Annotated in this window: 55 protein-coding genes, 2 tRNA genes and 1 pseudogene (1 of these 58 running past the window's edge); 39 read left to right on the top strand and 19 right to left on the bottom strand. The window is 33.0% G+C overall.

Features of this window, described 5'->3' with window-relative positions:
• A protein-coding gene (locus tag AC2D8I_RS12130; protein ID WP_484706312.1) for a di-heme oxidoreductase family protein crosses the window boundary here: on the top strand, positions 1–247 show its 3' portion. The gene continues 1,136 nt to the left of window position 1, outside the view; the window shows 247 of its 1,383 coding nt (coding positions 1,137–1,383); its start codon lies beyond the left edge, outside the window; it ends in the stop codon at positions 245–247.
• 186 nt (positions 248–433) lie between these two features.
• On the opposite strand, the gene AC2D8I_RS12125 is transcribed toward AC2D8I_RS12130, so the two are convergent.
• The 4 genes from AC2D8I_RS12125 to AC2D8I_RS12110 all read right to left on the bottom strand — a co-directional run bounded on the left by AC2D8I_RS12125 (position 434) and on the right by AC2D8I_RS12110 (position 3,631).
• A complete protein-coding gene (locus tag AC2D8I_RS12125) occupies positions 434–1,612 on the bottom strand; it encodes an acyl-CoA dehydrogenase family protein (protein ID WP_484706280.1) in 1,179 nt (392 codons plus the stop codon).
• A gap of 121 nt (positions 1,613–1,733) precedes the next feature.
• Positions 1,734–2,447: a tRNA1(Val) (adenine(37)-N6)-methyltransferase gene (locus AC2D8I_RS12120; protein ID WP_484706279.1), complete on the bottom strand. Its 714-nt coding sequence runs from the start codon at positions 2,445–2,447 to the stop codon at positions 1,734–1,736.
• A gap of 6 nt (positions 2,448–2,453) precedes the next feature.
• Positions 2,454–2,984 (bottom strand): ribosome maturation factor RimM, encoded by a 531-nt coding sequence (gene rimM, locus AC2D8I_RS12115; RefSeq protein ID WP_484706278.1) that lies wholly within the window; start codon positions 2,982–2,984, stop codon positions 2,454–2,456.
• 137 nt (positions 2,985–3,121) lie between these two features.
• Positions 3,122–3,631, bottom strand: a complete 510-nt coding sequence (locus AC2D8I_RS12110) for a 30S ribosomal protein S16 (protein ID WP_484706277.1) — start codon at positions 3,629–3,631, stop codon at positions 3,122–3,124.
• 150 nt (positions 3,632–3,781) lie between these two features.
• Between AC2D8I_RS12110 and AC2D8I_RS12105 the strand changes: the two genes are divergently transcribed.
• From AC2D8I_RS12105 to AC2D8I_RS12085, 5 genes are all read left to right on the top strand, one after another.
• Positions 3,782–4,489 (top strand): DUF6252 domain-containing protein, encoded by a 708-nt coding sequence (locus tag AC2D8I_RS12105; RefSeq protein WP_484706276.1) that lies wholly within the window; start codon positions 3,782–3,784, stop codon positions 4,487–4,489.
• A 150-nt stretch (positions 4,490–4,639) separates the two neighbouring features.
• Positions 4,640–9,028, top strand: a complete 4,389-nt coding sequence (gene dnaE, locus AC2D8I_RS12100; protein ID WP_484706275.1) for a DNA polymerase III subunit alpha — start codon at positions 4,640–4,642, stop codon at positions 9,026–9,028.
• A 273-nt stretch (positions 9,029–9,301) separates the two neighbouring features.
• Positions 9,302–9,619 (top strand): thioredoxin, encoded by a 318-nt coding sequence (trxA, locus tag AC2D8I_RS12095; protein ID WP_484706274.1) that lies wholly within the window; start codon positions 9,302–9,304, stop codon positions 9,617–9,619.
• 117 nt (positions 9,620–9,736) lie between these two features.
• The gene (locus AC2D8I_RS12090) at positions 9,737–10,666 is read left to right on the top strand and encodes a DUF58 domain-containing protein (RefSeq protein ID WP_484706273.1); all 930 of its coding nucleotides are present in this window, start codon (positions 9,737–9,739) and stop codon (positions 10,664–10,666) included.
• Positions 10,667–10,745: 79 nt separating this feature from the next.
• A tRNA-Asp gene (locus tag AC2D8I_RS12085) sits at positions 10,746–10,819 on the top strand.
• 251 nt (positions 10,820–11,070) lie between these two features.
• On the opposite strand, the gene dmpI is transcribed toward AC2D8I_RS12085, so the two are convergent.
• Complete coding sequence (gene dmpI / locus AC2D8I_RS12080; protein ID WP_484706272.1) at positions 11,071–11,271, bottom strand: 4-oxalocrotonate tautomerase DmpI; 201 nt, start codon at positions 11,269–11,271, stop codon at positions 11,071–11,073.
• A 212-nt stretch (positions 11,272–11,483) separates the two neighbouring features.
• Here dmpI and AC2D8I_RS12075 point away from each other — a divergent pair, with 212 nt between their 5' ends.
• Entirely contained in the window at positions 11,484–12,260 is a 777-nt protein-coding gene (locus tag AC2D8I_RS12075) for a nuclear transport factor 2 family protein (protein WP_484706271.1), read from the top strand.
• Here the strand turns inward: AC2D8I_RS12075 and AC2D8I_RS12070 are convergent.
• Genes AC2D8I_RS12070 through AC2D8I_RS12060 form a run of 3 tightly spaced genes read right to left on the bottom strand, consistent with a single transcriptional unit; the run spans position 12,250 to position 15,559 of the window.
• Positions 12,250–13,707 (bottom strand): FAD-binding protein, encoded by a 1,458-nt coding sequence (locus tag AC2D8I_RS12070; protein WP_484706270.1) that lies wholly within the window; start codon positions 13,705–13,707, stop codon positions 12,250–12,252. The genes AC2D8I_RS12075 and AC2D8I_RS12070 overlap by 11 nt on opposite strands.
• Positions 13,704–14,540 (bottom strand): TauD/TfdA dioxygenase family protein, encoded by an 837-nt coding sequence (locus AC2D8I_RS12065; protein WP_484706269.1) that lies wholly within the window; start codon positions 14,538–14,540, stop codon positions 13,704–13,706. The genes AC2D8I_RS12070 and AC2D8I_RS12065 overlap by 4 nt, the downstream gene beginning before the upstream one ends.
• Before the next feature lie 11 nt (positions 14,541–14,551).
• Entirely contained in the window at positions 14,552–15,559 is a 1,008-nt protein-coding gene (locus AC2D8I_RS12060; RefSeq protein ID WP_484706268.1) for an L-tyrosine/L-tryptophan isonitrile synthase family protein, read from the bottom strand.
• A 1,552-nt stretch (positions 15,560–17,111) separates the two neighbouring features.
• Between AC2D8I_RS12060 and AC2D8I_RS12055 the strand changes: the two genes are divergently transcribed.
• The 5 genes from AC2D8I_RS12055 to AC2D8I_RS12035 all read left to right on the top strand — a co-directional run bounded on the left by AC2D8I_RS12055 (position 17,112) and on the right by AC2D8I_RS12035 (position 20,555).
• A complete protein-coding gene (locus AC2D8I_RS12055) occupies positions 17,112–17,291 on the top strand; it encodes a hypothetical protein (RefSeq protein ID WP_484706266.1) in 180 nt (59 codons plus the stop codon).
• 54 nt (positions 17,292–17,345) lie between these two features.
• The gene (locus tag AC2D8I_RS12050; protein ID WP_484706267.1) at positions 17,346–17,525 is read left to right on the top strand and encodes a hypothetical protein; all 180 of its coding nucleotides are present in this window, start codon (positions 17,346–17,348) and stop codon (positions 17,523–17,525) included.
• A gap of 54 nt (positions 17,526–17,579) precedes the next feature.
• Positions 17,580–17,759 carry a hypothetical protein gene (locus AC2D8I_RS12045; protein ID WP_484706266.1) on the top strand — a complete coding sequence of 60 codons (180 nt, stop codon included), beginning with the start codon at positions 17,580–17,582 and terminating at the stop codon, positions 17,757–17,759.
• A 71-nt stretch (positions 17,760–17,830) separates the two neighbouring features.
• Complete coding sequence (locus AC2D8I_RS12040; RefSeq protein ID WP_484706265.1) at positions 17,831–19,858, top strand: tetratricopeptide repeat-containing sensor histidine kinase; 2,028 nt, start codon at positions 17,831–17,833, stop codon at positions 19,856–19,858.
• 16 nt (positions 19,859–19,874) lie between these two features.
• Positions 19,875–20,555: a response regulator gene (locus AC2D8I_RS12035; RefSeq protein ID WP_484706264.1), complete on the top strand. Its 681-nt coding sequence runs from the start codon at positions 19,875–19,877 to the stop codon at positions 20,553–20,555.
• Between the two features lie 269 nt (positions 20,556–20,824).
• On the opposite strand, the gene AC2D8I_RS12030 is transcribed toward AC2D8I_RS12035, so the two are convergent.
• Positions 20,825–21,331 carry a DUF456 domain-containing protein gene (locus AC2D8I_RS12030; RefSeq protein ID WP_484706263.1) on the bottom strand — a complete coding sequence of 169 codons (507 nt, stop codon included), beginning with the start codon at positions 21,329–21,331 and terminating at the stop codon, positions 20,825–20,827.
• Positions 21,332–21,395: 64 nt separating this feature from the next.
• Here AC2D8I_RS12030 and AC2D8I_RS12025 point away from each other — a divergent pair.
• From AC2D8I_RS12025 to AC2D8I_RS12015, 3 genes and pseudogenes are all read left to right on the top strand, one after another.
• Positions 21,396–21,756 (top strand): annotated as a pseudogene (locus AC2D8I_RS12025) (BlaI/MecI/CopY family transcriptional regulator).
• 233 nt (positions 21,757–21,989) lie between these two features.
• A complete protein-coding gene (locus tag AC2D8I_RS12020) occupies positions 21,990–22,463 on the top strand; it encodes a hypothetical protein (RefSeq protein WP_484706262.1) in 474 nt (157 codons plus the stop codon).
• Positions 22,464–22,649: 186 nt separating this feature from the next.
• A complete protein-coding gene (locus AC2D8I_RS12015) occupies positions 22,650–26,192 on the top strand; it encodes a M4 family metallopeptidase (RefSeq protein WP_484706261.1) in 3,543 nt (1,180 codons plus the stop codon).
• A gap of 102 nt (positions 26,193–26,294) precedes the next feature.
• Here the strand turns inward: AC2D8I_RS12015 and AC2D8I_RS12010 are convergent, their stop codons facing one another.
• The 3 genes from AC2D8I_RS12010 to AC2D8I_RS12000 form a co-directional block, all read right to left on the bottom strand.
• Complete coding sequence (locus AC2D8I_RS12010; protein WP_484706260.1) at positions 26,295–27,167, bottom strand: hypothetical protein; 873 nt, start codon at positions 27,165–27,167, stop codon at positions 26,295–26,297.
• A gap of 129 nt (positions 27,168–27,296) precedes the next feature.
• Positions 27,297–28,424, bottom strand: coding sequence for a glycosyltransferase family 2 protein (locus AC2D8I_RS12005; protein WP_484706259.1), 1,128 nt, complete (start codon positions 28,422–28,424; stop codon positions 27,297–27,299).
• Positions 28,421–29,395, bottom strand: coding sequence for a hypothetical protein (locus AC2D8I_RS12000; protein WP_484706258.1), 975 nt, complete (start codon positions 29,393–29,395; stop codon positions 28,421–28,423). Before AC2D8I_RS12000 ends, AC2D8I_RS12005 begins: the two co-directional genes overlap by 4 nt.
• A 75-nt stretch (positions 29,396–29,470) precedes the next feature.
• Here AC2D8I_RS12000 and AC2D8I_RS11995 point away from each other — a divergent pair, with 75 nt between their 5' ends.
• From AC2D8I_RS11995 to AC2D8I_RS11965, 7 genes are all read left to right on the top strand, one after another.
• Positions 29,471–30,100, top strand: coding sequence for a cell envelope biogenesis protein OmpA (locus AC2D8I_RS11995; protein ID WP_484706257.1), 630 nt, complete (start codon positions 29,471–29,473; stop codon positions 30,098–30,100).
• A 4-nt stretch (positions 30,101–30,104) separates the two neighbouring features.
• Positions 30,105–30,659, top strand: coding sequence for a crossover junction endodeoxyribonuclease RuvC (gene ruvC / locus AC2D8I_RS11990; protein WP_484706256.1), 555 nt, complete (start codon positions 30,105–30,107; stop codon positions 30,657–30,659).
• 75 nt (positions 30,660–30,734) lie between these two features.
• On the top strand, positions 30,735–31,895 hold the full coding sequence (gene hemW, locus AC2D8I_RS11985; protein WP_484706311.1) for a radical SAM family heme chaperone HemW: 1,161 nt from the start codon (positions 30,735–30,737) through the stop codon (positions 31,893–31,895).
• Positions 31,892–32,638, top strand: coding sequence for a cyclase family protein (locus AC2D8I_RS11980; RefSeq protein ID WP_484706255.1), 747 nt, complete (start codon positions 31,892–31,894; stop codon positions 32,636–32,638). Before hemW ends, AC2D8I_RS11980 begins: the two co-directional genes overlap by 4 nt.
• 217 nt (positions 32,639–32,855) lie before the next feature.
• Entirely contained in the window at positions 32,856–32,993 is a 138-nt protein-coding gene (locus tag AC2D8I_RS11975) for a hypothetical protein (protein WP_484706254.1), read from the top strand.
• A 19-nt stretch (positions 32,994–33,012) separates the two neighbouring features.
• A complete protein-coding gene (locus AC2D8I_RS11970; protein WP_484706253.1) occupies positions 33,013–33,372 on the top strand; it encodes an MmcQ/YjbR family DNA-binding protein in 360 nt (119 codons plus the stop codon).
• 77 nt (positions 33,373–33,449) lie between these two features.
• Positions 33,450–34,028: a PhnA domain-containing protein gene (locus tag AC2D8I_RS11965; protein ID WP_484706252.1), complete on the top strand. Its 579-nt coding sequence runs from the start codon at positions 33,450–33,452 to the stop codon at positions 34,026–34,028.
• 53 nt (positions 34,029–34,081) lie between these two features.
• Here the strand turns inward: AC2D8I_RS11965 and AC2D8I_RS11960 are convergent, their stop codons facing one another.
• Positions 34,082–34,936 carry an AraC family transcriptional regulator gene (locus tag AC2D8I_RS11960; RefSeq protein ID WP_484706251.1) on the bottom strand — a complete coding sequence of 285 codons (855 nt, stop codon included), beginning with the start codon at positions 34,934–34,936 and terminating at the stop codon, positions 34,082–34,084.
• 139 nt (positions 34,937–35,075) lie between these two features.
• Between AC2D8I_RS11960 and AC2D8I_RS11955 the strand changes: the two genes are divergently transcribed.
• From AC2D8I_RS11955 to AC2D8I_RS11940, 4 genes are all read left to right on the top strand, one after another.
• Positions 35,076–35,990 carry a dihydrodipicolinate synthase family protein gene (locus AC2D8I_RS11955; protein WP_484706250.1) on the top strand — a complete coding sequence of 305 codons (915 nt, stop codon included), beginning with the start codon at positions 35,076–35,078 and terminating at the stop codon, positions 35,988–35,990.
• A 150-nt stretch (positions 35,991–36,140) separates the two neighbouring features.
• Entirely contained in the window at positions 36,141–37,724 is a 1,584-nt protein-coding gene (locus AC2D8I_RS11950; RefSeq protein WP_484706249.1) for an aldehyde dehydrogenase (NADP(+)), read from the top strand.
• A 2-nt stretch (positions 37,725–37,726) separates the two neighbouring features.
• Positions 37,727–38,737 carry a 4-hydroxyproline epimerase gene (locus AC2D8I_RS11945; protein ID WP_484706248.1) on the top strand — a complete coding sequence of 337 codons (1,011 nt, stop codon included), beginning with the start codon at positions 37,727–37,729 and terminating at the stop codon, positions 38,735–38,737.
• Positions 38,738–38,786: 49 nt separating this feature from the next.
• Positions 38,787–40,034 (top strand): NAD(P)/FAD-dependent oxidoreductase, encoded by a 1,248-nt coding sequence (locus AC2D8I_RS11940; protein WP_484706247.1) that lies wholly within the window; start codon positions 38,787–38,789, stop codon positions 40,032–40,034.
• A gap of 32 nt (positions 40,035–40,066) precedes the next feature.
• Here AC2D8I_RS11940 and AC2D8I_RS11935 read toward each other — a convergent pair whose 3' ends face one another.
• The 5 genes from AC2D8I_RS11935 to AC2D8I_RS11915 form a co-directional block, all read right to left on the bottom strand.
• Positions 40,067–42,100 (bottom strand): MGH1-like glycoside hydrolase domain-containing protein, encoded by a 2,034-nt coding sequence (locus AC2D8I_RS11935; RefSeq protein WP_484706246.1) that lies wholly within the window; start codon positions 42,098–42,100, stop codon positions 40,067–40,069.
• A 101-nt stretch (positions 42,101–42,201) separates the two neighbouring features.
• Positions 42,202–42,798 (bottom strand): hypothetical protein, encoded by a 597-nt coding sequence (locus tag AC2D8I_RS11930; RefSeq protein ID WP_484706245.1) that lies wholly within the window; start codon positions 42,796–42,798, stop codon positions 42,202–42,204.
• A 200-nt stretch (positions 42,799–42,998) separates the two neighbouring features.
• Complete coding sequence (locus AC2D8I_RS11925) at positions 42,999–44,099, bottom strand: DUF4407 domain-containing protein (protein WP_484706244.1); 1,101 nt, start codon at positions 44,097–44,099, stop codon at positions 42,999–43,001.
• A gap of 121 nt (positions 44,100–44,220) precedes the next feature.
• A complete protein-coding gene (locus tag AC2D8I_RS11920) occupies positions 44,221–45,681 on the bottom strand; it encodes a M56 family metallopeptidase (protein ID WP_484706243.1) in 1,461 nt (486 codons plus the stop codon).
• A 65-nt stretch (positions 45,682–45,746) separates the two neighbouring features.
• Complete coding sequence (locus AC2D8I_RS11915) at positions 45,747–46,112, bottom strand: BlaI/MecI/CopY family transcriptional regulator (RefSeq protein ID WP_484706242.1); 366 nt, start codon at positions 46,110–46,112, stop codon at positions 45,747–45,749.
• A 242-nt stretch (positions 46,113–46,354) separates the two neighbouring features.
• Between AC2D8I_RS11915 and AC2D8I_RS11910 the strand changes: the two genes are divergently transcribed.
• On the top strand, positions 46,355–47,722 hold the full coding sequence (locus AC2D8I_RS11910) for a M28 family peptidase (protein WP_484706241.1): 1,368 nt from the start codon (positions 46,355–46,357) through the stop codon (positions 47,720–47,722).
• 75 nt (positions 47,723–47,797) lie between these two features.
• On the opposite strand, the gene AC2D8I_RS11905 is transcribed toward AC2D8I_RS11910, so the two are convergent.
• Positions 47,798–49,186, bottom strand: coding sequence for a dipeptidase (locus AC2D8I_RS11905; RefSeq protein WP_484706240.1), 1,389 nt, complete (start codon positions 49,184–49,186; stop codon positions 47,798–47,800).
• Between the two features lie 125 nt (positions 49,187–49,311).
• On the opposite strand from AC2D8I_RS11905, the gene AC2D8I_RS11900 reads away from it, so the two are divergent.
• From AC2D8I_RS11900 to AC2D8I_RS11845, 12 genes are all read left to right on the top strand, one after another.
• Positions 49,312–49,393 (top strand) — tRNA-Leu (locus AC2D8I_RS11900).
• Positions 49,394–49,771: 378 nt separating this feature from the next.
• Positions 49,772–50,005: a thioredoxin family protein gene (locus AC2D8I_RS11895; protein WP_484706239.1), complete on the top strand. Its 234-nt coding sequence runs from the start codon at positions 49,772–49,774 to the stop codon at positions 50,003–50,005.
• A 61-nt stretch (positions 50,006–50,066) separates the two neighbouring features.
• Positions 50,067–50,813, top strand: a complete 747-nt coding sequence (locus AC2D8I_RS11890) for a hypothetical protein (RefSeq protein WP_484706238.1) — start codon at positions 50,067–50,069, stop codon at positions 50,811–50,813.
• A 56-nt stretch (positions 50,814–50,869) separates the two neighbouring features.
• Positions 50,870–51,643, top strand: coding sequence for a hypothetical protein (locus AC2D8I_RS11885; RefSeq protein WP_484706237.1), 774 nt, complete (start codon positions 50,870–50,872; stop codon positions 51,641–51,643).
• Between the two features lie 159 nt (positions 51,644–51,802).
• The gene (locus AC2D8I_RS11880) at positions 51,803–52,060 is read left to right on the top strand and encodes a DUF2024 family protein (protein ID WP_484706236.1); all 258 of its coding nucleotides are present in this window, start codon (positions 51,803–51,805) and stop codon (positions 52,058–52,060) included.
• Positions 52,061–52,167: 107 nt separating this feature from the next.
• The gene (locus AC2D8I_RS11875; RefSeq protein WP_484706235.1) at positions 52,168–53,643 is read left to right on the top strand and encodes a catalase; all 1,476 of its coding nucleotides are present in this window, start codon (positions 52,168–52,170) and stop codon (positions 53,641–53,643) included.
• A 7-nt stretch (positions 53,644–53,650) separates the two neighbouring features.
• A complete protein-coding gene (locus AC2D8I_RS11870; RefSeq protein WP_484706234.1) occupies positions 53,651–54,265 on the top strand; it encodes a hypothetical protein in 615 nt (204 codons plus the stop codon).
• Between the two features lie 29 nt (positions 54,266–54,294).
• Complete coding sequence (locus AC2D8I_RS11865; protein ID WP_484706233.1) at positions 54,295–54,528, top strand: hexameric tyrosine-coordinated heme protein; 234 nt, start codon at positions 54,295–54,297, stop codon at positions 54,526–54,528.
• A 74-nt stretch (positions 54,529–54,602) separates the two neighbouring features.
• Complete coding sequence (locus tag AC2D8I_RS11860) at positions 54,603–55,331, top strand: AAA family ATPase (RefSeq protein WP_484706232.1); 729 nt, start codon at positions 54,603–54,605, stop codon at positions 55,329–55,331.
• Positions 55,332–55,336: 5 nt separating this feature from the next.
• The gene (locus AC2D8I_RS11855; RefSeq protein ID WP_484706231.1) at positions 55,337–55,909 is read left to right on the top strand and encodes a MarR family winged helix-turn-helix transcriptional regulator; all 573 of its coding nucleotides are present in this window, start codon (positions 55,337–55,339) and stop codon (positions 55,907–55,909) included.
• 9 nt (positions 55,910–55,918) lie between these two features.
• Positions 55,919–56,644, top strand: a complete 726-nt coding sequence (locus AC2D8I_RS11850) for a YggS family pyridoxal phosphate-dependent enzyme (RefSeq protein WP_484706230.1) — start codon at positions 55,919–55,921, stop codon at positions 56,642–56,644.
• Positions 56,631–57,347: a type 1 glutamine amidotransferase gene (locus AC2D8I_RS11845; protein WP_484706229.1), complete on the top strand. Its 717-nt coding sequence runs from the start codon at positions 56,631–56,633 to the stop codon at positions 57,345–57,347. Before AC2D8I_RS11850 ends, AC2D8I_RS11845 begins: the two co-directional genes overlap by 14 nt.
• Positions 57,348–57,671 lie beyond the last annotated feature (324 nt).

Here is a 57,671-nt window from a genome sequence, read left to right as displayed (position 1 = left end):
GGATTTGGCAGATAATAGATCCGATTTCTTAGCTAATGGAAACGAATGGAAAACACGTCCGTTGTGGGGAATAGGATTAACAGAAGTAGTTAATGGGCATACCGATTTTTTACATGATGGTAGAGCAAAAAATATTACCGAAGCTATATTATGGCATGGAGGAGAAGCGTTAAACTCTAAAATTCTGTTCAAAGCACTATCTGCAGAAGATAGAGCAGATTTACTGAGTTTTGTAAATTCACTATAATTATAAAAATTACGCTGCTGTAAGTAAGCAAAGCTTAAATAGTGTAACGCTATTGTAAATCTATTTGAATAAGTCTACAATTCTATTTAAAGTAAATAGATTATATGAACCCCTTTTTATGGCAAGTAATAACAAAAAAAGCTTCATATTGAAGCTTTTTTGTTATTTTTAATTAGGGTCTGTTATTTATTTAAAAGCATTTAAACCTGTAACATCTAGGCCTGTAATTAGCAAGTGGATGTCATGCGTGCCTTCATAGGTAATTACACTCTCTAAATTCATAGAGTGACGCATAATACTATATTCTCCTGTAATTCCCATTCCTCCTAACATTTGTCTGGCTTCACGTGCTATATTAATAGCCATATCTACATTGTTACGTTTTGCCATAGATATTTGTGCAGAAGTCGCAGTACCATTTTCACGCATTACACCTAAACGCCAAGCTAATAATTGAGCTTTGGTGATTTCTGTAATCATTTCAGCTAGTTTTTTTTGTTGCAATTGAAATTGTCCAATAGGTTTTCCAAATTGAAGGCGCTCTTTACAATATCTTAAAGCAGTGTCGTAGCAATCCATAGCTGCTCCTATAGCGCCCCAAGCAATACCAAAACGAGCAGAATCTAAACAGCCTAATGGTGCGCCTAATCCGGATTTATTCGGGAGTAAGTTTTCTTTAGGGATTTTTACATTATCAAAAATAAGTTCTCCTGTTGCACTAGCTCGTAGTGACCATTTGTTATGAGTTTCTGGTGTAGAGAATCCTTCCATGCCTCGCTCTACTATTAAACCATGGATACGACCTTCTTCATTTTTAGCCCATACCACAGCGATCTGACAAAAGGGAGCATTAGAAATCCACATTTTTGCACCATTTAAAAGATAATGATCTCCCATATCTTTAAAATTAGTAGTCATGCCTCCTGGATTACTACCATGATCAGGTTCTGTAAGACCAAAACTTCCTATCCATTCTCCACTAGCTAATTTGGGAAGGTATTTTTGTTTTTGCTCTTCGTTTCCATACTTCCAAATAGGGTACATCACTAAAGAGGATTGTACAGATGCTGTACTACGTACTCCAGAATCTCCACGTTCAATCTCTTGCATTATCAATCCATAGGAAATTTGATCTAATCCAGCACCACCATACTCTTCTGGAATGTATGGGCCGAAAGCACCAATTTCTGCTAGTCCGCTAACTATTTGTGTTGGGAATTCTGCTTTTTGTGCATATTCTTCTATTATAGGAGAAACGTCTCGCTTAACCCATTCACGGGCAGCATCACGTACTAATTTGTGTTCTTCAGTTAATAACTCGTCCAAGTTGTAATAATCTGGAGCTTCAAATAAATCAGGTTTCATCTAGTTTTATTTTAATATTTAGAGGGCAAATGCATTTTTTGCAAATGGACTCGAATCATAATAGTGTATCTATATGGGGTAGCAAAAATAATGAAAACGATTACATTGCCCAATTTAAAAATTACATTTTAAGGTAAAAATCTTTCGTCAGATTTATATAATCATCGGTGTATTCGTGTCTAGAGGTTTCTATAATGAGTGCCTTTTTTTCTACCGTTTTATTTTGAAATGAAAAAGCAATAAGACTTCGTTTTATTGCAGATGTAGGTTGCCCTTTTACATGAAGTATTTTATAAGGAAACAGGTTTACTGTTTTAGCTAAAGCAATGAATCTAGCCTCTTCTTTATGTGGAATAATAACCGAGAACACCCCATCTTTAGCTAATAAAAGGGAAACGCTTTCAATTAAATGATCAAAAGGTAGCGCATCATTAAAACGCGCTAAATCACGCTGGAGATCGGCTGTTTTAAAATCTTCAGAATAGAATGGAGGATTGGAGACAATTAAGTCGTAGCGCTCTTCAATTTCTTCAGTGAATTCAGCAAGATCTGCATGATAACAAAATAAACGATCTCCCCAAGAAGATGCTTCAAAATTATCGACACATTGTTCGTATGCCATAGAATCAATTTCAATACCGTCAATGAGCTCTGCTTGACTACGTTGTGCCATCATTAAAGATAAAACGCCTGTGCCGGCTCCAATATCTAAAATTGAAAACGGCTGAGTTTTAATAGGGGTCCATGCGCCTAATAAAACACTATCAGTGCCAATTTTCATTGCGCATTGATCTTGATAAACTTCGAAGTGTTTAAATTTAAACGGTTTATTCATTGTTTTTTATTGATCTAAATATAAATCTATAAGTCCTTCGGGGGTTTCAACAAAAATAATCTTGTTGGGTTTGTCTAATTTAGAAATAAATTCATCATTCATTGGGATTAAGATTTCTATTCCATCACGATCTATTTCAAATAAAGATTGAGCTGTAGTATCATTGATCGCTTTAATAGTACCTACAGTTCCAAAATTTTTATCTTTTACAGTAAAGCCTATTATCTCATGGAAGTAGAATTTATCTCCTTCTAATTCAGGAAGAAAACTAAGAGGTAAATACAGTTCGTTTTTTAAAAGTGAATCAGCGTCTTCTTCAGTATCAATATCTTCAAATTTAATACGAAGGAGCTCGGATTTATGTAATTTAGAGCTTTCAATAAAAAAAGGAATTAAGGTTCCCTTTAGATCTATAAAAACGGATTCTAAATGTTCATAAAGCTTAGGTTCATCAGTGTCAAGTTTAGCGAGTAATTCTCCTTTAAAACTGTATTTTTTTACAATCTTACCTAAGAAAAAACAATCTTTTTTATTCATTGAATGCTATATTTTTGTTCACAGAAAACATTAAATTATCATATTTCAGAGCGTGTGTTAGAAATATAGATAAAAGTATTTTGCATAAAAAACTCCGATAGTTTATATCGGAGTTTAAAAGTATAAAAAATAAATTTCTATTCTTCTTCATTAGAAGCTTCAGTTGTTTCAGCAACTTCTTCTTCTTTTTCTTCTACAACAGGAGCGGCAGCTGCAACTCTTGCTTCATTTACAGCTTTTTCAGCTTCTAAAGCTTTTGTTTTAGCATCAGCATCAGCTTTTGCTAAACCTTCTTTTTTAGAATCGACTTTACCTGTTTTCTCTTCTAACCAAGCAGTGAATTTTGCTTCAGCTTGCTCTTCAGTTAAAGCGCCTTTTCTAACACCACCTGCAAGGTGATTTTTTAATAAGGCTCCTTTGTAAGATAATAAGGCTTTGGCTGTATCAGTTGGTTGTGCACCATTCTGTAACCATTTTACAGCGCCATCAACATCTAAATCAATTGTTGCTGGGTTTGTGTTTGGATTGTAAATACCAATTTTTTCTAAGTATTTACCATCTCTTTTTGCTCTTGAATCTGCTGCTACAATCCAGTAGAAAGGTTTTCCTTTTTTACCGTGTCTTTGTAATCTAATCTTTACTGGCATAATAAATTAATTTGCGAGGTTCTCGACCTCAATTATTAATAATAAAGGGGCAAAGATAGGTACATTTATTTAAATTTCAAGTTTTTAATGTTATTATATGGAATTTATAATTTTTATTATATTTTTGAAACCTTATTAAAACAAAATGTTATGAAAAAGTTAATTGTTTTGGTCCTCGTCGCTTTTACTTTTTTAAGCTGTGGTGAAGAATTGGAATTTAATACCCCTTCTTTTCAAGCTAAAAAGGATGGTAACTTGTGGGAGGCTTTAACCTACAGAGCAAGTATTGATGATTCAGGTATTTTGACCATTATTGGTTCTGATAATTTCGAGACCGTTACTTTGGTTGTTAATTCTACTACAATAGGTTCGCATGACGTTGTTGTTACTCAATCTTCAGCTTCACTTTTAGATGTTAATGAGGTGCCTTGGTCTACCGATAATACCCCAGATCCAAGTGTTCAAATTTATCCAGCCGATGGGGTGATAAACTTAAAGGATGTTGATTTAGAAGCAGGCACAGTTTCGGGAGAGTTTTATTTCAATGCATTTAATGCTTCAGGCCTGTCATCTATAAATTTTAATCAAGGGGTCTTTTATAACGTTGCATTAGGCGGAGTAGTGGTTCCTGATCCAGATACTAATTCTGGAGGTGGAAGTGGTACCGGTGCAGAATGTGCTGATGCTACAGCAATAGTTAGTGCCGCATTGATCCTTTTTAATACAACCGCGATTACAGATCCTAATTATGTAGCTGTATGTACTGCATATGAGACTGCATTAATTAGTCAGAAAGATTTATGTGGTGATCCAAGTGGAGGAATACAGGCCATAATTGATAGCTTGAGTTGTATGTAACAGCGCTTAAAAATATATGCTTAAAACGCAGCCAAATTTGGGCTGCGTTTTTTTGTTTAAAAGGGTTTGTTGCTTTTGTATTTTATGTATTTTTACAAATAAAGCTTGAGGTTGATAAGGGCTTGATAAACAAACGTATAAACACGAATAATGTACTTAATTTTTGATACTGAAACAACAGGTTTACCGAAACGTTGGGATGCGCCAATTACAGATTTAGAGAACTGGCCTCGCTGTATTCAAATAGCATGGCAATTACATGATGAGCTGGGGAACTGTATTGAGAGCCAAGATTACTTAGTAAAACCAGAGGGCTTTAATATTCCCTATGACGCCGAGAAAATTCATGGGATATCTACCGAGTTGGCAGAAGAACAAGGTGTTGCATTGGCTGTGGTTTTAGAGCAGTTTAATTTAGCTTTGAGTAAAACTAAGTTTGTTGTAGGTCAAAACGTAAAGTTTGACTTAAATATTATGGGGGCCGAGTTTTGTCGAGAAAATGTTGTTAACCCGTTGCAAGAACTTCCTGTTTTAGATACTTGTACAGAACATACAGCAAGTTTATGTGAGATTCCAGGAGGACGTTATGGGAAGTTTAAATTACCAACACTTTCAGAACTGCATAAATTCTTATTTGGAGATGGCTTTGCTGAAGCTCACAATGCTACTGCCGATGTAGAAGCGACCACACGTTGTTTTTTCGAGTTAATTAGAAGACGACAGTATACCGAAGAACAGTTAGATGTTGCTCCCGATTATTTTGAACGTTTTTCTGAGGCGAATCCGCAAACAATTCAGCTTATAGGGTTAAAGCATATTAATTTAAAACGCGAAAGCGCGAAAATTAATGAACGTTTACAGAAAGCACAAACGGGTGGGATTTCTGAGGAGGAAATAAAAGGGAATATAAAAGAGCTGCAAGATGTAGATTTTGTACATCTACATAACCATTCTCAATTTTCAGTTCTGCAATCAACGATGAGTGTTGTAGATTTAATTGCTGTGGCTGCAAAACAAAATATGCCTGCGGTTGCTTTGACAGATCATGCGAATATGATGGGGGCGTTTCATTTTGTAAATGCCGCTAATAAGCATAATAAAGCAGCAAAAGCAAAAAATGAAGAGGCTGAAGCTAGAGGAGAGCGTCCTAAAGTTAAGGAAATAAAACCAATTATAGGTTGCGAATTTTTTGTTTGTGAAAACCATTTAGATAAATCTAGAAAGGATAATGGGTATCAAATCGTTTTATTAGCTAAAAATAAAAATGGATATCATAATCTTGCTAAGTTGTCCTCCCACGCCTTTGTTAATGGGTTTTATTATGTTCCTAGAATTGATAAGAAATTAATTCAAGAATATAAAGAGGACCTTATTGTATTAACAGGTAATTTATATGGCGAAGTTCCAAGTAAGGTTTTAAATATTGGAGAAAAACAAGCAGAAGAGGCTTTGCTTTGGTGGAAAGAGGAGTTTAAGGATGACTTGTATGTCGAGATTATGCGTCATAATCAAGAGGATGAAAATAGAGTAAATCCGTCATTGATAACATTAGCGAAAAAACACGAAATAAAATTAGTCGCTTCAAATAATACATATTATGCAAGTCAAAATGATGCTAATGCGCATGATATTTTGCTTTGTGTAAAAGAAGGGGAAAAACAAGCGACACCAATTGGTAGAGGACGAGGCTATCGTTATGGATTACCAAATAAAGATTATTATTTCAAGTCTGCAGCGGAAATGAAGAATGCTTTTAAGGATGTTCCTGAAGCAATTCTAAATATTCAAGAAGTTGTAGATAAAGTAGAGGCTTATCAATTAGCCAGAGACGTTCTTTTACCTGCCTTTAATATTCCTGAAAAGTTTAGATATGAGGAAGATAATGTAGATGGTGGAAAAAGAGGGGAAAATGCTTTTTTACGCCACATAACCTATGAAGGCGCAAAAAAACGCTATGGAGAACCTTTAACCGAAGAAGCTGTAGAACGTTTGGATTTTGAGTTGGAGGTTATCGAGAAAACAGGTTATCCAGGATATTTCTTAATTGTTGAGGATTTTATTAGAGAAGCTAGGAATATGGACGTTTCGGTGGGGCCAGGTCGTGGCTCTGCAGCAGGTTCTGTAGTTGCTTATTGCCTTTGGATTACGAATATCGATCCAATGAAGTATAATCTTCTTTTTGAGCGTTTCTTGAATCCTGATCGTGTGAGTATGCCCGATATTGATATCGATTTTGATGACGAAGGTCGCAGTCGTGTTATGGATTATGTAATTGAAAAATATGGGAGTAATCAGGTTGCTCAAATTATTACTTATGGAACAATGGCGGCTAAGTCATCTATTAGAGACACCGCAAGAGTTCTTGATTTACCGTTGTTTGATGCAGATCGTATTGCTAAGTTAATTCCTAATATGTCAAAGTTACGCAAGATCTTTGGCGCAGATGAAAAGGGATTAAAAAATATGTTTAGGGCTGAAGAGCTAGAAAAAGTCAATGAATTATTAAATATTTCTGAAGGTTCCGATTTGCAGGCAGAAACACTTAATCTTGCTAGATCATTAGAAGGTTCTGTTAGGAATACAGGGATTCATGCTTGTGGTGTAATTATTACACCAGACGATATTACAAAGTTTGTACCAGTATCTACAGCTAAAGATTCGGACTTGTACGTTACACAGTTTGATAACTCTGTAGTAGAAGATGCAGGCCTTTTAAAGATGGATTTCTTGGGGCTTAAAACGTTAACCCTAATTAAAGACACGGTAAAGATTGTTAAAGCAAAGCATGATGTTTTACTAGATCCTGAAAATTTTCCGTTAGATGATGTGAAAACATACGAATTGTTCCAACGTGGTGAAACGGTTGGTGTGTTTCAATATGAATCTCCAGGGATGCAAAAGCACCTTAAGGATTTAAAGCCAACAGTGTTTGATGATTTAATTGCAATGAATGCTCTATATCGTCCAGGACCTATGGAATATATTCCGAGCTTTGTTCGTAGAAAACATGGCGATGAAGATATAGAATATGATCTTCCAGCAATGGAAGAGTACCTTAAGGAGACCTATGGAATAACCGTTTACCAAGAGCAGGTAATGTTGCTATCTCAAAAATTAGCAGACTTTACTAAAGGTGAAGCCGATGTATTACGTAAGGCAATGGGTAAAAAGCAAATTGCGGTTTTAGATAAGATGAAGCCAAAATTTATTGAGCAGGCTAGTGAAAAAGGGCATGATGCTAAAAAATTAGAAAAAATTTGGAAGGATTGGGAAGCCTTTGCAAGTTATGCCTTTAATAAATCGCATTCAACATGTTATGCGTGGATAGCATATCAGACCGCTTATTTAAAAGCACATTATCCAGCAGAGTATATGGCAGCTGTGCTTTCTAACAATATGAATGATATTAAGCAAGTAACATTCTTTATGGAAGAATGTAAACGAATGAAATTAGAAGTGTTGGGGCCAGATGTAAACGAGTCGTTTTATAAGTTTTCTGTAAATCAAAATAATGCGGTGCGTTTTGGAATGGGAGCTATAAAAGGAGTAGGACATGGTGCTGTAATGACTATTGTAGAAAATCGAGCAAAAGATGGGCCTTATAAGTCTATTTTCGATATTTCTAAACGTATTGATTTACGAGCAGCTAATAAGAAGGCGTTTGAGAATTTGGCGCTTGCAGGTGGTTTTGATTGTTTTAATGATACTCACAGAGCACAGTATTTTCATAAAGAAGGAGGCGATTTAACCTTTCTAGAAAAAGCAATTAAATATGGTGCAAAACACCAAGAGAATGAGAATTCTGCTCAGGTAAGTTTGTTTGGAGGAGGAAGTGAAGTTCAAATTGAAGAACCATTAGTGCCGCCTTGTGATACTTGGGGAACGATGGAAAAGCTAGCTCAAGAACGAGAGGTTGTTGGAATTTATATTTCTGGTCATCCTTTGGATGATTTTAGAACTGAAATGAAAACTTTTTGTACAGGTACTATTGCTTATTTTAATGATTTGACACCGCACGTAAATAAAGAAATTACTTTTGGAGGGGTTGTTACAGATGTACAACATCGTGTGAGTAAGCAAGGAAAAGGATGGGCTTTATTTACTATAGAGGATTACACCGATTCTTATGAGTTCCGCATTTTTGGTGAGGAATACCTAAAACACCGTCATTTTTTAATGAAAAATAACTTTGTACATGTTAAGTCTTTCGTTAGAGAAGGCTGGGTGAATAAAGATACGGGGAAGAAAAGTGATCCAAGATTACAATTTAATAGTTTCCAGTTGTTACATGATGTTATGGATAAGTATGTTCGGAAATTATCAATACAACTAAATGTAAAAGAATTAAAAGCAGATAAAATTAGAAAACTTAAAGATTTAATAGCAATGCACCCAGGAAGTCATTTACTTAACTTTTTGATTTATGAAAATAGAGATAAGATAAAATTAGAGATGCCTAGTCGTAAGCAAAAAGTAAAAGTGTCACAAGAGTTATTAAGTGAATTGGATGAGCAGCAAGTGCTTTATAAGTTGAATTAGAGAAAGAAGTGATTCGTGAATTGCATTTTGTTTTAATTAATGTATTTGGCTGGTATTTAGTTGTTTTTAGTATGAGGTGACCTTTTGAAATCAGGTGTTATATCTTGAAAATAAAGCCCTAAATGATTAGCGTGTGTTTCTGTAAACTGTAATAAGACAAAACAATAAGGCAATAAGTAAAACAAATTGTCAGGTTGTAAGCTTTGGCAAAATTTTTGACTAATATTGCATATTAACATAGCGTAACATAAAATACAATTAAATTATAATATTATGGCATTAGAAATCACAGATGCGAATTTTGAAGAAACAGTATTGAAAAGCGATAAGCCAGTAATGGTAGATTTTTGGGCAGCTTGGTGTGGGCCTTGTAGAATGGTTGGGCCAATTATAGACCAAATTAGCGAGGAATACAAAGATAAGGCAATCGTTGGGAAATTAGATGTAGATGCAAACCAAGAATTTGCAGCGAAGTATGGTGTAAGAAATATTCCTACAGTTTTAGTTTTCCAAAACGGAGAAGTTGTTGGACGTCAAGTTGGAGTAGCGCCAAAAAATGCTTATTCAGAAGCTATAGACGCTCTTTTATAGAATATATTCACAAAGAATTGATAAAAGGTTTGCCATTACGGCAAACCTTTTTTAGTTTAGGCTAATATATTAGTTTCGATTTTATAATATAAACGGGCTAAAGCGCTACTATAAAAAATGAATTTACAAGAAGAACTTAATAAATCGGGAGGCTTTAAAAATTTAGAACACTTGGCAAAACAAGTGGTTGAAGGGTTTATATCTGGAATGCATAAAAGTCCATTTCATGGATTTTCAGCAGAGTTTGCAGAACACAAAATATATAATCAAGGTGAGAGTACTCGTCATATAGATTGGAAGCTTTTTGCTAAAACCGATAAATTGTACACTAAGCGTTATGATGATGAAACAAATTTGAGGTGCCATATTATTATAGATAATAGTAGTTCTATGCATTATCCTGAAAGAAATACTTTAGCGATAGATCATTTAAACAAAACAGGCTTTGCAGCACTCGCAGCGGCGTCTTTAATGCACATTCTAAAAAAGCAACGGGATGCTGTGGGTTTAAGCATTTATAGTGATCGTTATGACTTTTATGCTTCAGAAAAAGGGAGTGAGCGGCATCATCAAATGTTATTGTCACAGTTGAGTAAAACAATTGTTTCTAAACCGAAGAATAAAAAAACAGAAACATATAAGTATTTGCATCAAATAGCAGAAAAAATACATAGGCGTTCTCTTATTTTTGTGTTTACGGATATGTTTCAAGCAGCATCAAATGAAGATGAGTTATTTGAGGCTTTGAGACATTTAAAATATAATAAGCATGAGGTCGTTTTGTTTCATGTGTTTGACAAGGATAAAGAGCTTTCTTTTAATTTCGATAATAAACCAAAACGATTTGTAGATATAGAAACAGGTGCTTTTATTAATCTATATTCGGATTCGGTAAAAGAAAATTATAAAAAAAGAGTAGTTGAGTATTTTGAGAACCTACGACTTAAATGTGGTCAGAATAAAATTAAATATGTTGAGGCTGACGTGAATAGAGATTTTAATGCTGTTTTAACAGCATATATGGTGGAGCGCCAAAAGTTCTTGTGATATTTATTTTTGAAAAAAAACCAAAAAAAGGTTTGTGATATTCAAATAGGAGTGTATATTTGCACTCGCAATAAGCAACGGTCTGGTAGTTCAGTTGGTTAGAATATCTGCCTGTCACGCAGGGGGTCGCGGGTTCGAGTCCCGTCCAGACCGCAAAATTGCTAAAAGCTCCAAGAGATTGGAGCTTTTTTTGGCAAATAATTTTAGTTGTGTTGTTTTGACAGATGTAGTAGTCTGTCAATGGTTTAAGTAGTTAAACCGATGGAAAGCTTTCCTTTTTTCTTTGTAAGAAAATCGGGATGCTTTTTTATTTTAAACGTACTATAAATAAGCATGTAGTATTTAAAAATAAAAACAACTCAGAATAATTGTAATCTAAGTTGTTTGAAATTTTAAAAGTGGTCTTATTTTTTAATTTTTTGCTTCATTTCTGTTACTGTCTTTCCTCCAATGGCTATGTCGTCATCTGGAAATTCTTTTATTGAAACAAAAAAGAACTCTTTTGGGACACCTGTAATGTCTGAGGATACTTTTGTTAACTGTTCAATTAGTTTTTTTTTGGTTTCTTTTTCAAGTTTACCAGACTCAAATGATATGTAAGGCATATTATTTTGTTTTTAGTTAAGGGTTTCTTTTTGTAATAATAATTACGTTTGATATTATACAAATTTAAGAATTTTTCATTTCATCAAATCAAACGTATTTTTGTTGTGTCGTGTTATGATTTTCTATAGAATAGATCCCACTTATCCTCTCAAAAGGCTAACTTAGCAAATAGATGCTAATGCTGCTTTTGAAGTATAAATAAACCCCGAAAATGAGTAATAAGATTAAAGCGAAAGCATATCATAATGCTGTGAGTGAATATGATGTGTTAACAATTGAACAAATGGTTTGCGAAAATTATATACAGCACAACCCGAATGTGCCATCTGGAAGGGCTGCGTTTGTTTCTATGATACCAAAATTAAAAAGGTATGGTAGTAAGATTGAAAATATTCGTATGCTGGAAGATGGTCCGTACATAATTATGCATCATAAGTGGGTAAATGCGGTTCCTTTTGGTTTTTCTGAAGCGGCAGCATTTCATATTATTCGCTTTGATATTAACGGGTTAATTGCTGAGCATTGGAATGTTATGGCTGGAATAGGTGAGGCTAATGAATCTGGACGGTCGTTATTGGGTGGTGATGTTGCAATAAAACATTTAGAAAAAACAGAAAGTAATAAGCGTAAGATCGCGGAATTATTTGATGTGTTGATAAATAAGCGGAAGGAAGAGGTAGTAGGAGTTATTCCTGACTTTTATAATAATACGTTTCATCAGCATAATATATTATTTGGAGACGGTGTTCAAAACCTTATCAAAACAATAAATGATGAAACTCTTTTTCCTAATTATAAGAAACAACATGTTGTTTTTGGTGAAGGTAATTTTGTGCTTTCTATTAGTGAAGGACTGCTTTCTAAAAAGAAGACTATCTTTTATGATTTATTTAAAATAGAAGAAAGCAAGATTATAACACAATGGAATATCTATCAAGAGATTCCAAGTGATAATCTTGCTAATGATAATACAATGTTTAATTTTTAGAATATTTAAAAAAGAGAGAGTTAATTAAAGTGTTTGCTTCATTTAACGTTCCTGTAGATTCAATGTAAGTGTCTGGTCTAACAATAATTATTTGTTCGGCGTATAAGGCGTTTTTTGTCCAAAAGCCATTTGGTGCTTCGTTGGGGTGGATTTGAATTAACTTTACATAACGAGGTAATTTTAAATTTAGTTGTTGAGTACTAAAACAAAGAAGTGTAAACTTTGTATAATCAAGAAGCGTGTATAGGCGTTTAGAGTCTTTTTTATGATGTATTTTCATATCATGCACTCGTGTTCCGACAATGCCGTGTTTTCCATATCGAATTCCCATTCCAGTAATATTACCTGCTCTTTTTTCTACAATTTTAACATAGTCTTTTGCATGTGTACCTGTACTTGAATATTTTGTAGAGCGCACCAGCTCTCCGGAGCTTTTGATAACGCTTAATGCTACTGCTTTTCTTTCTGTTTCATAGGACTTAAGTATACTTTTATTGGCTTCATGATTTTTTATCATGCTTATCTTCCAAATTAAGTTAAAGGCATCTGCTAAACCTGTGTTTAGACCTTGTCCACCATTTACGGAGTGAATATGAGAAGCGTCTCCAGCGAGAATTACACGGTCTTTGATGAGGTAGTTTTCTGCAACAGATTCTTTAACTGAAAAGTGTGAAAACCAGATCAGTTTTTTTATGTTAACGGTATGTGGAGTCATTGCTAAGTTGATTTTTTCAAGAGCTTCTTCTATGGTGAAATCTTTACGATCCATTCTTATGTAAAACCTATCAATACGACCTTCTCTGGGAATCCATGCTACATCTGAAGTTTCCGATTGAAAGACAATAATTTCAGGGACTTTAGGGAAGTCTGTTTCAAATTCAGCATCGATTACGGCCCATATGATTTGAGGACGGGTAACCTGAAAAGGAATGTTAAAGTGGTTTCTAATAAACGAACGTGAACCATCTGCTCCAATAAGATAATCTGATTTTATAACGTCTCCATTAGAGAGTGTGCTAATACACTCTTTGCTATTAATTTGAGCATTTTCTATAGTTGTTCGTCTTATTACAGAAGCATTAATTGCTGTGAGCTTGTTATCTAATAGTTTTTCTACGAATGATTGGCCTAGCATTAAAAAGTGTTTATGAAAACACCCTTCTATTTTATCCCACCAGGCAGATTGACGAGATACAAATTTTCCTTTTTCCCATATAGAACTTGTATTACAAGGCAGGCCTTGTGGGTAAAGCTCATTAAATAAATTAACAACTTCAAGTAGTTGTAGTGTTCTTGCGTTAAGAGCGTCTGCTCTTCCTACTTCTAGTGGGGCTTCGGATTTATCTATTATAATTGTTTTTAATCCAGAAAGCTGTGCTAAATAAGCGCATAGTAGGCCTACAGGTCCAGCTCCTACAATAAAAATATCGGTTTTTTTTGTTGTCATTTTGTGTATATCAAATGCGGGTTTTTAAGTGGTTTTTTTCCGAGTATTTGCACACGTCTAATATGTCTTGGAGCGCCTTTACTAAAAGACTCTCGACCATGTAATAGTGTGTGGTTATCGGAAAAGACAATATCGCCTGTTTCCCATTGATGCGTATAGAGGTTTTGTGGCGAATAGAGTGTTTTATTTAAGGTTTTTATAAAATCTGTTGCTTCTTGTTTTGAGAGACCTTCAATATTAAAGCCTGGATGATTAAGAAAAGATTCATCGTGATTGTTTGGGGGTTCACAAAAACGAATTACTGAGTAATCTCTTTCAGGGTGTTTAGTTAGAATTGGAGCGATGGTTTTGCTATCATAAAACTCCATTTTTCGTGAATAAACACAGTTGATTTTACTCCAATATTCTTTAGTCTCTTTTGGTGTTTTTTCTAAAACTAGTTTGGTGTTTACAAAAGTTGTGCCACCTCGGTTGGAAACTCCTGGAGCGCTTACACAATGGAATATTTGAGTTTCAGGGACTTGTTTTCTGTACATTCCATCCCAGTGTAGCGGGATGTAACTGTTGTCAAAAATGTGGTCTTTGGGGTTCTCTTGTTGAATCAGTTCTAGAACTTTTCCGAAAGGCCACAAGCTAATTTCTCCAAAAGTTTCACAATAATCTGAAAATTCATCAGCATTATTGAAGTTTTTAAACCCTCTTAGAGCAATTAGGTGTTCTTTGGATAAAAAATCTTTGAGAATGTTCGTGTTTAAATCGTGAATATTGCTTTTGCCTTGCTTGGGCTCTATTAATAGGCCAAAGGGGTGTAATTTTGTGATGTTAAAATCCATACACTCTATTTTTAATTTTGTTGAATAAGTTCATAATGACTTGGGCGTTTATTTTTGTCTTGAATTAGTTTAACACCTAGTTTTTTAGCGTCTTGATTTTTCATTAAAATATATTCATTGCCGGTGTTTACTGCTACTCCGTGCCATGGGGTCATCCATGTTTCTACACCTAAGAGTTGGATGCCTATTTTTTTAGATCCACAAACTTGTGGATGTATAGATAAGCGAATGGCTTCAGGGAATTTTTCTTTAATCAAATCGGTCCAGGCATTACTTCTTATAATGGCTTGATAGGCTTTAACTCTGCATTCTTTTTGTATGGCACTTTTTGATTTTGTTTGGCCTGAAAACATTAAATCTTCTACTAGAAACCGAGTAATACCACAGTACATACTATAAGCTTCTCTTTCGTCTGTGTTGTTAGCGTGTTTGCTGCCTTTTTTTACTTTATCTCTTAACGATTCTAGGTCTTGGCCGTGTTTTGCTAATAAGGCTATCCGTGTTTGGTTAAAATTTTTATCGCTAAAAACATCATCTAAATTAAATGTACTAAGTGTTAATAAGTCTAAATCTTTAATAATAGCATCTATTTCAGTTTGATAGGCGGTTATGTGTTTTTCTTGAATACCTACAATATCGCTAAAAACTCTACCGTCTGAACAAATTATTACTTGTGCTCCTGGTTTATAAATTTTTTGAATTTCCTTGCATAAGTTGTTTAGGAAAATGAGTGCTTGTTTTTCTGCCATATCAGGAAGAAAACCTAGTACTTTTGAAAGGTTAGGGGATTTTCCAGGGAATGCGGGTAATACAAATTTAATTTGTTTTTTTTGCGTTATTGCTGTAATGACTTTGTCTAAATGTGGTTTATGGCATTTAGGACAACTATTAGAATTACAACTGTTTTTGGATTTTGCTACTCTTCGATATTGCATTACCTTGGATAGTATAGCTTTGGCTTGAGGGGTTACTTCGTTAATAGGACTAGTAGTACAGAGTCCTTCTTTTAAATTTTTCATTAAGGGGTATTTTAGTTTGTTTTTATAAAACTTCTTGTGCTGTTAATTATTACTACTAAAAATAGGTCGCTTTAAAAAAGGTTATGGTTGTTTTTTTGGGTCTATTTCTTATTTAAAGAATTATCCTAGATAGCACAGGTGTGCTATCTAAGCGTAGTGTACAGCACTTATTATTTATAGGTGACTATAAGGTGATTTCTCAAATAAAATATAGTCTTGAAAGATTCAGTACTTTAAAAGAGGGTTTAAAAAAGTTTGTTTTCGGTTATTTGTTAGAAGAGTTAGTGTGCTTCAATTTTAGTATTGTGTTTCTTTTTTGAGGATTTTATTAAAATAATAAGCGTTTTTGTGTAAGGGGTAATTGTCATTTGTTAAAGGGGTTTTGTAGTATTATATAAGTCAAATCTAATAAAATATTATTAATACGCATAATTATTGTTAATGTTATGAGTTATTCATATCATTTTGTGTTGCGAATAATGTTCTAGGTAGGTTTAGTGTATTGTAATAAATGTAAGGGATGAAATCGGGAAATACTTCTATTATAAATGTGATCATTAGACGTTTGTAATAAGTGTTTGTTTGATTCTGTTTTGTTAAGTTAAGTTATGTTCCATGATCCATCGGTAAAATAATATTTACGCGTTTAAAAAAAGATTACACTGTGTATTGCTAGTAAAACAATTTTTATTAAGATAATACTAAGTCTATAAAGGAGATGGAATTTGGAATTCAGTGCTTTTTATTAATAAGAAATGAAGATTTAATTTCAAAAAAGAAACTAAAAGTGTTCTTTTTTTGAATATTTTTTTAATTGTCTAATGGTTAAATGTTTATAGTTTTCTTAAAAAAATATATACTATAAGTCAATTTATTTCGTTAAAATGATGGTTTTAATCGTTTAAAATGCTTTTTTATCGTTTTTTTTAAAATTATTTTTTTACAAAATAGTATATTTGCTAATCTTTTGTTAAATCCCTTATGCAATTAAATTGTATTAGCAAAAGATGAGAATCCATTGTGACTTGGTGACTGTATTATTATATAGTTGCTTTAATAATTATGTTTTTAGTACAAAGAACACTCGTAAATCCTATAATTAGCACTTGGCAAAAATGTAATTATAGATTTTAGAGTGCATTAATTTTTAATGAACTAAAAACAAGAATTATGAAAACCCTAAAAATTACATTGGTAGCACTTTTTTCACTAGGATTATTAACAGCAGTATTACCTTCTTCAACGGTAGAAACCAGTGAAACCGTTTCCAAAGAAATATTAAAAAAAGCGAATGCAGAACGTCTTGTGTTTACAAAACGTAAAGGAGTGAAACGCCCAGACCATTCNACTTTTTTCACTAGGATTATTAACAGCAGTATTACCTTCTTCAACGGTAGAAACCAGTGAAACCGTTTCCAAAGAAATATTAAAAAAAGCGAATGCAGAACGTCTTGTGTTTACAAAACGCAAAGGAGTGAAACGCCCAGACCATTCATAAAAACAGATTTCTGATCCCTAAAACAAGCCTTTAAACACTAAAAAAACAAGAATTATGAAAACCCTAAAAATTACATTGGTAGGACTTTTTTCACTAGGATTATTAACAGCAGTATTACCTTCTTCAACGGTAGAAACCAGTGAAACCGTTTCCAAAGAAATATTAAAAAAAGCGAATGCAGAACGTCTTGTGTTTACAAAACGCAAAGGAGTGAAACGCCCAGACCATTCATAAAAACAGATTTCTGATCCCTAAAACAAGCCTTTAAACACTAAAAAAACAAGAATTATGAAAACCCTAAAAATTACATTGGTAGCACTTTTTTCACTAGGATTATTAACAGCAGTATTACCTTCTTCAACGGTAGAAACCAGTGAAACCGTTTCCAAAGAAATATTAAAAAAAGCGAATGCAGAACGTCTTGTGTTTACAAAACGTAAAGGAGTGAAACGCCCAGACCATTCATAAAAACAGATTTCTGTCCCCTAAAACAAGCCTTTAAACACTAAAAAAACAAGAATTATGAAAACCCTAAAAATTACATTGGTAGGACTTTTTTCACTAGGATTATTAACAGCAGTATTACCTTCTTCAACGGTAGAAACCAGTGAAACCGTTTCCAAAGAAATATTAAAAAAAGCGAATGCAGAACGTCTTGTGTTTACAAAACGTAAAGGAGTGAAACGCCCAGACCATTCTTAAATATTATTTTTTTTAACTTATTAAAAAATAGAAACCTTAAATTTGGGTATACATTAAATAGAAGCAGTTTTTTGGCAAAACAATATTTTTTATCCCAGGTATTACTTTTTTTAAGTATAAGTCTATATGCTCAAATAGAGGATCGTTCTAGGACGTTAGATAGCATTTATGAGTTAAGAAGATTGTCTAATAATCAAAACATTGATTTTACGACTAGAGTTAAATATGGCCGAAAAGCTCTCGATTTATCTATTGATCTTAATGAAGACTCTACGTATTTAAAAAGTAATAGGAATTTATCCTCAATATACCTTAATAAGGGGATATATGATTCACTTAAACAATTTAATACTCTTAATTTAAGTTTGGCAAAAAAAATAAGGGATACCTTATCTATGGCTTTTGCTAGATATAACCTTGGCTTTTATTATAATGAAAAATTAAAGTATGACAGTGCGTACTATCAGTATAATAAAGCTATTAAACTATTTAGATACTTATCAGATAAAAAAAACGAAGGAGAATTACTATTAAATATAGCTAACATACAGGAGACGAAACGGGATTATGTTGGCAGTGAAAAAAACGCTATTAATGCCATTAAGTTAATAAAAGAATTTCCTAGTAATGATAATAATAATTATACATTATGGGCTTTGCACAATTTAATTGGTATCATTTCTAGCGAGCTTAAATTGTATGAAAAATCAATTGAATATCATAATAAAGCTTTAGGTTATGCACGAAAAATAAACGATAATTATGAAGAAAACTTATATTCAAGAATTAATATAGCGCTGGTTTATAAGTATAAAGGGGATTATAGTACAGCTATTAAAGAATTTAATAAGATACTTAAAGATAGAAGTATAGAAGAAAAAGATCCAAGTTCATACTCTTCAATTTTATCAAGTATCGCGCATTGTAAGTATTTGGATGGAGAAACAAATGATAAGGAAATTGAGTCTTTGTTTCGTAAATCGTTATCTATAAGTGAAGTCAATGAGGATTTAGAAGTTGTCTTGTCTACATGTCAATTTTTTTCTGAATATTACTATGCTAAAAATAAGATGGATTCTGCATTGTATTATGTTAATAAATCTTATACGATTAGTAAACAGTTAAATTCAAATGAGGTTCTACTTGATGCTTTATTATTAAAGTCAAAGATTGAAAAAGGCGATTCCTCAAAGCGATATCTATATGAGCATATTAAATTGAATGATAGTTTAATATTAAAAGAGAGAGCGATTCGTAATAAATTTGCTAGAATAGATTATGAAACAGATATCATTCAAAAAGAAAAAGAACAAATATCCAGACAGAATCTTTGGCTTATCATTATATCTGTTGCTTTATTAATAACATTATTTTTCTTGTATGTTTTAAAAACACAACGCGAAAAAAATAAGGAATTACAATTGGCACAAGAGCGACAACAAGCTAATGAAGAAATTTATAATTTAATGTTATCGCAACAAGATAAGATGGATGAAGCTAGGGCGCTTGAAAAAAAGCGAATATCACAAGAATTACATGATGGTATTTTAGGGCGTCTTTTTGGCGCACGATTAAGCTTAGATAGTTTGAATTTGAGTAAAACTAAGGATGCGGTAATGAATAGAAGTAATTATATTAAAGAGCTTAAGGTTATAGAGCAAGATATACGTAAGGTATCTCATGATCTTAATACCGATTTTATAGCGCACTCAGGCTTTATAGATATTATAAATGCTATGGTAGAAACGCAGGCTTTAGCATATAATTTGAAACACTCTATTACAGCAGATCAAGCTATTAATTGGGATGAGATATCCAATAAAACCAAAATACATTTTTATAGAATAGTTCAAGAATTACTCCAAAATATCTATAAACATGCTAATGCAACAAGAGTTGACATTGCATTTAAGAAAAATAATAATTTAATATCTTTATACGTTAAAGACGACGGCATTGGTTTTGACAAAAATAAGACTAAGAAAGGAATCGGTCTTAAAAATATTAAATCTCGTGTAGCAGAAATAAACGGTTTTTTAAATATAGATACCGTAGAGAATCAAGGAACAACGATAGAGATAATTAGTGCAACCCCTTAAACTAACAACCCTTAAAATGCATCAAAAAAGTATTAGAATATTAATGACGGATGATCACCCTATGATCATCGAAGGTTATCAAAATACACTTTTGGCAACAAAGAAAGAAAATGAAGAACTTATAATAGATATCGCTACTAATTGTGAAGAAGCTATAAAAGCGATAAACAAGTCTATCGCTATAGAACAACCATATGATGTTTTTTTTTTCGATATTAGTATACCGCCCTCAAGCGATAACAAATTTAAATCAGGAATAGATTTAGCAGGATATGTGAGACTTAATCTGCCGTATTCTAAAGTTGTATTACTAACTATGTTTGATGAACCTTATAGAATACATAGTGTTATAAAAAACATAAAACCAGATGGTTTATTAATTAAAAGTGATTTAACAGCAAGTGAGTTGGCAAGTGCTTTTAAAGCCGTTTTGAATAATCCTCCATTTTACAGCGGAACCGTAAATAACGTAATACGAAATATTATATCCAGCGCCATTGAAATTGATGAAGTCAATCATAAAATTTTACACTTGCTATCTAAAGGTGTTAAAACAAAAGATATACGAAACCATATCGATTTATCATTAAGTATGATTGAAAAACGAAAAAAACACTTGAAAGAGCTTTTTGAAATCGATGATGGTAGAGATGATACTTTAATAGATGAAGCAAGATCTAAAGGGTTTATCAATTAATTTTAGTTTTTTAAGCCCTTCAATATATTAAAGTTATTTTTTTGATTTTTTTTTAAGCCTTGCCAAGTAAGTTTATAATTAGAAACTACGGTTTTTACCGTAATATAGTTACGGTAAAAGCCGTAACAGAGAAGAGAAATAAATTATATATTTGAATCATCAACAATCATTAACTCAATTCAGTCCCTCGATAGAATTTAGTTGGTAATAGCACATTTACACTAACCCTATGGTAGTTCTTCCTTAATGAAAACCATAGGGTTTCTTCATTAATAAAAACTGAAGATTATACGCTTGTATTCCCAAAATATTTTAAGAAATAATCCAAAATAGACTGTAGCGATAATAAGCTTTAAAAATGTTCCTGTAATAAAACCAAGAAAGGAACCAAAAGCAGCTTTTAAAGCTTTTCTAGCAGTCGCTTTATTAATAAGCTCTCCTGTTAAGGCTCCTAAAAAGGGGCCTATAATTATACCTCCAGGTATAGGGAATAGTATGCCTATTATTAAGCCTATAGTGGTACCAATCATTCCGAACCTGCTTCCCCCAAATTTTTTCGCTCCTATGGCAGGAATCATATAATCCAGAACAAAAACAATAAGGGCTATAATTAAGGTTATAATTAAAAAGGTCCAATCATTTGGGACAGCTTTCGTGAGGTGTAATAATAAAAGACCAATCCAACTAAGTGGAGGTCCTGGTAATATTGGAAGAATACTTCCTATTAAGCCCACACATATAAAGAAGAAACCTAAAAAGGCTAAAAAAATATCCATAAAAAAGATTTATTATAGGACGAATAAAAAGACATATTGTTACAAATATAACTTTAGTTGAAAAGTGAAGCAATTAACAAAAGTAAAAGAAGACATAATGCATGTATTGTGGCGATTAGAAAAAGCCAATGTAAGGGAAATTATTGAGGAACTTCCAGAACCTAGACTAGCCTATAATACGGTATCTACAATAGTAAGAATGCTAGAAAGTAAAGGATTTGTTGATTACGATAAAAAAAAGGGAAAGGGCATATTTACTTTCCGTTATTAGAGCAACAGGATTATAGTAGCCAATCTATAAACAAGTTAGTAGATAATTATTTTTATGGGGCATTTAAAAATATGGTGTCTTTCTTTATGAAAAAAATGAGATTAATTTAACTGAATTGGAGTCTGTATTGAAGGAAATTAATAAAAAAGAATAACTGTTTTGCCTTCTGTAAAGCACATATATTATGCTTTAGAAATTTTGAATGACTATTTATTTACAATTAAAGTGAATAAGCTTAAAAAACATAACAATAAGAATGGGTAATGAGTTTAAGGTGTTGTAAGTCAGGTTCTAAATGTTGTAAAAAAGCTATTTTTGAAATGAGATGGCGATAAATAGGGGTGAAAATTGAATAAAAAATTGTACTTTTCAATTTCAGTTAGAATTATGAGAAAAGTACTTCTTTTATTTATAGGGTTACATTTATTATCATGCAACTGTTTTAATGCAAAAAAAGTTGCTTCAGAAGACATTCTTAATGAGGAACTAAAAACCTTCAATTGGAAAGAAGTAGATGCTTACCCTGTGTTTTCAACTTGTGACTCTTCTTTAACAAAATTAGGTAGAAAGCAATGTTTTGAGAACACTTTATCTGCTATTATTACAACCCATTTAGAAACTGAAACTCTAGTGGTGTCTCAAGATATCAATGATACGATTGTATTGATATTTCAAATTTCAAAAAAGGGAGAACTGTTTTTGAAAGATATGAAAATGGATTCCATTATTAAATTAGAAATCCCAGAACTAGAGCCTTTGCTAAAAAGGAGTTTAGATTCCCTGCCTCAAATATTTCCTGCATTAAAAAGAGACCAGCCTGTAAATACGGAGTTTAAGCTACCCGTTATTATAGAGAATTAATGAGGTGACAAATGCTAAAACTTAGTACGAAGGGGTGTCATATTGTTACAATTTTAGTTTAATCTTTTTTTTTTTTTTTTAAACTAAAAACGCAGTGGGACACATTCATTTTTTATTTTTTCAATAGGGTCAAGAAAGCTAAATCTTTCCGACAAATGGTTTAATAAACCCCTAATAAAAAAATAAATGATGAAAAAAAACAGACATAAAGCTTTTACCTTATCCTTACTTCTTGGATTAATTGGCATAACGGGTTATGGTCAAAATCAGAGAGGTGATTCACAGGAATCCAATAATAAAAATGGGCAACCGCACTTAATTACATTTCAAGAGGCGTCATCTTATAAGTTACAAGACGCAAATTCTATTTTAAAAAATCAGTTAAAAACAACTAAAGATGATGAGTATTTTGAGTTTAAATCTGAAAGTGATAAGCTTGGGTTTACACATAAAAAATACCAGCAACAATACAAGGGTGTTAATGTAGAGTTTGGAGTTTACACATTGCATGCCAAAAAAGGAACCGTTCAATCAATGAGTGGTGAATTTTACAAAATAAAGGGTTTAAGTACAACACCAACCATAAGTAAAGCACAGGGGTTGTCTAGAGCCATTAATTATATAGGAGCAGATACCTATTTATGGGAAAATCCAATAATGGCTGAACAGTTAGGTTACACAAAACCTGAAGGAGAATTGGTTATTTTGCCGTATTATGAAGGAGAAACAAGGGTATTTAATCTTGCTTATAAGTACGATATCTATGCTATCTCTCCAATAAGTAGAGGTGAGTTGTATATCGATGCACATACAGGCGCTTTGCTGTTTAATAATAATATAATAAAGCACCTTGGAAAACACTCAAATTCTTCAAAGAAGCTAAAAACTCTTGAAACATACTGTGATAATGGTAAGGCTTCTCCTATAGATGCTAACTTAATAGCTAATGCAGCTACGCGTTATAGTGGCAATAGAACCATTACTACAAGAATGTTGAACAGTGATTATGTTTTAAGAAATAACACTCTAGGAGGCGGTATAAATACCTATAATAGTGGAGGGCAAAATAGTTATCCGCAAACTGATTTTACAGATGCTGATAATAATTGGACTGCTGAAGAGTTTCATAATTCAAATAAGGATGATGCAGCATTGGATGCGCATTGGGGAGCAGAAAAAACATATGAATATTGGTTAAATGTTCATAGTAGAGATAGTTATGATAATTTAGGAGCTCCAATAAATAGTTATGTGCATTATGATGACGAACCTGGGGGACTAGGTTTCGATAATGCTTTTTGGAATGGTTCTGTTATGACTTATGGAGACGGTTCTTGGGTAGAAGGTCAAGAAGGCGGTCAATTTGATGCTTATACCTCTATAGATGTCGTTGGGCATGAAATTGGTCACGCAATAACACGAAGTACAGCAGATTTAGTTTATGCAAGAGAATCGGGAGCTTTAAATGAAGGGTTTTCAGATATTTGGGGCGCTTCAGTTTTACATTATGCTAAAGGAAATGGTAGCGATTTAGCACCAGATGAGAGTATATGGTTAATTGGAGGAGAGATAGAAAGAAGACCTGGTAGAGTTTCATCTCGTTCTATGAGTAATCCAAAAGAAGTAAATAACCCAGACACTTATAGAGGTGTAAATTGGACGCCAGCTACTCTAGTTGAAGGCTGTGTTTTTCCAATAGGAAGTGGGCGTCCAGGGGATAATGATCAATGTGGTGTACATAACAATTCAAGTATACTAAATCATTGGTTTTATCTTGTTACTGTTGGTAGTGCAGGGACAGATGAAATTAATGACAACGGAGACCTGTTTAATGTTTCTGGAATTGGAATGACAAAAGCAGCAGCATTAGCATACAGAACATTGAATATGTATTTAACTCCAAACTCTGGATATGCAATGGCTAGAACGGCAACGATTCAAGCAACAGCAGATCTCTTTGGAGCTGAAGGGACTGAGGTTATTGCTGTAACAAATGCTTGGTATGCAGTTGGTGTTGGAGAAGCTTATTGTGGGCTAGGTGCACCGTCTAATTTGGTTTCTTCAGAAATTCAAGATAATTCAATTACATTAGAGTGGAATGCGGTTCCAGGAGCAGCGTCATATGCTATAAAAATAGGAGATAATGATGTTATTTATACAACGGAAACAAGCTATGTTGAAGGCGGATTAGTATCAGGAACAACTTATGTTTGTAATGTAGAGGCTCGGTGTCCTAATGATGGCCTAGGGACTACTTCGACTATAGAAGTAACTACCACTGGGGAGCAACCAATGCAATATTGTAGTTCTAATGGGCTATGGAGAGATTTAATGCATATTAGTCGTGTGCAAATAAATACAATAGATAACACTTCGTTAGATGGCACTGAATTATCAGAGATACCAGGTTATTCCGATTTTACCTCCATATCTACTGACTTAGCTAGAGAAACTTATGTTACGATTGCTATAACCCCAACAATCCGATCAGGAGTTGCTATTAGCACATCATATGCTGTATGGATCGATTATAATAATGATTATGACTTTACAGATCCAGGGGAACAAGTATTAGCGCAAGAGGCTGTTGCTTTAGATGCGATTGGAGGAATCTTTATGGTTCCTACTAATGCTGTTATAGGGGAGACTAGAATGCGTGTCTCAATGAATTTAATAGGGATTCCAGAGTCTTGTGAACATTTTTTTGTGGGAGAAGTTGAAGATTATACTGTTAATATTGGCAATGTGTTACCTGCATGTGCCTTGGAAGCACCATCTAATTTTGTTTCTTCAGAAATACAAGAGAGTTCAATTGGATTAAGTTGGGACCCTGTACCAGGAGCACTATCCTATATTGTAAGAATAGGTGATAATGAGGTGATTAATACTACCGAAACAATGCATATTGCAACAGGTTTAGAATCGGAGACAACATATTTATGTACTGTAGAAGCATTATGTCCTAATTTAAGCCTAAGCTTTAATAGTTCTAATCTAAATGTAACAACCATACCTAGAACGACTTATTGTGATTCTGAACGAATTGAAACCTTTCAAGAATACATTGGTCGTGTACAATTAAATACTATAGATAACACTTCAGATACAGGGCCAGAGAATAGTCCAGGCTATTCTGATTTTACTTCTATATCTACAGATTTAAATATAGGAGATACAACTACGATTACTATAACACCAGTTTGGCCATTTGGACCACTTGAAGAAAGTTATGCGGTATGGATCGATTATAATAATGATTATGATTTTACAGACCCAGGGGAACAAGTACTCTTGGTGAGTGATTCTGATATGAGTTCTGTAAGTGGAACTTTTACAATTCCTGATAATGCTGTTATTGGGGAGACTAGGATGCGTGTAAGCTTGATTAATTTTGATGACTCTCTGCCTTGTGGAGTATATGGTTTTGGAGAAGTTGAAGATTATACTGTAAATATTTTAGAGTCTAGTTTAACAGTAGCAACACATACTCTGGAAAATGATGAATCGACAGAACTTCGTATTTATCCAAATCCAGTACAAGGGAATGTAATATATGTAAAGTCAGACAGTAATTTGGATTACACGATTCTAAACATGCTAGGGCAAGAAATAAGAAGAGGAGCATCTTCAACAAGCGAGATAGATGTTAGTAAGCTTGAATCTGGAATGTATATGATTCAATTCAAAACGAATCATAAGGATATTATAAAGAAATTTATTAAACAATAATGATTCGTTTAAATGTTGTGAAAATCCCGATATGTAGCTATCGGGATTTTTTTGTGTTAGAAGTTTTAACGGACAATTATATTTTTAAGTTTCTTCGAGAGTCTATAATATGAATTTGTATCCAAGTGCAAAATCCACAGGGAAATGGCCTTGGTTGTCTACAAAAATACCAAACAAAGAATCGTATAAAAATGTGAGGTAGCCCTTGTTACCTAGTTTAATGTCAGCCCCAATACCAAAAGCAAATGGTGCATCGAAACTTGTTCCTGTTTTAGTTTCGGTAATTGTATCTGAACTTGGAAGGCTATAAGTTATGGTTGTTTTACTAGACGTAAAAGTTACAAATTTTGTTTGTGCGTAAATGTGAAATATAGAGGTGTTTATAAATCTAAAACGATAGCCTAGGGCTAATTGTGTGGCTTCGTATTCAAAAGCATCTTTGTCTGTGGAATGTCTAATATTTAAAAAACCAGCCTGTTTAGCGTTTGCTTTATCTGAAATAACTTCTAGCTCAGCACCAAAAGAAAATGTGTTTTCATTATTAGGATTGTCTACAAAAGGACTATTGGTTAGCCCACCAAAAGCACCTAAGCGTAATTTTAATTTAGACCTGGTATCTTTATAAGTGTAGTTGGTATCTTTTGAAGCATTGTAGGCGTTAAGGAATAACTTTAAACTGTAGGTTGTTAACTTTACATTGGAAGTCTCTAGCTGTGTTAAATCCGTTAATACTTTTTTGTATTCCTCTTGGTATTTGTTATTGCTGTCTTTTGTGTTTTTTAACTCTATAATATTGCCATTAGTGTTTCTAATAAAATAACGGTATTGGTTATTAAAGGTGTTCCATAATAAATCTAGAGAGCCATCGACTTCTGTTTTTAATTCTAATGTTTCTTGGTTAACAGTGTAGGTTTCTTGTGAGAAGGAAATATTACTAAAAGCGATAAGACTTAGTAAAGCGATTATTTGTTTCATTGGGATTTGGGATTTACTGTAAAAGTAGATATTTTAAGTGAATTAATGTATTTTGGTAAAAAAGGATGTTTTAATAAATAAAGCGATGCTTAAATGTTTGTTATCGTAGTTTTAGGAGTGTAATATGTTTTATTTTTTAAAGCGTCTTCCTTTCCATGTATAAGTGGAAAATAGTGAAATAAAGGCAATGTAAACACTAAAAAAAGGATAAGCCAAACTAGAGAATAAAAAAGAGGACAAGTATTTTTCTTGTTCTAAAAAACGACTCGTTTTAAAGAGTAGTAAAAAATCAATACCGGACTTAATAAAAAAAATGTAAAGTAATTGGTTGAGCTTAAAGCCTCCTATTATAGTGTAAATTAAAGCGAAAATTAATACAATATTCATTAACAAAACGATTAAACCGGTTAGTTTTCCAAAGGTAGAATTATAACGGGAGGTTTTTGCTGCCCAGCGTTTGCGTTGTGATACCAACCCTTTCCAATCTGCTTGAGGTTTCGTTTTTACTAAGGCGTGTTTAGATTTTAGGTACCCAATAGCACCTTCGTTTAATTTAAGTGCTTTTTCTAATAAAAAAATATCATCGCCACTTGCAATATCTGTATTGCCTTCAAAACCGTTTACAGAATTGAAGAAGGCTTTTTCGTAAGCTAAATTAGCACCATTACATAGAAAAGGGCTCTTAATGCCTACGGCTCCTATAGTCGCTCCTATTAGGCTTTGAAAGTCGAGTAGTTGAAAACGCTTAAAAAAAGAATTTATCTTATGGTAAGTTACTGGTGCAATAATAAATTTTGATTTTTTGTTTTGTATAAAGGCATCAAAAGCATCGAGCCAATATTTAGGAACAGTACAATCGGCATCTGTAGTTACAATCCAAGCGTGTTTGGCACTATGTATAGCAGAGGTAATGGCGTCTTTTTTTGGAGCGTTAGTTGTTCTTTGATTTTTTATAATAGTGATTTGAAAATCAGGATGATATTTAGAGAAACTAGCGATGAGCTTAGAAGAATTATCGCTAGAATTATCATCAACACATAGCACTTCAAACAAGTGCTTAGGATAGTTCAACTGTTTCAGAGAATCTAATAATTCTGGTAAGTTGTTAATTTCATCTCTAAAGGGAATAATAACAGAGAATGTTGTTTGAGGTTTTAAATCTTCAAAAATAAAGCCTTTTACTTTGTCAAAACCATAGGTAAACCCAGCTATTAAAAGGAGGTAAATTATAGTCGTAATTATAAAAAATAAGCTCATAAAGCAGTTTGATTTTGAGGGAGGTTAAAATTAAGCACATAAAAGCTACCCAAAAGACTAGGCAAAACAAAATTAAGTACCCACATTAACGTAACAGTACATAGAACCGTAAATTCATTAATACCAACTATAGAAAATAAATAAACAGCAATGCTACCTTTAATAATAATATCTAAAAAGGTTACAGACGGAATTATGGATGCTAATAAATACATAGAAGTTATAACAGTCATCGTCTCTAAATACGACAGTTTAACGCCAAAGAGATGTAAAATAAAATAAAATTGAAATGAGAAAATACCATACCTAATAAAAGAGAATAGGGTGCCTAATATTTTGATATGTAAAGGGAGTTTAAAAATAAAGTTTTTAATTTTCCATATGAAGTTTCCTTTTGTTTTGTGTCTGTTATACCAAAACGCAAAACATATAAAACAAACTATAAAAACAAATACAATTATGGTTTTTATTAATTCACTATAATTAATGGCAATACTGTAGTGGCTAATAAAAAAAACAAAACCGAGAATGCCTAAAATAATTGTGATACTCATTTGCATTATATTGCCAATTAAGTTTAATAATAAAACGCGCTTCCTATAGCTTTTTGAAAAATAAATACTCTTTGCGCCGTACTCTCCAATTCTATTGGGCGTAAATAGTGAAGCTGTAAAAGCGCCTAAACTTTGCTCGGAAGCATCAAGAAACGTTATTTTTTTAATAGAAGAAACCAATGTCTTCCATTTTAAGATTTCGAAAAACCAATTAAGAGTCGTTAGAAAAAGGAGTGATAGAATGTTTTTTATGGAAAAAAGAGCGTTATCAATTAAAAACTGATAAAAAACATTAAAATTTAAAGTGCTATTGTTTGCAAGTTTATGGTATATAAAATAAAAAGCACTAACAACAATACTCAATTTAAGGAGTATAAAAAAGAATTGTTTAGTTTTGTACGGTAAGCTGTTATTCATAAACGATTAACTCAATTTTGCATCTATTGAGTTAGAAGTTGATTCTAATTTGCAAATTAAACGAAATATATTATAATGAAGCCCTTAAATAAATACCATTGTTTGTTTATATTACTATTAATTAGCATTACTAATGCCTTTTCTCAAGCCGAAATGGAAAAATGGAAGGCGCTTATAGCATTTGGATTGAATAGCCCTTCTCAAAATGGATTAGTAACGCCTTTTGAATCTAAAGGGGTGAATTTTCCAACAATAAATCTAGGTGTACAGCACATGTTCAAACCACAAATGGGAGCTAAATTAGATTATGGTTTTAATCGATTTTCTAATGCAAGTAATACTACAGAATTTAAAGTGAACTATACGCGTTTAAACGCGCAGTTTGTATACGATGCGACTATGGACTTTGCGGCTTTACCGATAGGAATGGGGCTTGTAGGGCATGTTGGGCCAGGGGTTTCTATAATAAAGCCTTTGGATACTTATAAGGAGAATAAAACAACGTATTTAAATGCTATGGGAGGCGTAGAATTGCATTATAGAATTGGACAAACAATTTCGGTATTTACAGATGTGTCTTATATTTATGGCTTCGCAAGTGCATTCGACCCGTTGTCTGAAGGATTTGGTTCTTTTAATGGAAATATGTTAACCGTAACCTTTGGAGTGTCATTTTCACTTAGCGGTTGTGCCTATTGTAATTAATGATATGATAGACGAAAAAATAATATTAGGGATAGATCCAGGAACAACCATTATGGGGTTCGGACTTATAAAAGTGGTTAATAAAAAAATGCAATTTCTTCAACTTAACGAGTTGGATTTAAAAAAATATGATGACCATTACCTAAAACTGAAATTAATATTTGAGCGTACTATAGAGTTGATAGACACGCACCATCCTGATGAGATCGCAATCGAGGCTCCTTTTTTTGGAAAAAATGTACAAAGTATGTTAAAACTTGGTAGGGCACAAGGTGTTGCTATGGCTGCAGGTTTGTCTCGAGAAGTTCCTATTACCGAATATGCGCCTAAAAAAATAAAGATGGCCATTACAGGGAATGGTAATGCAAGTAAAGAACAAGTCGCTAAAATGTTACAAAGTATGTTAGGTCTAAAGACTTTGCCTAAAAATTTGGATTCTATGGATGGTTTGGGAGCAGCTGTTTGTCATTTTTATAATCAAGGGCGGGTTGAGATTGGAAAGAGCTATTCTGGTTGGAGTGCCTTTGTAAAGCAAAATGAAAAAAGAATAAAAAAATAATCTTTAGATGTGACTTCCCTTTAAAGTTATAAGCCTTTTTAAGAAGTATCAAACGTTAATATAAAAATTGAAATTATCGCAGGAATATACATCCATATACCATTTTGTAAGCAAGCATGTCATTACTGTGACTTTCATTTTTCAACATCATTAAAAAAGAAAAGTGAACTTGTTAACGCTTTGGTTAGAGAGCTGGAGTTACGTAAAGAGGAGTTTAAAAATACAACAGTAGAAACTATCTACTTTGGAGGAGGCACCCCTTCTTTATTGTCTATAGATGAACTCCAGTTACTCATAAACACTGTTTATTGTAATTATAAGGTTTCAGAAAACCCAGAAATTACATTAGAAGCAAATCCAGATGACTTAATCAGTATTTCATTGGCTTCAAAAGCATTAGATCACATTTTTGAACGCTATCTATCTATCGGAATAAACCGGTTAAGTATTGGTGTGCAGTCTTTTTTTGAAGACGATTTAAAATTAATGAATCGTGCACATAATGCTTCCGAAGCAAAACAATGCTTAGAAGTTGCAAGGCGCTATTTTGATAATATATCCTTAGACCTTATTTATGGTATTCCTGGCTCTACTAATACACAGTGGAAAGAAAATATAGAAACAGCATTGTCTTTTGGTGTTAATCACATATCAAGTTACGCTTTAACTGTAGAGCCTAAAACAGCATTGGCTACATTTATTAAAAAAGGAGTCGTTAAAAATGTTGATGATGCCTTAGCAGCGCAACAGTTTCATCTTTTAATAGAGACTTTAGAAGCGTCTAATTTTATACATTATGAACTGTCGAACTTTGGTAAATTAGGTTATTTTAGCAGGAATAATTCAGCCTATTGGCAAGGTAAGGTCTATTTAGGGATTGGTCCTTCTGCACATTCTTTTAATGGGGAGCAACGCAGTTGGAATGTCCGTAATAATTCAAAGTATATTAAGGCTATAGAGAATAAAGTTCTTCCTATGGAAATCGAAACCCTAAGTCTAAACGATCGATACAATGAGTATGTAATGACTGGTTTACGAACTGTTTGGGGTGTTTCATTAAAAAAAATTAAGCATGATTTTGGAAACGAGTATGAAGCGTATCTTTTAAAGATGTCTCAAAAGCATATAACAGAAGATTTGTTGTATATTGAAGATGAAAAGCTATTAGTTACTAAAAAAGGGAAGTTTTTGAGTGATGGCATTGCATCAGATTTATTTAAAATTGAGAACCATTGAATACAGTAATAACAGTACAAGATAAAACTTATACTATAGATTTATTAAAGCCATTAGATATATCTATAACATTGAAAGCAGCTAACGATAATGCAAATGCATGGTATGTAGACGCGCCAAGTATTAGTCCTGTAATTGTTGGAGATTGGGTGGCAAGTGTAAATGAAGGAGCGTCGGTTAATTTTAACAATATAGCGTTCAATCCACACGCACACGGAACGCATACAGAATGTGTTGGACACATAACAAAGAAGTTTTATAGCGTTAATAAATGTTTAAAGCAATTTATGTTTCTTGCAGAAGTGATAACAGTTGCGCCAGAAGCAATGGATGGAGATTATGTGATTTCTAAAGAGCAACTTCAATATTTAATTAAAAATGAGAATGTAGAGGCATTGGTTATTAGGACAATGCCTAATACAAAAGAAAAGAAATCACGTCAATATTCCAATACAAATTGGCCTTATTTAACAGAAGCTGCAGCAACTTATATTAGAGAGATTGGAATTAAGCATTTACTTATAGATTTGCCAAGTGTAGATAAAGAAAAAGACGATGGTAAATTACTTGCACATAAAGCATTCTGGGATGTACAAGGAAGTATAAGAGTTAACGCCACCATCACAGAGTTTATATATGTCTCCAATAAAATTAAGGATGGACTTTATATTCTAAACCTTCAAATAGCATCTTTTGCTAATGATGCAACGCCTAGTAAACCTGTGCTGTATAAAGTTGAGTAAAAGTAGTGTGTTTAATATTCTATTTTAGCTTTTAAGCGAAGCATATCTATTATCTTAAAAATAGTTTTTTAATTGATAGTCAGTGTCTTGTGTTTTTTAATATTAGCCTTAACGCGGTTTTTTATTACTTTTTTTGTATATTAGTACTCTCTCCTAAAAAATATAAGAATTAATTAATAGTGTAGTTTTTATAAAAAATCAATAAACCTCTATTAAAATGAATAGAATAGTACTTTACATTAATGATGTTTTAGTTAGTCTTGATATTCCCCCTTTAGTAAAAGTCACAGATAAAATGTATCACCATTCTTTAAAAAGAAGACATAAAAGTTTAACAAAAGAAAATATTGAGTAAATTTTTTTAAATTTATTCAATGAATATAGAATACATTAGAGCATACTGCCTTAATAAATCACACGTTACTGAAAGTTTCCCTTTCGACAAGGATACTTTGGTGTTTAAAGTAGCAAATAAAATGTTTGCTTTAGTATCATTAAAAAAATGGGAGGAAGGTGTCGGGTTTATTAATTTAAAATGTAACCCAGACTATGCGTTAGAACTTAGAGCTGAATACGAAAGTATAACAGCTGGGTGGCATATGAATAAAAAACACTGGAATTCGGTCTACATTTATAAAAAAGAATTGCAACCACATTTTATAATTGAATTAATAAACCATTCTTACGATATGGTTGTTAGGACCTTGCCTAAAAAAGTTCGAGAAACGTTATAATGTCATTAAACAATCGTTTAAAAATCAATTTCTTTCATAATCATAATAAACATACCTTTACGTTTTAAAATTTTATTATGAGTTTAGAAAGAGAACTGAAGAAAAGAGCAAACAATATATGTGAATTGTGCGGACATAATGAACATATAGAAATATACACTTTGGCACCACATAAAGATATCAATTTAAAAAAATCAATAGTAGCCTGCAAAGTTTGTGTAGGGCAGATTGAAGACTCAGAAACTACAGACGCAAATCATTGGAGGTGTTTAAACGATAGTATGTGGAGTGAGCACGAAGCAGTTCAAGTAACTGCTTGGAGAATGCTTTCTAGACTTAGAAAAGAAGGTTGGCCACAAGATTTACTTGACATGATGTATTTAGAAGATGAGGTTTTAGAATTTGCAAAAGCGACAGGAGAAGGAGAAGCAGATCCCAATAAACTAATTCATAGAGATGTTAATGGAGTTGTTCTACAAGCAGGGGATTCTGTTGTTTTAATAAAAGATTTAAAAGTAAAAGGCTCTAGTATGGTTGCAAAACAAGGAACAGCTGTAAGGCGTATTTCTTTAGATCATGAAAATGAAAAATATATAGAAGGAAAAGTAGGGCCAACACAAATCGTAATTATTACAGATTATGTTAAGAAATTATAATCTATAAAAATAGTACCAATAAAACAGGCAATCAATACTTTTGATGGCTTGTTTTATTGGTGTCTTTTTAATGTCGCTTTGTAGGTTGAGGGATTCGTAAATTTAATGGCTTTAAACTGTCTATTAAAGTTTGAAATATTTTTAAAGCCTGTTTTATAAGCGATTTCAGAAACAGCATCAGCTTTTTGCGACTCCATTAACTTGCAGGCATATTCTATGCGGAGCTCATTTAAAAACCTGAAGTAAGTCTTGTTGGTTCGTTTCTTGAAGTATTTGCAAAAGGCATTTTTTGTCATTGCAGCAACGTTAGATATTGTTTCTAAACTAATGTCTTGATCATAATACTTCATTGTGTATTCAAAAATATCTTGCATTCGTTTTCCTTCTGTAATACTGTATTTTTTGTTATAAATAAAAGAAGATAAACTGGTGTATCGGGCTTTTGAAGCTTTTTTTAAAAGCTGTAATAATAGGATGAAACGCTCTAGTTTAGATCCTGTTTTTAAGTTTAAAAACAAATCCTTAAAATGCTCTGTTAGAGGTGATATCATAAAACCGTGAAGGGAGCGTTTAAAAAACACGCGAAGCTCCTTTAACTCTTCAAGCATAAAAAAGGAATTGCCAAAACTGTTTTCTGTAAAAAATAAACTAAGCATATGTGACTTACTAGAAGCCACACTATCGCTTTTAAAAACATGTGGCAGATTGCTGCCAATAATTAAAACATCACCTTGTTTGTAGTAGTTAATGGTATCGCCAACAATAAGTGTCCCCTCGCCCTTAAGGATAAAACTCAACTGAATCTCTTCGTGTTGATGTAATTTGTCATAAAAGAAATCATTAACATCCTCTTGAAATACAAGTGCATCATATTCTGGTTTAGGAATCTTAAAAGGCAGTATCTTCATAGTACTCGTATTAAGCAAATAATAACCAAATTTAATATAAAAAATAAGATATAGGATAATATTGTATCAATATAGGATAAAAAGTTAATAAAAAGACATTAAATTCTAAATTACTTTTGTAGTCTTAAACGATGAGATTATGAGCATAAAATGGAAAGGCGTTATGCCAGCTGTAACAACTAAGTTTACTAAAGAAGATACTTTAGATTTACCTAGTTTTGAAATTAATATTCACGCGCAATTAGAAGCAGGAGTTAGTGGAATTATTTTAGGGGGAACTTTAGGAGAAGCAAGTACACTTACCGATGAAGAAAAACGGGTTATTGTAAGAAAAGCGGTAGAGGTTGTGGCAGGTAAAGTACCTATTGTTATGAATATAGCAGAGCAAACAACAAAAGCAGCTATTGATGCAGCAAGGAAAGCAGAAGAAGACGGTGCTTCTGGCTTGATGATGTTACCACCTATGCGTTACAAGGCTGATGATAGAGAGACAATAACATATTTTAAGAAAGTAGCAAAGAGTACGCGGTTGCCAATTATGGTGTATAACAATCCTGTAGATTATGGAATTGAAGTGAGCTTAGATATGTTTGATGAATTATTGCAAGAATGTCCAAACATACAGGCTGTCAAAGAGTCTACACGTGACTTATCTAATGTGACCCGTATTAAGAATCGTTTTGGAGACCGGTTAGCCATTTTAAGCGGAGTAGATACTTTGGCTTTAGAAAGTATATTAATGGGGGCAGATGGATGGGTTGCTGGATTAGTCTGTGCTTTTCCTGCAGAAACAGTTACTATTTTTAATTTGGCTAAGGCGGGGAGAGTTGAAGACGCTTTGGGAATTTATCGTTGGTTCTTACCATTGTTAGAATTAGATATAAATAGTAAATTAGTACAAAACATTAAATTAGCAGAAGTTGCAACCGGAATAGGAACAGAAATGGTACGAGAGCCCCGTTTGCCTTTAGTAGGAGAAGAAAGAGAAAAAGTGTTGGCTATTATTGACCAAGGCATAAAAACAAGACCTAAACTTTCAGGGTACAAGGTGTAATCATAGTAAATTGAGAGCAGATCAATTAAAAGTGTTATCTAAGATTAAAAGGTTTTATTAAGAAAAGAGTGTTAAGTAGCAGAGAATATACCTAGTTATAGAGAAAGAATTATTAATTATAAAAGAATACTCAGGAAGAGAGATTGTAAAATGATTACAGGAAAAAGTTATATAGGAGATATGCTTTCGGCAGCAGGAAACAAAACATATAAAACCTTCAATCCCGAATTGAATCGTGAAAATGAATTTGTTTTTGTAGAAGCGACTTCTCAAGAAATAAACCAGGCTGCAGAATTAGCAAAAGAAGCCTTTAAAACTTATAAAAATACTTCAGGAATAGAAAAAGCGATTTTTCTAAGAGCTATAGCAGAAGAGATCGAAGCATTAGGCGATGATTTGATTGCTGTTTACACCTCGGAATCGGGCCTCTTAGAAGGGCGGGCTAAAGGTGAAAGAGGAAGAACTGTAGGGCAATTACGTGCTTTTGCAGCTCAAATCGAAGAAGGGTCATGGGTTGAGGCTAGTATCGATAGCGCTCAACCAGAACGGCAACCTATGCCAAAGGTCGACCTTCGTAAAATGATGGTGCCAATAGGTCCAGTCGTAGTCTTTGGAGCCTCTAATTTTCCTTTAGCTTTTTCTACGGCAGGTGGAGACACCGCAGCTGCATTAGCTGCAGGCTGCCCCGTAATTGTAAAATCTCACCCAATGCATTCTGGAACCGGAGAAATGGTTGCTTCAGCAGTGTTAAAAGCAGCAAAGAAAACAGGAATGCCAAATGGTGTGTTTTCAAATTTAAATAGTAGTGGAATTAAAGTCGGGCAAGAACTTGTGCAACATCCAAATGTGAAAGGAGTAGGGTTTACAGGAAGTATAAGCGGCGGACGTGCGTTATTTGACTTGGCATCTAAGCGGCCAGAACCTATTCCTGTTTTTGCTGAAATGGGGAGTGTAAATCCCGTAATATTACTCCCTAAGGCTTTAAATGAAAAGGCAGCGAATTGGGCGAGAACTTATGCTGGATCTATTACTTTAGGAGCAGGACAGTTTTGTACAAACCCAGGGTTACTAATAGGGATTAAAGGAGCAGGGCTAACTCAGTTTACAAAAGTGCTGGCAGAAGCGATTGTGAAGGCAGAACCTCTGTGTATGTTGCATCCAAATATTATTGGAGCTTATGAAAAAAATAAAGCGAAGCTATTAGACGAACCGAAGTTAAATGTACTTGCAGAATATACCGATGAGGTACAGTCTAATTATGCTAAGCAAGTAGTTTCTAGAGTTAGTGGAGCGACCTTTTTAGAGAACCCTGCATTACATAATGAAGTTTTTGGTCCGTTTTCAATAGTTGTAGAATGTGATAATGAATCGCAATTGGAAACTGTAATAGAGCACTTAGAAGGACAATTGACTGGAACTATAATTGCTAAGGACAGTGAATTAGCAAGCAATATGAATATCGTTATGGCGTTGCAAAATAGAGTCGGGCGTCTTATCTTTAATGGCGTACCCACTGGAGTTGAAGTGTGTCCGTCTATGTTGCATGGAGGGCCTTATCCTGCATCTACAGATTCTAGATTTACAGCTGTTGGAATAGATGCTATAAAACGATGGGTAAGACCATTTAGTTTTCAATCTTGGCCAAATGCATTATTACCTAGTGAATTAAAAGATGAAAACCCTCTAGGGATTTTAAGGACCGTAGATAATATTAAAACAAGAGCAGCACTTTAAGTATGGCACGAAAGACTTTTTTTTGTGTAGATGCGCATACCTGTGGTAACCCTGTTAGAGTAATAGCAGGTGGTGGACCAGATTTAAAAGGGCGTAATATGAGTGAAAAACGTCAGCATTTTCTAAGCGATTATGATTGGATTCGTAAAGGGCTTATGTTTGAGCCTAGAGGACATGATATGATGAGTGGTAGTATATTATTCCCTCCTCATGATCCAGAACATGATTTTGCTATTTTGTTTATAGAAACCTCAGGCTGTTTGCCAATGTGTGGTCATGGAACAATTGGAACAATTACAATTGCTATTGAGGAAGGTTTGATAAATCCTAAAATTCCAGGAAAAATAAAAATGGAAGCCCCTGCAGGTTTAGTTGAAATTGAATATCAACAAACGGGCAAAAAGGTAGATTGGGTGAAGCTCATTAATGTGAAAAGCTATTTGGCAGCTCAAGACCTAACGATTAATTGTCCAGGATTAGGGGAAATAACTTTTGATGTGGCTTATGGGGGTAATTATTATGCCATTGTTGATCCTCAACAAAATTTTTCGGGAGTGCAAGATTTTACTGCAAGTCAAATCATTCAGCTTTCTCAAGTCGTTAGAGAGCGAATTAATCTAAAATATCCAGATGCTTTTATTCATCCTGAGGATAAAACGATTAGAGATGTGACCCATATGCTATGGACAGGAGCCCCTATTGATCCAACTTCATCTGGACGTAACGCTGTTTTTTATGGAGATAAAGCCATTGATAGAAGTCCTTGTGGCACAGGAACGTCTGCAAGAATAGCACAGTTGTATGCTAAAGGAAAACTAAAAAAAGGGGAGTCCTTTATTCATGAAAGTTTTATAGGAAGTAAATTTATTGGCTGTGTAGAAGAAGTGGTGTCCTTGAATGGTAAAGCAGCTGTGATTCCAAGTATAAAAGGATGGGCTAAGGTTTTTGGTTACAATACAATTATTATTGATGATGACGATGATCCTTATGCATATGGTTTTCAGGTGATTTGATAAGGTGTGTAAATGAAATTGATTTAGAGAACTACAGAAATAAAAAGAAATGCCAAAAACGGTTATCATTATTGGAGGAGGAATAATAGGCTTAAATACGGCGTATTATTTACAAAAAGAAGGTCATAAAGTGACAGTAGTGGATCAATCTGATTTTTCTAGTGGCGCATCATTTGTTAATGCAGGATATATCACTCCAAGTCATTTTATTCCTTTGTCTGCACCAGGAATGATTAATAAAGGAATCAAATGGATGTTTAATTCAGCAAGTCCATTTTATGTAAAACCAAGATTTGATAGTGATTTTTTTAAATGGGCTTGGGCCTTTAAACGCGCTGCAACTAAAACTAAGGTTGAAAAAGCAATTCCAATAATAAAAGCAATCAATTTATATAGTAGAGACTTGTATGAAGAGATGAAGCATTCTTCTGATTTTAAATTTCATTATGAACGGAAAGGGTTATTAATGTGTTATAAAACAGATGCTGTAGGAGAAGCCGAATGGAAAATTGGGCAGCGGGGAATAGAAGAAGGTTTGGGAGTTCAAAACCTTTCTCTTAAAGAGGTTGAGAAAATAGAACCTAATGCAAGGTTAAATATTAGAGGGGCGGTATATTACGATTCAGACGCTCATATGACTCCAAGCGATTTTATGCAAAAAATGATGACTTATTTGAAGGCAAAAGGAGTTGTTTTTCTCGAGAACGAACGTGTTGACGATATAAAAATAGATAATAAAAAAATATCAAAAGTAATAACTAAAAACCAAGTGTTATTCGCAGATGACGTTGTTTTGGCAGCTGGTAGTTGGAGCCCTTTAATGACTAAAAAAATAGGTTTAAACATTCCAATGCAAGCAGGAAAGGGGTATCGAATAAATGTAGAGCGAGAAACAGGAATTACCATACCTGCTATTTTGTGTGAAGCTAAGGTTGCAGTGACACCTATGGATGGCTTTACGCGTTTTGCTGGAACAATGGAAGTCGCGGGAATTAACCATAAGGTTAATCCTAAACGAGTTAATGCTATTGCAGAAGCTGCTGAAAATTATTATAAAGGTATCGTTGTTAAGAGTATCGAAAAAAAGAATGCAGCATGTGGGTTACGACCTTGTTCACCAGATGGCTTGCCATACATTGGGAAATCTTCAAAATGCACAAATTTAACCATTGCAACGGGGCATGCTATGATGGGCTGGAGTTTAGGTCCAGCAACAGGAAAATTGGTAGCAGAGCTTATTTCAGATAAAAAAACAAGCTTAAATTTAAATCCTTTTCATCCTGATAGAAAATTTTAAGCTTGTTTGAATTGTAATTAATAATCAAAGGATTAGTTGGTCTCTTTTGATAAGAGCATAATTATATGGGCAGCACTCCAACTAAAGTTTTGAGCATGGAGTCCTTCACCTGTTAATGGATGATAGTTTTCTCTAATAGCTTTTCCTTTTTTGAGTAAGCCTTTTGCGTTGTTCAGTATTTTAAAGGTCGCTTTGTCGGCTTCTGCATTAAATCCATAATTACGTAACCCTTTTACTCCAAAGTAAGATTGATCTAACCAATTCGGGCCTCGCCAATACCCTTTTAATGGATCGAATTTGGGGTGATCTGCACTCATTGTTTGAAAAGGAACTTGGGTGTGAAATTTTTGAGGATTCATCATTTTATTTTTTACAGCTTCAGCTTGCTTTTGGCTAGCGGCGTTTGCCCATAGTGCTGTCCAGCCTTCACTACCTTCTCCTTTTATAAAGTGAGTGCCTTCTATGTTTGTGTCGTAAAACCAGCCATCGTTTTTATCATAAAATTGTTTTTGAATTTGCTTTTTTAAGATTTCAGCTTCTTTTAAGTAGGACGCAACCTCTTTTGGTTTTGAAAGTGTTTTTGCTAAAGTAGCTAGATAGTGTTTTTCGGCATATAAATAGGCATTTAAATCTACGCTTTCTTGGTTTAAAGAGTAGGCCCCTTTTGCATTTTTTAAAATTTTGGCATTATCAAATCTAATGGCATTATCCATTCCGCTTTCCCATTTCGCAGCAACCAAGGAGCCATCGGTAGAACCGTATTCGCAAAGCCCATCGTTATCATGATCTCGTTTTGTGTACCACCAGTTATGATATTTCTTTAGTTTCGGATAGAGCGCTTTAATAAAATTAAGCTCTTTATCTTTTTCATAAATTTTAAGTACAGCCCAAGCAGAAAGTGGAGGTTTTGTATCTCTGTAATTATGTTTTTCTATAAGGGTATCTCTAAATATACAATCGACAATAAAGCCATCTTCTTTTTGAAAATCGAACATTGCGCGGATTTGCTTTTTTGCTAAATCTGTATGGTAATAAGATAAGCCTACAGCATGCTTCCACGAATCCCAGGACCAAAATCCATGAAACCATTTGTAATGGTAACTAGGAAATAAACCTTCGTTTTTTATTTCACCAGCTGGAATTCGCCAGTTATTTTGTAGTGTAAGTTGTGCTTTTGCTAGCACGTTTGCATATTCCGTGGTTTTGAATTGTGTTTTTCGGTTTTTAATTAATGATGTTAATTGCGTTTCTTTTTCAATTTTGACTGTTTCTAAAATTGAATCAAAACTGGTAGTAGTCCATTTTTTTTGTTCTTCTTCCCAGGAATACTCAGGAAAAATAAAGGTTTGAGATATTATTAGTGTTTTTGATTGATTGGGCTTTAAAGCGAGCGTTTCAAAATGCGCATCGTAACTCTGGTTTGAAACTAATATAGAAATAAGATTTTTAGGAAGGTTTAAATAGCCTTTTGCTTCTGAATTTTCTGAAGAAAATACGATTGTTTCTTTTTCTGAACTTATAGAAATGCCAACGTCAAATAATTGCCCGCTTACAATTGGATATAATGTGATGTCTTTAGAGGAAATGTTCGTTATTTTAGTTTTTTGTAATACTGAATGTTTTGAAGCATACACAAGTGTTTGGTCTACTTTTAGTGTCGCGTTCTTAAACGTTTGCTCTAGATGGCTAGAAAAGCTATTTTGAGATTGTAAAGTGGTATTCCAATTAATAGCTTGTGTGTTGTTTTCTCCTTTTAAGCTAAGGTTAGCAAGTGATTTACTGCTCCAAACTCCATTTTGTTGTGTCATTAAAAATGGCCCTGTAAATCCGCCTATGTTCGATGTAGAATCGGGAAAGCTATAAGCAAACCATGCCCCTTGATCAGAAAACATTAATCCAGATCTATCTGTAGCGCTTTGAGGTGTTACTTGGTAATCGAGGATGTTTTTACTATAGTTTAATTGTGTAAATAAAGGGGGTTTTGATTGTGTTTTTTCTTGAGAGCAATTAGAAAATAGCGAAATTAATAGTAGTAGGAAAAGAGATTTTTTTAATAGAAGTCTCATAGTTTAAATGATTTTCTTTGTTCTGATGGCAACATTACTGTTTTATTGGTGTTTTTTTAAGATGTTAGTAAATGTGGGAGAAAAGTGCTGCTTTTTAGAATTTACATGTGCCATATAATTGTTTTTACTTTGGAATCTTTTAGTTCTTCCTCAGTGTAATTGTTCTTATCTGGTTTATTATAATTTGTTAAAGACATCTCATACGAAATATTAGATTTTTCATTATGAAGGTAGATGTGGAAATGTTTTACCATTAGTTTAAGGTTAGGGCGCTTCTCTTTAATTGTAGCATAGTTATCTCCTATTCTAATGTTATATTCGTCTTTAACTTTAGATTCTTGTATTATATAAACTTGTGATAAAATATTGCGTTTTGTGTTAGGTGTTGTTAGGGTGATTTTATTATTGTTTTTATTTAAGGTGTATGACCAATAGTCTGGTCCATCTTGGCTCGTTCTGTTTTTTGTTATATTGTAATTTGGGAAATATTTTTTTAATATTATTTCATTTAAAGGCATTCCCTTTTTTAGCTTAAGATTTGCTAAAGCATATTCTTCTAATATTATAGGAGTAGGGTTTATTAATTCTTCTTTGTGTTCAGATCCTATTAGTGGCGTTTCTATGCTTGTAGTTGTTTTTTTACAACAGGTAGTTATAGCAAGAATGATAAGAAGTAGTAAAGGTTTTAATATTTTCATAATTAGCATAAGTTGGTGCTGTGTTAAAGGTATAAAAAATAAAGGCCGTTTTTTTATGAGGTATTAAAAAATAAATCGCCTTCAATGTTTGTTATTTAAGATTTTGAAGACGATGTTTATAATGAAATTATAAAAGAAAACGGTTTATATTTGTTGATTGTGGGTTAGCTGTAAAAGTGATTTAAGTTGTTCTGTAATTCTTATAATATTTCAGTTTGTTTATTATAGAAAGCATGCTGTTGTTGCTTTAGAATAGCTTTGGCTATTTTTTTCTTATAAGCATATAGCTCTTCTTCGTTGGATAGGGCCTCGTATATTTTGTTATTTAATACATTGTCCGTCTTTAATAATACATTTCTTTGATAAGTGTTTTGAGCGGTCCATGTTTTAATTTTATTTTCATAGTCTTCCAATTTGTAGTCGTATTCTCCTCTTGGAGATATTAATTTAGAAAAGATAGGAGCGGTTTCTATGGCTAAAAATAGTAAAAAGATGAAAAAAGAAGGAAGCCACGGTAAGGTTGATAATGCATCAATACGTGCCATTATCCCATCAAAACCATCAATAATAGGTTGTGATGTACGAATTTGGTTTTTATATTCAGAGTTTAATTTCGATAATTCTATTTCTAAGGTATTTATTTTTGATTCATTATTTTGTTTTAAAGTTTGTAATTCTGCTAAAGCGCTATCATGTTTGTTTCGCTTTTCTATATAAACAGGGCCTTTTCCTAATAATTTTGAACCAGCTGTGCCTTCGGCTTCATTAATGTAAGTGTTATAAAGTGCATTCACTTCGGTTTCTTTGTCTTTTATCTGGTTTTGTAATAGCATTATGTTTTGTTGTAAAGCGTTAAACTTAGGCGTGTATTGTAATGCTATTTGATCTTGATTGGCTAAGGTTAAATTATTCTTTTGTTCTAAGAGAACCTGGTTTATTTCTTTTTCGAAAATTTTTAATTCTAAAGGCTTAGAAATTACAATGGCAATAATGATGGCTAATAATAAACGAGGGGCTACTTGAATAAGTTCATCCATAATTTTATCCCGTTTTTTAACTGTAGAAACAATGAAACGATCTAAGTTAAAAATAAGTAAGGCCCAAACCAATCCAAATCCAATGGCGGTAAACATAGTCTCGAAAATAGTGTAAAGTGCATAGCTGGAAGCGATAAAAGCCATTAAAGCTGTAAAGAAAACGGTAGCACCAATACCGGCGTATTTGTTTTGTTCCCCATTGGAAGAATGTTTTAAAATAGTGGAATCTGCTCCAGAGCAGATTATAAAAAAGTGTTTTAACATGATTTGATTGATTTGATTGATAGAATTATATAACGTTAAAAGTATCTTTTTGTTACATAAAAAAACCTCGGATTTTCGAGGTTTTTTGTCAATATCAATGCGGAAATGTCTATAATCCTTCTTATTTTCTAGGTGTTGGCGGTGGTGGTGGGAGTCTATTCCCATTTTCATCGATCCTATACCCTTCTTTATCGAAGTACTTTCTTTTATTATTCTTTTCAATGTAATAATAGTGCGTACCATTAATATCTTGGTATCCAGATTTAGCATTTTGTGGTGTTTCTCTTATAATTTCCTTTAATGTTTTTAATTTATGCTTAGTAGCCAATGGAGCTGGTGGTGGTGGCGGAAGATGAGATTTTTCTCCTTTTTTTATGATTGGTGATTTTGAGTATTTTGAATTATTCTTGTCAACAATTTTAATTAACACAGGAATTAATGTTTGGTTTTGTGTTTTGATTTCGAAAAGTTGAATAAGTTGACCTAAACGAGCCTCTTTAAGTAGTGATTTAGCAGCTCTGTTAATAGTGTTCCCTTTTACGCTTACTGTGGGTTTTCCAGGGAATTTAATTTTAAAACCTGTGACCATGGCTTCGGTACTAGTTGAAATAATAAGTTTTTCAATCCCCTTTTTGGATATAAACAAAGTACATTCATCACATAAAATACCATTAACTACTGGAAGAGTTTTATTAACATTATTGTTTATTTGTTCTTCCTTGTTTTTTGTGAGTTGTAATGGCGTTTCAGTCAGACCATGTAATGTGGTTCCTGTTTCTTTTTTAATTTTTTTAATACTGCTAAAACTAAATATAAGTCCTCCTAGTAGTGGAATCATTAATAGAGTCTTCAGTCTGATGACCTTTCTGGGTGTTTTTGATTTCATAATTGTAAAACGTTTTTTGATTAATGAATAATTAATGGCATTTGCCAATGAATACTGTGTGGTGTTTGATGAAAATTCTAAAAGTATTTTTTGATATGCTGATGTGTGTATGCCTTGATTCAATACGGATTGATCTGCTAGGAATTCATGATTAAGTTTGATGTTTTTTTTGCACCAGTAAATGATTGGGTTAAACCAGAACAGCACTTGCAGTAACTCTATAATAAGTATATCTATACTGTGTTTTTGTTTTGCGTGTGTTTCTTCATGCAAAAAGACTTCTTTAGGGATTTGTTGCGCTTTATACATGTTTTTATTTAAAAATATATAATTAAAAAAGGTATGCGGATGTACTAAATCCTCTAACATCACATGGGTAAATAGACGGTTTTTAAGTTTAGGATTCTTTTTTATTTTCGAAATAATATTACATAAATTAATGGAGAATTTAATAGCAAATAATAGCACGCCTAACCCATAAATACACCAAAATATAAACGGAACATAATTAACAGTTAAGGGTGGTTTTTCTTGAGTTTCTAAGGCGATTTCATTAAGGTTAGCTTTAAATACTTCTGGTAATATTTCAGGTTCTACATATTGGGTAAAGATTATTAAGGGGATACTAAAGGATACTAATAACGTTCCTAATAAATAAAAGCGTTTGAAAGTATGAATAGATTCTTTTTCAAGCATGAGTTTATAGAATAATAAAAAAACACTCAAACAAGCACTAAATTTAAATAAGAATAGAAACATAATTATTTGTTTTTAATTTCATTATCGATAATGGATTTCAAGTCCTCCAATTCTTTTTTTGTAAGATTAGTCTCTTTGGTAAAGAATGAGGCAAATTGGGAACTGCTATCATTAAAAAATTTTTTAATTAAACCATTTACATGTTTTGAGAAATAATCCTTCTTTTTTACCAGTGGATAGTATTGTCTTGAATTACCGATGCGTTCGTAGTTTATAAAACCCTTATCTGTCATACGTTTTAATAGCGTTGCAACTGTAGTTGTTGCAGGTTTAGGTTTAGGGTAAGCTTCTAATAAATCTTTCATAAAAGCTTTATCAAGTTTCCATAGGTGGTTCATTAAATCTTCTTCAGTTTTTGAAAGGCGCATATTTTCTTTTTTTAAATGTCTCTACAAATGTAGAGTAAATAATTGTATTCTACAAATGTAGAGCTCTTGAGTTTTTGTTTAGTATATAGCATTAGTGATTCGCTTTGCACTATTTAATAGATGATTTTGGGTAAAAAGTAAATTGAAAAAAGGGAACGCTATAAGTATATAATGCTCTTGAATATAAATGTTTAGCGTTCTAGTTTATTTTAATGTATTATATTTATGGAAAATTAACTGTTATGAAAAAATATATTATCTCCTTTGCCTTTTTTTGTTTAATTATAGCCTCTTCTTATGGTCAAACTATTACAGAAATTATAAATCAAGTAAGCTTAGATGAATTAACCTTGACACTTAATGAATTTACAGGTGAACAGTCTACAATAGTCAATGGGAATACTGTAACAATTTTAAATAGACAACAATCTAATAATGATTTGGCTGCAGATTATTTGGTTCAAAAATTAGAAGCGTTGGATAATATTGTAGTTACCGATCAAGCTTTTAATACCAATGGACGTAATATTATAGGAACGCAATTGGGAAAAACAAACCCTAATGATATTTATATTATTTGTGCGCATTATGATTCTGTAGCGAATTATTGTGCAGATGATAACGCTAGTGGAACAGCTGCTGTTCTAGAGATTGCTCGTGTTTTATCTAAACAATGCTTAGATAATACCATTGTATATGCGCTTTGGGATGAGGAAGAAATAGGTTTAAGAGGGTCTAATTTTTACGCCAGCTTAGCCCAAAATAATGGGGATAATATTTTGTCGGTATTAAATATTGATATGATGGGGTATGATGGTGATAATGACGATGATTTTGATATCGATGTTAGACAAGGTGATACTGGTTCTATAGGAATGGGGGAGGACATTGTAGCCATTCTAAATACACCGGATTATGGGTTTAATTTGAATGTAAATGTTGTTAATCCTGGCACATGGGCAAGTGATCATTCTAGTTTTTGGAGTAAAGGTTTTCCTGCTGTTTTGGTAGGGGAATCTTGGGAAAATGATGATGAAACTCCTTTTTATCATTCTTCAGGTGATCGCTTGAGCACCTTAGATATGCCTTATTACCACGAATTAACGCGATTAATTATGGGGTATATGGTTACTAAAGCAGGATTGGTGAATATAAATAATACTATAGCAATGGCTGATAATATACTAATGGCCAATCAAACAGGAGTAAGTTATCAATGGGTTAATTGTGAAACGAATACTCCTATTTCAGGAGAAACAAATCAGGCATTTACAGCATTAACAAGTGGGAGTTATGCGTTGCAAGTTACCTCTGGAGGATGTGTAGAAAGAAGTGAATGTATTGACGTTGATCTTTTGAGTGTCGTCGATTATGAGGAGATTCAATTTAAAATACATCCTAATCCAGCAACAACCACTTTAAATATAGATTTACCTAGCTATACGGATGCACAATATAAATTATTAGATATCAATGGGCAGGTAATCGCAAAAAATAGTATAAAAGATAAGGCTCGATATATAAATATTTCTAATTTAACTGGAGGTGTTTATTTTATTGAGTTAACGGTCGATCAGAAAAAAGCCATTCAGAAATTTATTAAGCGCTAGAGCGAGCGTTCTTTGCTCGAAAAATAGAATTAAAGAAGACCCACAGATAATTTTTTATTTGTGGGTCTTTTTTTGTTATTTATGTAATTCAGTAAAATAGGAATAAAAATAAGGAATGGTTTCAATACCTTTTAGGTAGTTCCATACCCCAAAATGCTCGTTAGGTGAGTGAATAGCATCACTATCTAAGCCAAAGCCCATTAATATAGTTTTACTTTTTAATTCTTTCTCAAAAAGAGAAACAATAGGAATGCTACCACCACTACGTTGTGGGATAGGTGTTTTTCCGAAGGTATTTTGATAGGCTTTTGACGCTGCTTGATAACCTACACTATCTGTAGGAGTAACATAACCTTGACCGCCATGATGAGGCGTAACTTTAACCGTTACACTTTTGGGAGCGATATTCTCAAAGTGTGTTTTAAAAAGTTGTGTAATGTTTTCCCAATCTTGATTAGGAACCAAACGCATCGATATTTTGGCATAAGCCTTACTGGCAATTACTGTTTTAGCACCTTCACCAGTATAGCCGCCCCAAATACCGTTAACATCTAAAGTTGGTCTTATAGAATTACGTTCGTTTGTTGTGTAACCTTCTTCACCATGTACAGCATTTATATCTAAAGCCTTCTTGTATTCTTCTAATGAAAAAGGTGCTTTGCCCATTTCTTTCCGTTCTTCCTTGGAAAGTTCTTCTACATTATCGTAAAACCCAGGAATAGTAATATGATTATTTTCGTCATGAAGCGAAGCAATCATTTGGGTTAAAATATTTATGGGGTTGGCTACAGCTCCACCATATAGACCTGAATGTAAATCTCTATTAGGCCCCGTTATTTCTACCTCAACATAACTCAAACCGCGTAAGCCAGTTGTTATAGAAGGAACCTCTTTTGAAATCATTCCTGTATCGGAAATTAAAATAACATCATTGCTTAGTTTTTTTTGATTTTCTTTTACAAATTTTCCAAGATTAACGCTTCCAACTTCTTCTTCTCCTTCTATCATAAATTTTACATTGCACGGTAATTGATTGGTAGTGGTCATAAACTCCATAGCCTTAACATGCATATACATTTGCCCTTTATCATCACAAGCACCACGTGCAAATATGGCACCATCTGGATGAAGTTTGGTCTTTTTTATAATAGGATCAAAAGGAGCAGAATCCCATAACTCTATAGGGTCTGCTGGTTGTACATCATAATGTCCGTATACCAGAACTGTAGGGAGATTATCGTCTATAATTTTTTCTGCATATATAATAGGGTAGCCATCTGTCTCACAAATTTCTACAGCATCACAACCTGCTTTTTTTAAACTGTCGGCTACAGCGTTTGCTGTTTTTATAACGTCTCCTTTAAAAGAAGAATCTGCGCTAATAGACGGTATTTTAAGTAATTCGATGAGTTCTGTTAGAAACCTGTCTTTATGTTCGGTAATATACGATTGAATATTTTGCATTGCCTTTTTTATATAGTTTCAGTAAAAATACGAAAAGGAGTATAATTTTATACGATTTAAATAGTTGAATATTCAAACTATTGTTTATATTTGCATCCTCCTAACGGAAATGAAATAATAATTAAGCGGGCGTGGTGGAATTGGTAGACACGCTAGACTTAGGATCTAGTGCCGCAAGGTGTGAGAGTTCGAGTCTCTCCGCCCGCACTCTGTGAAAAATCAAGCCGACTTGTAAAAGTCGGCTTTTTTAATTTTAATTATTAGCAAACTGTTCTTAACAGTGTTCTTTTTTGTCTCAAGATTTATTGTTAATTATGTGCAAAATTCGTGTTTAAGCTAAATAATTCTGCTTTTAAAGTCTGTAATTTAGTCTTCTATAGATGTTGTTATTGGCAATCATATATTTATTGTTAAAGTTTCGTATTTATTTTAAATAGAGGAGGTTATCAGGCTACAAATGACTTAACCAATAGCAGTCTTCATTTTTTATTTTATAAAAAAATGAAAAATATTTTTTATAGTTAGTAATCCTAACTATATTTGTATTGACAATAAAGTCAAACAATTTTTAAATTTAAACGAATTATGAGTAAAACAATTTTTTATCACGCAGGATGTCCAGTTTGTATTAGCGCAGAGCATGACATTGTAGATTTAATAGGTCGAGATAATGTAGAAATAGTAAATATTGGTGTTGTTAGGGATAGAATTTCCGAAGCCGAAAATGCAGGAGTAAAATCGGTTCCAGCTTTAGTAACTGGGAATGAAAATGTGTTACATATTAATTATGGAGCTTCTATAGCAGAAGTAAAGGGGTAATTTTTTAAACCATATAGTTAGGATCACTAACTATATGGTTCTAATTTAAAAACAAGAAACAATGAAATTATTAAAAAACATTTTGCCAGCATATTTCTTACTAAATGTATTATTATGCTCTGCACAAGTAAAAACAAATGAGGACTCCAGTTTTAAATTAACTGATAATTTAAAAATAACTAAAACAACAGTCGTTTACGATTCTAATTTAGAACATTACATCTTTAGTATAGAAGTAAAAGGGAAAGCAGGGAAAAGCGAACCAAAGGCAATAGGTCGTGTAGATGGAGCTCCAGTTTTAGGGTATGTATTTCCAACAAGTTTAAAATCTACAGATGTTGGGTTTTCTAAAACAGAGGGGATTGTTGCGCTAGCATTGACTTCGCATCCCGATTTTGACGACACTCCTATATGGGATGAAAATGCAGATAATAATTTTGCTAATGATGGTATTGTATGGCATCCACATTGGGTTGTTCTGGTCAAAGATAATCGCGTACCAGGAGGACTTAGTGTTAAACGTTTAGAAGCTAATAATAAAAAAGCTTTACCACCAACGAATCCTGGAATGCCAATGTATATGGATTCTCCTGGATATAATACGGTTACCAAAGGCAATGCTATAAAAGTTGTAGTTCCTAAATTTAGAATCAACAATATTCAAGATTTTAATTTTGATGGCGTAACAGCATATATGCAAGTGAATACTGGCTGGCAAAAAAACGATTTACCAATGTTAGGCGTTTATTCTGTATACAGTGTAGCTAGTGGAGATTTGTCTCTTCCTTATAAAGTAACGCATAAATAAAGGAATATAGCGCTTAGTAGTATTAACTAAAAATTCCCTCTAAAAATAAAATAATTATGAAAGTTTTTTTTATTCATTCTACTGTTTTATTTGCATTATTATTGGGTTGTGCAAAAAATAAAACAAGAAATCATAGTACAGCTGTTTACAATGCAAATGGAATTAGAGTATATGAGAAAATAACTGCGGATTATTTTTCAAAGGCAAGTCTGTCTTTAATCACAGCCGATGAGGATGTTGTAACTGGAAAAAATAAGTTTACTTATAATGTAAACAACTATCAATTAAAGGCACAATCTCCTAATGCAGAATCTAATGAATTGGCTAATTCTGGTAAAGGACAGCATATTCATTTTATAGTAGATAATGAACCATACCAGGCCAAATACGAACCTGCTTTTGAAGCCGATTTAAAACCGGGATCACATTTAATATTGGCTTTTTTATCCAGATCTTTTCACGAAAGTGTAAAAGAAAACAATGCTTTTGTTTTAAAGCAGTATCGATTAAATAATGAGGCGCCTTTGGCTGATATTACTAAAGATCCTTTACTCTTTTATAGCAGGCCCAAAGGGATTTACAATTTAGCAGATGGGAGCAATGTATTACTTGATTTTTATCTCGTTAATACAAATTTAAGTGAAAATGGAAACAAAGTGAAAGTATACTTAGATAACGAAAGTTTCACTGTTGTAAAATGGCAACCGTATATTATTGAAGGTTTAAAAGCAGGAGAGCATACGATACAGATAGTGCTTATAGACCATAATGGAAATCCCATTACAGGGCCTTTTAATGATTCAGGAAAAAGAAAATTTACAATTAAATAATGATTAAAAAAGAAAACCAATTTATTAGCTGTTTTCTGGGAAAGTATTAACCTAAACTTCCAAAAAGTAAGTACAGGTTTGCGATTTGATGTTGGATGAAAATGCTTTACAAGACTGTTAATAATTCAATATCGATTATAAATTAAAAATAGAATACAAATGAAAGTTTCAGTTTACGATACATACGTACCAATAGACGAAAATAAAATAATGCATTTCGACATTCTCGTAGAGAGTCAGGATAGTGTCATGAATGTTTATAAATATGGAAAAGAATATCTCGACGGAAAAGGGATTACAGACTATAAACTAACGGCAGAAGAATGTCAGTTTTGCCATATGGAAAAAGCTCCAGAAAACATTGTGAAAACAATTAGTAAAAAAGGCTATTTCATTATAGAAATGGAAAACTGTTAAATCGCTTTAAAGCGTTATTAACTTTTCTTGATTTTACTACAATCAAAAAAACTATATAATTAGTAAGCCTAATTAAATTAAAAAATATTTAACTAAATAACGTTGTTATGGAAGAATTGAAAAATAAATTAACCTCTGTTTCAGGGAAGCCTATTGCTGAGAATCAAAACGTGCAAACCGCAGGGAAACGTGGCCCAATGTTAATGCAAGATGTCTGGTATTTAGAAAAAATGGCACATTTTGATAGAGAAGTGATACCAGAACGTAGAATGCATGCGAAAGGCTCTGCTGCCTTTGGAACTTTTACCGTGCTCCATGATATTACTAAATATACTAAAGCAAAAATTTTTTCGGAAATAGGTAAAAAAACAGAAGTGTTTTTACGCTTTTCTACAGTAGCAGGAGAACGCGGTGCTGCCGATGCCGAACGTGATATTAGAGGGTTTGCGGTCAAGTTCTATACAGAAGAAGGAAACTGGGACTTAGTAGGTAATAATACTCCTGTTTTTTTTATACGAGACCCATACAAGTTTCCAGACTTAAATAAAGCCGTAAAAAGAGACCCTAAAACGAATTTACGTAGTGCAAATAATAATTGGGATTATTGGACACTTTTACCAGAAGCGCTACATCAAATCACGATGACTATGAGTGAAAGAGGGATTCCTAAATCATATCGACATATGAATGGTTATGGGAGCCATACTTTTAGTTTTATTAATGGTGATAATGAGCGTTATTGGGTGAAATTTCATTTTAAAACAGCACAAGGAATTCAAAATCTAACAGATCAAGAAGCAGAAAACCTGATAGGTAAAGACAGAGAGAGTCACCAACGGGATTTATTTGAAAACATTGAAAAAAAGGAATATCCAAAATGGAATTTAAAGATTCAAATAATGACAGAATCTCAAGCCAAAAACCATCCAGTGAATCCTTTTGATTTAACCAAGGTATGGTCCCATAACGATTACCCATTAATAGACGTGGGAGTATTAGAGCTTAATAGAAACCCAGAGAATTACTTTGCCGATGTAGAGCAATCTGCTTTTAATCCAGCAAATGTAGTACCAGGTATCGGGTTTTCACCAGATAAAATGCTACAGGGGCGATTGTTTTCTTATGGAGATGCCCAAAGGTATCGTTTAGGAGTAAATCACTACCAAATCCCAGTAAATACACCAAAGTGCCCCTTTCATAATCATCATAAAGATGGCGCAATGCGTGTAGATGGTAATGGAGGAAGCACCGTTCATTATGAACCGAATAGTTTTGGTAAGTGGCAAGAACAGAAGCAACATATAGAACCCGCATTAGACATAGAAGGCGCCGCAAATCATTGGGATTTTAGAGCAGATGATGCAGACTATTATACGCAACCAGGGAATTTATTTAAAATAATGACTTCTGAACAGCAACAGGTATTATTCCAAAATACTGCCAGATCAATTGGTGCCGCAGAACGATTTATACAAGAACGGCACATCATCAATTGCTATAGAGCAGATGTTAATTACGGGAAAGGAGTAGCAGGAGCTCTAGGTATTAAATTAACAGATTTAGATTTAAGCGCATTCAAGTAATTTCACTATGAAGAAGATTGATCTAGAGATAGGACACACGATTAAAGGTGAATTTGAAATAAAAAAAGTCAATCTTCTTTTGGTTTTTCAAGTGAATTGCCCTGGGTGTTTTTCATATGCATTACCGGTTTTTAATAAGCTATATAATCAATTTAATAATAAAGAGATTGGTTTTTTAGCCTTATCTACTGCATTTGAGGATTTTGATAAGAACACTATAGCGAATACCAGAGCCCTTGTAACCAAAGGCCACTTGGTAGGAGAAACAAAAAAATATATGGAAGAACGAAAAGAAGATAAACTACCATATAGTCTCTATTTTCCAGTAGCGATGGATTCTTTTCAAGATGGCCGTACAATAGATTTGGATGCCGCTTCAAATAAAATTTGCCAGCTTAATAGAAATTATAGTCAATGGTCCGATTTTGAAAAAACAATGTTTAAAAAACAGGTACAAGATTATTTAAAGCGATTAGATAAAATAGCTTTAACATTTACGCTAAACCAATTAAGAGGAACGCCTAGCTTTATCTTATTTAATGAAGACTACGAGATATTAAGTGAATGGTTTGGCTATGTAACATACGATAAAATGATAAATAACATCAATCAATTCATTTAAAGGACATAAATAATAAAATGTTTAATACTATGGAAAAAAAAGAAGTATGGCTACCGAGCTTAATAACTAAATCAGCTCAAGAAGGCTTTGAATTAGCCATAAAATTATCTAGAATGGGAGTTAAATCGACTCAACCCGATATAACGGTTTTAAAAAAATTAAGACCTGTATATTCAGAAGATGCTAATGGATTATTAGCGTCTTCCCAAATTGTAGCGTTAAATTTTCAGACTATTGCAGCTGCTAATAACTATTGGAGATAGTTTCATTTGTTTTTTACAATAAATAGTTGGTATTTTGTTAGGATTACTAACTTTGCAGGACTAAAATATTATTAATGTCATATTATAATCTAACAATAAATCCCAAAGAAGCTATAATTCCTTTAGAAGCACTTCAATTTAGTACTATAAATAAAAACATCATAAGTCAATTCTTAAAAGAGTTTAAGCATATTGAAAGATTAAAGGAATTTGGTTTACCTATAGATAATAAACTATTACTTTATGGACATACAGGCTGTGGTAAAACGGCAACAGCAAAGGCTATTGCAGATAAATTAGGGAAAAAAATAATACTGCTGGATTTAGGTGATTTTGTCTCTTCAAGATTGGGGGAAACCGCTAAAAATATAGCAGCGTTTTTTTCAAAAGGAGCACATGCTAATACTGTTTTGTTCATAGATGAGTTTGATGCTGTAGGTAAAATGAGGGATTATGACCAGAAGGATTCTGGAGAAATGAAGCGATTAGTCAATACTGTTATTCAATTAATAGATAATTTATCAGAGGATACATTGCTTATCGCGGCTACCAATCATGAGAAAGTGATTGATTCAGCTTTATTAAGAAGGTTTCAACTAAGACTAAAATTTGAACCGCCTACTCAAAAAGCATTAGATGTTTATTATGATGTATTATTAGAAAAATATCCTTTTGAATTTAGGCAGATAGATAGAATTTATAAGGTGTCTTATGCAGAAGCAAAAAATATTGTATTTAAAAAGATAAAGGAGCAGGTTATTATACAGGAAGAAGCTAAATTGAAGCATACTCTTAAAATATAAATGCGATGAATGATAACGATATAAATCAGAAAATTACACAAGCACTCGAAAGAATTTCAAAAGCATTTAGAGTTTTACTTTGGGAAGAAAGTAAGAAATATGGCATAAGTCCTATTCAAATACAGATTCTTACATTCTGTTTATCACATAAGCCTGAAATGCTAAAAGTTAGCTTTTTAGCAAAGGAGTTTGATCTAACTAAAGCGACTATTAGTGATTCTGTAAAAGTTTTGATGAAAAAAGAACTGTTGAAAAAAATACCAGACACTTACGACTCTAGAAGCTATACCGTTGCATTGACACAAAAAGGAAAAGATTTAGCTCAAAAAACAAGTCTTTTTGCAAACGCTTTAGAAACGGCAGTAAATTCGATAAATAGCGACCAAAAGGGACGGTTTCTAAAAAATATAATGGATATTATTTATAGTTTAAATAAGAAAGAAATTATTACTATAGAACGAATGTGTTTAACCTGTCAGTATTTTAAGAGCGAAAATAGCACGCACTTTTGCAAGCTTTTAAATAAAACATTAAATAATAGGGAGCTGCAAATAGACTGCCCTGATCACAAAATGTAGAAGTGATTTATGAATAACATAGTACATAATCTGAATATTATTCAACAGCGAATAAAAAAGGCTTGCCTAAACGCAAAGCGAGACCCTAAAGAAGTACGTCTTTTATTAGCGACTAAAACAGTAGATTCAAGTAAAATAAGTGTGGCTATAGAAAAAGGAGTCCCATTAATAGGAGAAAATAAAGTACAAGAGCTAAAACAAAAATATAATACACTTAAGCAATGGAATCCCGAGGTCCATTTTATAGGCCATTTACAAACGAATAAAATAAAAGAAGTTTTAAAAAGCGTTTCTTGTATTGAGTCTGTAGACCGACTTTCACTCGTTGAAAAATTGCATAAAAGATTAAACTTAGAAGCGAAAGAAATCGATGTTTATATTCAGGTGAATACCTCATACGAAGAAAGTAAGTTTGGAGTTGCACCAGAAAATGTAATAGAACTTATTCAAGCAGTTTCAAAATTTAAAAATATACATATAAAAGGGCTGATGACTATAGGAGTGCTAAGTTCTAAATCTGAAGAGGTAAGAAGATGTTTTAAATTATTAAAACAAATCCAACAAAGAGTTAAGCAACTTAACATTCCAAATGTTGAGATGAATGAGCTTTCAATGGGTATGAGCGATGATCTGGAAGTGGCCATAGAAGAAGGTGCAACTATTGTTAGAGTAGGAACTGCCATTTTTGGAAAAAGAAAATACCCAGATAGTTACTATTGGAATGAAGAAAAATAACAAATATAAACGACGTATTCATTATATTCAACATGCCTCTTTTGAAGGTTTAGGGTATATAGAAAATTGGGGTTTAGAAAATGGTTGCAGCTTTACTAGAACTCAGGTTTTTAAACAGGACAATTTTCCAAATTTAAGCGATATTGATTGGCTTATTGTAATGGGAGGTCCTATGAATATTGACGAAGAAGAACAATATCCTTGGTTAATTGAAGAGAAAAAGTTTATAAGAGGCGCTATAGATGCAGATAAGGTGGTGCTTGGTATTTGTTTGGGGGCACAATTAATAGCGTCTACTCTCGGTGCTCGAATATACCCGAATGAAAAGAAAGAAATAGGATGGTTTCCTGTAACTATGACAGCGGAAGCTGGGAAATATTCATTACTTAATCAATTTCCAGAAGAATTTAATGCATTTCATTGGCATGTTGATACTTATGATTTACCCAAAGATGCAGTGCATTTAATGAAAACAGAGGCTTGCGCTAATCAAGCATTTATATACAAGACAAAAGTCGTAGGATTTCAGTTTCACATAGAGGTAACGCCAGAAACAATTATGGATATGATTAAGTATTGTGGAAGGGAACTTAAAGTTGAAGGTTTTATACAGTCTAAGGAAGAAATTATGAGTGGTTTAGCGTATAGTAAACAGGCGAATACATATTTGAAGGCATTTTTGAATACCTTGCTGCTCGTTTGAGACTATAAAGGTTTGAAGTACGTCTTTTAGGTTTTTAAAAAAAGCGTTTTTGAGAACAGCATTGTAAAATAAGTATGAGACTATAAAAATAATAGGGCGACACTATCCTAAAAAGTGTGTAAGTTTAGTTTTAAATAACAGTGAGAGGGGCTCCTGTTTTTGCTCTATTAAAGCGAAAATCTAAGGTTACTTCTTCATCTGGGGCTTTTTTGAAAATTATGACACTATCCTAAAAAGTGTGTAAGTTCAAAATTTCAGGGTTAGGTTATTTATATCCTAATCCTGTTTTCAAATATAGCTAAAAATTGGTTTAGTATAAGTCCC

This window comes from Lacinutrix sp. YIN62 (assembly GCF_057219185.1).
Note: the sequence above shows the minus strand (reverse complement) of the source record. Positions and strands in the feature narration are given on the sequence as shown.

Bases quoted from the DNA above. Each gene is read 5' to 3' on its own strand.
- AC2D8I_RS12125 (WP_484706280.1), bottom strand. From the start codon at position 1,612: ATGAAACCTGATTTATTTGAAGCTCCAGATTATTACAACTTGGACGAG.
- AC2D8I_RS12120 (WP_484706279.1), bottom strand. From the start codon at position 2,447: ATGAATAAACCGTTTAAATTTAAACACTTCGAAGTTTATCAAGATCAA.
- rimM (WP_484706278.1), bottom strand. From the start codon at position 2,984: ATGAATAAAAAAGATTGTTTTTTCTTAGGTAAGATTGTAAAAAAATAC.
- AC2D8I_RS12110 (WP_484706277.1), bottom strand. From the start codon at position 3,631: ATGCCAGTAAAGATTAGATTACAAAGACACGGTAAAAAAGGAAAACCT.
- AC2D8I_RS12105 (WP_484706276.1), top strand. From the start codon at position 3,782: ATGAAAAAGTTAATTGTTTTGGTCCTCGTCGCTTTTACTTTTTTAAGC.
- dnaE (WP_484706275.1), top strand. From the start codon at position 4,640: ATGTACTTAATTTTTGATACTGAAACAACAGGTTTACCGAAACGTTGG.
- trxA (WP_484706274.1), top strand. From the start codon at position 9,302: ATGGCATTAGAAATCACAGATGCGAATTTTGAAGAAACAGTATTGAAA.
- AC2D8I_RS12090 (WP_484706273.1), top strand. From the start codon at position 9,737: ATGAATTTACAAGAAGAACTTAATAAATCGGGAGGCTTTAAAAATTTA.
- dmpI (WP_484706272.1), bottom strand. From the start codon at position 11,271: ATGCCTTACATATCATTTGAGTCTGGTAAACTTGAAAAAGAAACCAAA.
- AC2D8I_RS12075 (WP_484706271.1), top strand. From the start codon at position 11,484: ATGAGTAATAAGATTAAAGCGAAAGCATATCATAATGCTGTGAGTGAA.
- AC2D8I_RS12070 (WP_484706270.1), bottom strand. From the start codon at position 13,707: ATGACAACAAAAAAAACCGATATTTTTATTGTAGGAGCTGGACCTGTA.
- AC2D8I_RS12065 (WP_484706269.1), bottom strand. From the start codon at position 14,540: ATGGATTTTAACATCACAAAATTACACCCCTTTGGCCTATTAATAGAG.
- AC2D8I_RS12060 (WP_484706268.1), bottom strand. From the start codon at position 15,559: ATGAAAAATTTAAAAGAAGGACTCTGTACTACTAGTCCTATTAACGAA.
- AC2D8I_RS12055 (WP_484706266.1), top strand. From the start codon at position 17,112: ATGAAAACCCTAAAAATTACATTGGTAGGACTTTTTTCACTAGGATTA.
- AC2D8I_RS12050 (WP_484706267.1), top strand. From the start codon at position 17,346: ATGAAAACCCTAAAAATTACATTGGTAGCACTTTTTTCACTAGGATTA.
- AC2D8I_RS12045 (WP_484706266.1), top strand. From the start codon at position 17,580: ATGAAAACCCTAAAAATTACATTGGTAGGACTTTTTTCACTAGGATTA.
- AC2D8I_RS12035 (WP_484706264.1), top strand. From the start codon at position 19,875: ATGCATCAAAAAAGTATTAGAATATTAATGACGGATGATCACCCTATG.
- AC2D8I_RS12030 (WP_484706263.1), bottom strand. From the start codon at position 21,331: ATGGATATTTTTTTAGCCTTTTTAGGTTTCTTCTTTATATGTGTGGGC.
- AC2D8I_RS12020 (WP_484706262.1), top strand. From the start codon at position 21,990: ATGAGAAAAGTACTTCTTTTATTTATAGGGTTACATTTATTATCATGC.
- AC2D8I_RS12015 (WP_484706261.1), top strand. From the start codon at position 22,650: ATGATGAAAAAAAACAGACATAAAGCTTTTACCTTATCCTTACTTCTT.
- AC2D8I_RS12010 (WP_484706260.1), bottom strand. From the start codon at position 27,167: ATGAAACAAATAATCGCTTTACTAAGTCTTATCGCTTTTAGTAATATT.
- AC2D8I_RS12005 (WP_484706259.1), bottom strand. From the start codon at position 28,424: ATGAGCTTATTTTTTATAATTACGACTATAATTTACCTCCTTTTAATA.
- AC2D8I_RS12000 (WP_484706258.1), bottom strand. From the start codon at position 29,395: ATGAATAACAGCTTACCGTACAAAACTAAACAATTCTTTTTTATACTC.
- AC2D8I_RS11995 (WP_484706257.1), top strand. From the start codon at position 29,471: ATGAAGCCCTTAAATAAATACCATTGTTTGTTTATATTACTATTAATT.
- ruvC (WP_484706256.1), top strand. From the start codon at position 30,105: ATGATAGACGAAAAAATAATATTAGGGATAGATCCAGGAACAACCATT.
- AC2D8I_RS11975 (WP_484706254.1), top strand. From the start codon at position 32,856: ATGAATAGAATAGTACTTTACATTAATGATGTTTTAGTTAGTCTTGAT.
- AC2D8I_RS11970 (WP_484706253.1), top strand. From the start codon at position 33,013: ATGAATATAGAATACATTAGAGCATACTGCCTTAATAAATCACACGTT.
- AC2D8I_RS11965 (WP_484706252.1), top strand. From the start codon at position 33,450: ATGAGTTTAGAAAGAGAACTGAAGAAAAGAGCAAACAATATATGTGAA.
- AC2D8I_RS11960 (WP_484706251.1), bottom strand. From the start codon at position 34,936: ATGAAGATACTGCCTTTTAAGATTCCTAAACCAGAATATGATGCACTT.
- AC2D8I_RS11955 (WP_484706250.1), top strand. From the start codon at position 35,076: ATGAGCATAAAATGGAAAGGCGTTATGCCAGCTGTAACAACTAAGTTT.
- AC2D8I_RS11950 (WP_484706249.1), top strand. From the start codon at position 36,141: ATGATTACAGGAAAAAGTTATATAGGAGATATGCTTTCGGCAGCAGGA.
- AC2D8I_RS11945 (WP_484706248.1), top strand. From the start codon at position 37,727: ATGGCACGAAAGACTTTTTTTTGTGTAGATGCGCATACCTGTGGTAAC.
- AC2D8I_RS11940 (WP_484706247.1), top strand. From the start codon at position 38,787: ATGCCAAAAACGGTTATCATTATTGGAGGAGGAATAATAGGCTTAAAT.
- AC2D8I_RS11935 (WP_484706246.1), bottom strand. From the start codon at position 42,100: ATGAGACTTCTATTAAAAAAATCTCTTTTCCTACTACTATTAATTTCG.
- AC2D8I_RS11930 (WP_484706245.1), bottom strand. From the start codon at position 42,798: ATGAAAATATTAAAACCTTTACTACTTCTTATCATTCTTGCTATAACT.
- AC2D8I_RS11925 (WP_484706244.1), bottom strand. From the start codon at position 44,099: ATGTTAAAACACTTTTTTATAATCTGCTCTGGAGCAGATTCCACTATT.
- AC2D8I_RS11920 (WP_484706243.1), bottom strand. From the start codon at position 45,681: ATGCTTGAAAAAGAATCTATTCATACTTTCAAACGCTTTTATTTATTA.
- AC2D8I_RS11915 (WP_484706242.1), bottom strand. From the start codon at position 46,112: ATGCGCCTTTCAAAAACTGAAGAAGATTTAATGAACCACCTATGGAAA.
- AC2D8I_RS11910 (WP_484706241.1), top strand. From the start codon at position 46,355: ATGAAAAAATATATTATCTCCTTTGCCTTTTTTTGTTTAATTATAGCC.
- AC2D8I_RS11905 (WP_484706240.1), bottom strand. From the start codon at position 49,186: ATGCAAAATATTCAATCGTATATTACCGAACATAAAGACAGGTTTCTA.
- AC2D8I_RS11895 (WP_484706239.1), top strand. From the start codon at position 49,772: ATGAGTAAAACAATTTTTTATCACGCAGGATGTCCAGTTTGTATTAGC.
- AC2D8I_RS11890 (WP_484706238.1), top strand. From the start codon at position 50,067: ATGAAATTATTAAAAAACATTTTGCCAGCATATTTCTTACTAAATGTA.
- AC2D8I_RS11885 (WP_484706237.1), top strand. From the start codon at position 50,870: ATGAAAGTTTTTTTTATTCATTCTACTGTTTTATTTGCATTATTATTG.
- AC2D8I_RS11880 (WP_484706236.1), top strand. From the start codon at position 51,803: ATGAAAGTTTCAGTTTACGATACATACGTACCAATAGACGAAAATAAA.
- AC2D8I_RS11875 (WP_484706235.1), top strand. From the start codon at position 52,168: ATGGAAGAATTGAAAAATAAATTAACCTCTGTTTCAGGGAAGCCTATT.
- AC2D8I_RS11870 (WP_484706234.1), top strand. From the start codon at position 53,651: ATGAAGAAGATTGATCTAGAGATAGGACACACGATTAAAGGTGAATTT.
- AC2D8I_RS11865 (WP_484706233.1), top strand. From the start codon at position 54,295: ATGGAAAAAAAAGAAGTATGGCTACCGAGCTTAATAACTAAATCAGCT.
- AC2D8I_RS11860 (WP_484706232.1), top strand. From the start codon at position 54,603: ATGTCATATTATAATCTAACAATAAATCCCAAAGAAGCTATAATTCCT.
- AC2D8I_RS11855 (WP_484706231.1), top strand. From the start codon at position 55,337: ATGAATGATAACGATATAAATCAGAAAATTACACAAGCACTCGAAAGA.
- AC2D8I_RS11850 (WP_484706230.1), top strand. From the start codon at position 55,919: ATGAATAACATAGTACATAATCTGAATATTATTCAACAGCGAATAAAA.
- AC2D8I_RS11845 (WP_484706229.1), top strand. From the start codon at position 56,631: ATGAAGAAAAATAACAAATATAAACGACGTATTCATTATATTCAACAT.